The sequence below is a fragment of the Carbonatibacter coralli genome, from assembly GCF_039592655.1.
Classification (GTDB): domain Bacteria; phylum Pseudomonadota; class Alphaproteobacteria; order Kiloniellales; family Kiloniellaceae; genus Carbonatibacter; species Carbonatibacter coralli.
On record NZ_JBBUTJ010000001.1, the window covers coordinates 401,418 to 458,750 of the forward strand.

The 57,333-nt window shown below is 55.4% G+C and carries 52 protein-coding genes and 1 riboswitch (2 of these 53 running past the window's edge); of the genes, 30 read left to right on the forward strand and 22 right to left on the reverse strand.

The features are described 5' to 3' along the window. The 12 genes from AAAH10_RS01725 to AAAH10_RS01780 form a co-directional block, all read left to right on the forward strand. Positions 1-670, forward strand: partial view of an NRDE family protein gene (locus tag AAAH10_RS01725; protein WP_343559936.1) — the 3' portion only. The gene continues 119 nt to the left of window position 1, outside the view; 670 of the gene's 789 nt are visible here — the last part of the coding sequence; its start codon lies beyond the left edge, outside the window; its stop codon occupies positions 668-670. Between the two features lie 159 nt (positions 671-829). Next, positions 830-1,582 carry a phosphoribosylaminoimidazolesuccinocarboxamide synthase gene (purC, locus tag AAAH10_RS01730; RefSeq protein ID WP_343559937.1) on the forward strand — a complete coding sequence of 251 codons (753 nt, stop codon included), beginning with the start codon at positions 830-832 and terminating at the stop codon, positions 1,580-1,582. Positions 1,583-1,716: 134 nt separating this feature from the next. Further along, positions 1,717-1,959, forward strand: a complete 243-nt coding sequence (gene purS / locus AAAH10_RS01735; RefSeq protein WP_343559938.1) for a phosphoribosylformylglycinamidine synthase subunit PurS — start codon at positions 1,717-1,719, stop codon at positions 1,957-1,959. Between the two features lie 53 nt (positions 1,960-2,012). Continuing rightward, positions 2,013-2,702, forward strand: a complete 690-nt coding sequence (purQ, locus tag AAAH10_RS01740; RefSeq protein ID WP_343559940.1) for a phosphoribosylformylglycinamidine synthase subunit PurQ — start codon at positions 2,013-2,015, stop codon at positions 2,700-2,702. 14 nt (positions 2,703-2,716) lie between these two features. Next, a complete protein-coding gene (gene purL / locus AAAH10_RS01745) occupies positions 2,717-4,906 on the forward strand; it encodes a phosphoribosylformylglycinamidine synthase subunit PurL (RefSeq protein WP_343559942.1) in 2,190 nt (729 codons plus the stop codon). A gap of 255 nt (positions 4,907-5,161) precedes the next feature. Continuing rightward, on the forward strand, positions 5,162-5,395 hold the full coding sequence (locus AAAH10_RS01750) for a BolA family protein (protein WP_343559944.1): 234 nt from the start codon (positions 5,162-5,164) through the stop codon (positions 5,393-5,395). 50 nt (positions 5,396-5,445) lie between these two features. Next, positions 5,446-5,784, forward strand: a complete 339-nt coding sequence (gene grxD / locus AAAH10_RS01755) for a Grx4 family monothiol glutaredoxin (RefSeq protein WP_343559946.1) — start codon at positions 5,446-5,448, stop codon at positions 5,782-5,784. Positions 5,785-5,991: 207 nt separating this feature from the next. Then, the gene (locus AAAH10_RS01760) at positions 5,992-6,372 is read left to right on the forward strand and encodes a hypothetical protein (protein ID WP_343559948.1); all 381 of its coding nucleotides are present in this window, start codon (positions 5,992-5,994) and stop codon (positions 6,370-6,372) included. A gap of 272 nt (positions 6,373-6,644) precedes the next feature. Next, complete coding sequence (locus AAAH10_RS01765) at positions 6,645-7,058, forward strand: VOC family protein (RefSeq protein ID WP_343559949.1); 414 nt, start codon at positions 6,645-6,647, stop codon at positions 7,056-7,058. Continuing rightward, positions 7,055-8,020, forward strand: coding sequence for a 2-hydroxyacid dehydrogenase (locus AAAH10_RS01770; RefSeq protein WP_343559951.1), 966 nt, complete (start codon positions 7,055-7,057; stop codon positions 8,018-8,020). Before AAAH10_RS01765 ends, AAAH10_RS01770 begins: the two co-directional genes overlap by 4 nt. A 112-nt stretch (positions 8,021-8,132) precedes the next feature. Continuing rightward, positions 8,133-9,050 (forward strand): hypothetical protein, encoded by a 918-nt coding sequence (locus AAAH10_RS01775; protein ID WP_343559952.1) that lies wholly within the window; start codon positions 8,133-8,135, stop codon positions 9,048-9,050. Between the two features lie 2 nt (positions 9,051-9,052). After that, positions 9,053-10,183, forward strand: coding sequence for a hypothetical protein (locus AAAH10_RS01780; RefSeq protein ID WP_343559955.1), 1,131 nt, complete (start codon positions 9,053-9,055; stop codon positions 10,181-10,183). 169 nt (positions 10,184-10,352) lie between these two features. Here the strand turns inward: AAAH10_RS01780 and rpsD are convergent, their stop codons facing one another. The 4 genes from rpsD to cysS all read right to left on the reverse strand — a co-directional run bounded on the left by rpsD (position 10,353) and on the right by cysS (position 15,202). After that, positions 10,353-10,967 (reverse strand): 30S ribosomal protein S4, encoded by a 615-nt coding sequence (rpsD, locus tag AAAH10_RS01785; protein ID WP_343559957.1) that lies wholly within the window; start codon positions 10,965-10,967, stop codon positions 10,353-10,355. A gap of 274 nt (positions 10,968-11,241) precedes the next feature. Further along, a complete protein-coding gene (locus AAAH10_RS01790) occupies positions 11,242-12,114 on the reverse strand; it encodes an RNA methyltransferase (RefSeq protein ID WP_343559960.1) in 873 nt (290 codons plus the stop codon). A gap of 26 nt (positions 12,115-12,140) precedes the next feature. Then, on the reverse strand, positions 12,141-13,742 hold the full coding sequence (gene cimA, locus AAAH10_RS01795; RefSeq protein ID WP_343561317.1) for a citramalate synthase: 1,602 nt from the start codon (positions 13,740-13,742) through the stop codon (positions 12,141-12,143). A gap of 83 nt (positions 13,743-13,825) precedes the next feature. Beyond that, positions 13,826-15,202, reverse strand: a complete 1,377-nt coding sequence (cysS, locus tag AAAH10_RS01800) for a cysteine--tRNA ligase (protein ID WP_343559962.1) — start codon at positions 15,200-15,202, stop codon at positions 13,826-13,828. Between the two features lie 254 nt (positions 15,203-15,456). On the opposite strand from cysS, the gene AAAH10_RS01805 reads away from it, so the two are divergent. Further along, positions 15,457-15,927 (forward strand): EF-hand domain-containing protein, encoded by a 471-nt coding sequence (locus AAAH10_RS01805; RefSeq protein ID WP_343559964.1) that lies wholly within the window; start codon positions 15,457-15,459, stop codon positions 15,925-15,927. A 114-nt stretch (positions 15,928-16,041) separates the two neighbouring features. On the opposite strand, the gene gltX is transcribed toward AAAH10_RS01805, so the two are convergent. The 6 genes from gltX to gor all read right to left on the reverse strand — a co-directional run bounded on the left by gltX (position 16,042) and on the right by gor (position 24,033). Then, entirely contained in the window at positions 16,042-17,382 is a 1,341-nt protein-coding gene (gltX, locus tag AAAH10_RS01810; protein WP_442490263.1) for a glutamate--tRNA ligase, read from the reverse strand. Between the two features lie 86 nt (positions 17,383-17,468). Further along, positions 17,469-19,172 (reverse strand): NAD+ synthase, encoded by a 1,704-nt coding sequence (locus AAAH10_RS01815; RefSeq protein WP_343559968.1) that lies wholly within the window; start codon positions 19,170-19,172, stop codon positions 17,469-17,471. Positions 19,173-19,197: 25 nt separating this feature from the next. Then, on the reverse strand, positions 19,198-19,632 hold the full coding sequence (locus AAAH10_RS01820) for a SufE family protein (protein WP_343559970.1): 435 nt from the start codon (positions 19,630-19,632) through the stop codon (positions 19,198-19,200). 56 nt (positions 19,633-19,688) lie between these two features. Continuing rightward, positions 19,689-20,849, reverse strand: coding sequence for a beta/alpha barrel domain-containing protein (locus tag AAAH10_RS01825; RefSeq protein WP_343559972.1), 1,161 nt, complete (start codon positions 20,847-20,849; stop codon positions 19,689-19,691). A gap of 150 nt (positions 20,850-20,999) precedes the next feature. Beyond that, positions 21,000-22,382 carry a class II 3-deoxy-7-phosphoheptulonate synthase gene (locus AAAH10_RS01830; RefSeq protein ID WP_343559974.1) on the reverse strand — a complete coding sequence of 461 codons (1,383 nt, stop codon included), beginning with the start codon at positions 22,380-22,382 and terminating at the stop codon, positions 21,000-21,002. Between the two features lie 262 nt (positions 22,383-22,644). Beyond that, positions 22,645-24,033, reverse strand: a complete 1,389-nt coding sequence (gene gor, locus AAAH10_RS01835; protein WP_343559976.1) for a glutathione-disulfide reductase — start codon at positions 24,031-24,033, stop codon at positions 22,645-22,647. Positions 24,034-24,247: 214 nt separating this feature from the next. On the opposite strand from gor, the gene AAAH10_RS01840 reads away from it, so the two are divergent. From AAAH10_RS01840 to AAAH10_RS01870, 7 genes are all read left to right on the forward strand, one after another. Then, a complete protein-coding gene (locus tag AAAH10_RS01840; RefSeq protein WP_343559978.1) occupies positions 24,248-24,658 on the forward strand; it encodes a hypothetical protein in 411 nt (136 codons plus the stop codon). Positions 24,659-24,734: 76 nt separating this feature from the next. Further along, positions 24,735-24,945, forward strand: a riboswitch (cobalamin riboswitch). A gap of 314 nt (positions 24,946-25,259) precedes the next feature. Then, complete coding sequence (locus AAAH10_RS01845) at positions 25,260-26,834, forward strand: ABC transporter substrate-binding protein (RefSeq protein WP_343559980.1); 1,575 nt, start codon at positions 25,260-25,262, stop codon at positions 26,832-26,834. Next, positions 26,821-27,615, forward strand: coding sequence for an ABC transporter ATP-binding protein (locus tag AAAH10_RS01850; protein WP_343559981.1), 795 nt, complete (start codon positions 26,821-26,823; stop codon positions 27,613-27,615). Before AAAH10_RS01845 ends, AAAH10_RS01850 begins: the two co-directional genes overlap by 14 nt. Beyond that, positions 27,608-28,408, forward strand: coding sequence for an ABC transporter ATP-binding protein (locus AAAH10_RS01855; protein ID WP_343559983.1), 801 nt, complete (start codon positions 27,608-27,610; stop codon positions 28,406-28,408). The genes AAAH10_RS01850 and AAAH10_RS01855 overlap by 8 nt, the downstream gene beginning before the upstream one ends. Beyond that, positions 28,408-29,412: an ABC transporter permease gene (locus AAAH10_RS01860; RefSeq protein ID WP_343559985.1), complete on the forward strand. Its 1,005-nt coding sequence runs from the start codon at positions 28,408-28,410 to the stop codon at positions 29,410-29,412. Before AAAH10_RS01855 ends, AAAH10_RS01860 begins: the two co-directional genes overlap by 1 nt. Beyond that, positions 29,409-30,245, forward strand: a complete 837-nt coding sequence (locus AAAH10_RS01865; protein WP_343559987.1) for an ABC transporter permease — start codon at positions 29,409-29,411, stop codon at positions 30,243-30,245. The genes AAAH10_RS01860 and AAAH10_RS01865 overlap by 4 nt, the downstream gene beginning before the upstream one ends. A gap of 38 nt (positions 30,246-30,283) precedes the next feature. Then, on the forward strand, positions 30,284-31,171 hold the full coding sequence (locus AAAH10_RS01870) for a DMT family transporter (protein WP_343559989.1): 888 nt from the start codon (positions 30,284-30,286) through the stop codon (positions 31,169-31,171). A gap of 3 nt (positions 31,172-31,174) precedes the next feature. Here AAAH10_RS01870 and AAAH10_RS01875 read toward each other — a convergent pair whose 3' ends face one another. Further along, entirely contained in the window at positions 31,175-32,671 is a 1,497-nt protein-coding gene (locus tag AAAH10_RS01875) for an NAD-dependent succinate-semialdehyde dehydrogenase (RefSeq protein WP_343559991.1), read from the reverse strand. 327 nt (positions 32,672-32,998) lie between these two features. Between AAAH10_RS01875 and AAAH10_RS01880 the strand changes: the two genes are divergently transcribed. Further along, positions 32,999-33,370, forward strand: a complete 372-nt coding sequence (locus AAAH10_RS01880; RefSeq protein WP_343559993.1) for a DUF805 domain-containing protein — start codon at positions 32,999-33,001, stop codon at positions 33,368-33,370. A 56-nt stretch (positions 33,371-33,426) separates the two neighbouring features. On the opposite strand, the gene AAAH10_RS01885 is transcribed toward AAAH10_RS01880, so the two are convergent. From AAAH10_RS01885 to AAAH10_RS01915, 7 genes are all read right to left on the reverse strand, one after another. Beyond that, positions 33,427-34,116: a hypothetical protein gene (locus AAAH10_RS01885; protein ID WP_343559995.1), complete on the reverse strand. Its 690-nt coding sequence runs from the start codon at positions 34,114-34,116 to the stop codon at positions 33,427-33,429. 71 nt (positions 34,117-34,187) lie between these two features. Then, entirely contained in the window at positions 34,188-34,622 is a 435-nt protein-coding gene (locus AAAH10_RS01890; RefSeq protein WP_343559997.1) for a GNAT family acetyltransferase, read from the reverse strand. Positions 34,623-34,710: 88 nt separating this feature from the next. Further along, positions 34,711-35,727 (reverse strand): proline racemase family protein, encoded by a 1,017-nt coding sequence (locus AAAH10_RS01895; protein WP_343559999.1) that lies wholly within the window; start codon positions 35,725-35,727, stop codon positions 34,711-34,713. 18 nt (positions 35,728-35,745) lie between these two features. After that, positions 35,746-36,495, reverse strand: a complete 750-nt coding sequence (locus AAAH10_RS01900) for an amino acid ABC transporter ATP-binding protein (RefSeq protein WP_343560001.1) — start codon at positions 36,493-36,495, stop codon at positions 35,746-35,748. Between the two features lie 12 nt (positions 36,496-36,507). After that, positions 36,508-37,569: an amino acid ABC transporter permease gene (locus AAAH10_RS01905; protein ID WP_343560003.1), complete on the reverse strand. Its 1,062-nt coding sequence runs from the start codon at positions 37,567-37,569 to the stop codon at positions 36,508-36,510. After that, positions 37,566-38,729, reverse strand: a complete 1,164-nt coding sequence (locus AAAH10_RS01910) for an ABC transporter permease subunit (protein WP_343560005.1) — start codon at positions 38,727-38,729, stop codon at positions 37,566-37,568. The genes AAAH10_RS01905 and AAAH10_RS01910 overlap by 4 nt, the downstream gene beginning before the upstream one ends. 123 nt (positions 38,730-38,852) lie before the next feature. Further along, positions 38,853-39,899, reverse strand: a complete 1,047-nt coding sequence (locus AAAH10_RS01915; RefSeq protein ID WP_343560007.1) for an amino acid ABC transporter substrate-binding protein — start codon at positions 39,897-39,899, stop codon at positions 38,853-38,855. Between the two features lie 370 nt (positions 39,900-40,269). Here AAAH10_RS01915 and AAAH10_RS01920 point away from each other — a divergent pair, with 370 nt between their 5' ends. Then, complete coding sequence (locus tag AAAH10_RS01920; RefSeq protein ID WP_343560009.1) at positions 40,270-41,007, forward strand: GntR family transcriptional regulator; 738 nt, start codon at positions 40,270-40,272, stop codon at positions 41,005-41,007. A 9-nt stretch (positions 41,008-41,016) separates the two neighbouring features. Here the strand turns inward: AAAH10_RS01920 and glmS are convergent, their stop codons facing one another. Both glmS and glmU read right to left on the reverse strand, forming a co-directional pair. Beyond that, positions 41,017-42,840 carry a glutamine--fructose-6-phosphate transaminase (isomerizing) gene (gene glmS / locus AAAH10_RS01925; RefSeq protein WP_343560011.1) on the reverse strand — a complete coding sequence of 608 codons (1,824 nt, stop codon included), beginning with the start codon at positions 42,838-42,840 and terminating at the stop codon, positions 41,017-41,019. 58 nt (positions 42,841-42,898) lie between these two features. Beyond that, positions 42,899-44,275 (reverse strand): bifunctional UDP-N-acetylglucosamine diphosphorylase/glucosamine-1-phosphate N-acetyltransferase GlmU, encoded by a 1,377-nt coding sequence (glmU, locus tag AAAH10_RS01930; protein WP_343560012.1) that lies wholly within the window; start codon positions 44,273-44,275, stop codon positions 42,899-42,901. Positions 44,276-44,527: 252 nt separating this feature from the next. On the opposite strand from glmU, the gene AAAH10_RS01935 reads away from it, so the two are divergent. From AAAH10_RS01935 to AAAH10_RS01950, 4 genes are all read left to right on the forward strand, one after another. Beyond that, on the forward strand, positions 44,528-45,238 hold the full coding sequence (locus AAAH10_RS01935; RefSeq protein WP_343560013.1) for an HAD hydrolase-like protein: 711 nt from the start codon (positions 44,528-44,530) through the stop codon (positions 45,236-45,238). Positions 45,239-45,557: 319 nt separating this feature from the next. Then, complete coding sequence (locus AAAH10_RS01940) at positions 45,558-47,843, forward strand: type I secretion system permease/ATPase (RefSeq protein WP_343560014.1); 2,286 nt, start codon at positions 45,558-45,560, stop codon at positions 47,841-47,843. 124 nt (positions 47,844-47,967) lie between these two features. Further along, on the forward strand, positions 47,968-49,308 hold the full coding sequence (locus AAAH10_RS01945) for an HlyD family type I secretion periplasmic adaptor subunit (protein WP_343560016.1): 1,341 nt from the start codon (positions 47,968-47,970) through the stop codon (positions 49,306-49,308). 151 nt (positions 49,309-49,459) lie between these two features. After that, positions 49,460-49,966, forward strand: coding sequence for a copper chaperone PCu(A)C (locus AAAH10_RS01950; protein WP_343560018.1), 507 nt, complete (start codon positions 49,460-49,462; stop codon positions 49,964-49,966). A 60-nt stretch (positions 49,967-50,026) separates the two neighbouring features. Here AAAH10_RS01950 and AAAH10_RS01955 read toward each other — a convergent pair whose 3' ends face one another. After that, positions 50,027-52,021, reverse strand: a complete 1,995-nt coding sequence (locus AAAH10_RS01955; protein WP_343560020.1) for an oxidoreductase — start codon at positions 52,019-52,021, stop codon at positions 50,027-50,029. Between the two features lie 527 nt (positions 52,022-52,548). Here AAAH10_RS01955 and pdhA point away from each other — a divergent pair. Genes pdhA through AAAH10_RS01970 form a run of 3 tightly spaced genes read left to right on the forward strand, consistent with a single transcriptional unit; the run spans position 52,549 to position 55,861 of the window. Beyond that, positions 52,549-53,652, forward strand: a complete 1,104-nt coding sequence (gene pdhA, locus AAAH10_RS01960; RefSeq protein WP_343560022.1) for a pyruvate dehydrogenase (acetyl-transferring) E1 component subunit alpha — start codon at positions 52,549-52,551, stop codon at positions 53,650-53,652. Positions 53,653-53,657: 5 nt separating this feature from the next. Further along, positions 53,658-54,656 carry an alpha-ketoacid dehydrogenase subunit beta gene (locus AAAH10_RS01965; protein ID WP_343560024.1) on the forward strand — a complete coding sequence of 333 codons (999 nt, stop codon included), beginning with the start codon at positions 53,658-53,660 and terminating at the stop codon, positions 54,654-54,656. A 20-nt stretch (positions 54,657-54,676) separates the two neighbouring features. After that, the gene (locus tag AAAH10_RS01970) at positions 54,677-55,861 is read left to right on the forward strand and encodes a dihydrolipoamide acetyltransferase family protein (protein ID WP_343560026.1); all 1,185 of its coding nucleotides are present in this window, start codon (positions 54,677-54,679) and stop codon (positions 55,859-55,861) included. Between the two features lie 35 nt (positions 55,862-55,896). On the opposite strand, the gene AAAH10_RS01975 is transcribed toward AAAH10_RS01970, so the two are convergent. After that, on the reverse strand, positions 55,897-56,811 hold the full coding sequence (locus AAAH10_RS01975) for a LysR family transcriptional regulator (RefSeq protein ID WP_343560027.1): 915 nt from the start codon (positions 56,809-56,811) through the stop codon (positions 55,897-55,899). A 128-nt stretch (positions 56,812-56,939) separates the two neighbouring features. On the opposite strand from AAAH10_RS01975, the gene AAAH10_RS01980 reads away from it, so the two are divergent. Next, on the forward strand, positions 56,940-57,333 hold the 5' portion of the coding sequence (locus tag AAAH10_RS01980; RefSeq protein WP_343560028.1) for a glutathione S-transferase. The gene runs 230 nt beyond the window's last position; only the first 394 of its 624 coding nucleotides appear in the window; its start codon is at positions 56,940-56,942; the stop codon falls past the right edge of the window.

Genomic DNA, 57,333 nt, shown 5'->3' on the forward strand with positions numbered 1-57,333 from the left:
GCCGGAAGTCATTGCAGGTCTTGATGAACTGGCTGGCGGCAGCTGGATGGGGCTGAACGATTTCGGTCTTTCGGCCTGCATCCTCAACCGCTACGGCACACTGGGGCCACAGGGGGACAAGCGCAGTCGGGGCGAGTTGATCCTCGAGACCCTGGACCACGCGGAAGCCTCCGAGGCCGCAAAGGCTCTCTCCGCCCTCAACCCCGAAGCCTACCGCCCCTTCAATCTGATTGTCGCAGACTGGAAGGATGCCTTCTGGCTGCACAATGACGGACAGGTCATCCACCTGAAGCCTGTTCCTGCAGGCCTCAGCATGATCACCCACTCCGACCTCAATCAGGATCATCCGAAACTCAACAGCTATCGCCCGGCTTTTGAACGATCCCTTCCCGACATCGGAACACAAGAAGACCTTCAGCTCACAGACTTCCGGGGCTGGGCAGAACTTCTTGGCAGCACAAAAGCCCCGGCAGACCCTGATGGCTCCGGTCCGGATGACAGCGACCCGGAAAACGCCCTCTGTTTTTGCAGAGGCAACGGCTTTGAAACGCTTTGTTCCTCCATCCTTGCCCTGCCCTCGGCAGAGCTGCATCTCAAGGGAATCAAACCCTTATGGCTTTTTGCAGAAGGCCAGCCCGACAAGACGGAATTCCAGCCCGTCAAACTTTGACAGACAATCCTCATCACAAGGCTGCTATGCGCTTCAAAGAGATTGTTTCTGACCACACCTCCTGCTATAGGATGCGTGAAAAGTCGGACGCAAAAAAGTCTGATCGATCCCATGCAGAGCAAAAGCTCACCGCACCACCGAAAAACGGAAGGGAACCCCATGCGCGGCAAACAGCTTTATGAAGGCAAGGCCAAGGTCCTGTTCGAAGGCCCTGAAGCCGGAACAATCATCCAGTATTTCAAGGACGATGCGACCGCGTTCAACGCGCAAAAAAAGGGCACCATCAACGGCAAGGGCGTGATCAACAACGTCATTTCCGAACTGATCATGCTGCGCCTTACCGAACTGGGCATCCCGACACACTTCATTCGCCGCATCAACATGCGCGAGCAGCTGGTCCGCTCGGTCGAGATCGTTCCTCTGGAAGTCGTGGTCCGCAACGTGGCGGCCGGATCGATCTGCAAGCGCCTCGGCCTTGAAGAAGGTGACATGCTGGACGAGAGTCTGGTCGAGTTCTGCTACAAGGACGACGAACTGGGCGACCCGCTGATTGCACAGGAACACGCGCTGGCCTTTGGCTGGGCCGATGAGGAAGAGCTGGACGACATCGTTCACTACACCCATCGCATCAACGATTTCCTCCGCGGCCTCTTCTTCGGCATTGGCCTGCGACTGGTTGATTTCAAGCTCGAGTTCGGCCGTCTGGAAACCGAAGAGGGCACAATGATTGTGCTGGCCGATGAAATCAGCCCTGATTCCTGTCGCCTGTGGGATGTCGAGACCAACGAAAAGATGGACAAGGACCGCTTCCGCCGCGATCTGGGTGGTATCGAGGAAGCCTATCAGGAAGTGGCCCGTCGTCTGGGCGTCCTGCCCAAGTCGGGCCTGCAGGAAGACACAACAGAAGACTAGATTTCAGGGGGCGCAATCCGCCCCCTTGCCATTTTCACAACACCAGGTCCGAAAGCGGCAGGGTGACACTGCAACATCGTCCCTGCAAAAAGGGGATGACTTCAGCCTCCAGATGGAAATAAGGGAGAATAGCTGTGAAAGCACGGATTCACGTTACACTGAAGAACGGTGTTCTTGATCCTCAGGGTAAAGCCATTGAACACGCACTGGGTTCACTGGGTTTTGACGGCGTAAACGAAGCACGTCAGGGCAAGTTCATCGAACTGGACCTGCAGGAAACTGACGAAGCTGCTGCACGCGAAGCAGTTGCTGCCATGTGCGAAAAGCTGCTGGCAAACACTGTGATCGAAAACTACGACATCGAGCTGGAAACCTGAGGCCTGCCTCACCCACTCATGTGTAAACGTCAAGACGAGCGAGGAACGTGCCAATGAAAGCGGCAGTGATCGTTTTCCCCGGTTCAAACTGTGACCGGGATATGCAAGTCGCCCTTCGTCAGACCATGGGCAAGGAGCCTGTGATGGTCTGGCACAAGGACGCAACCTTTGAGGATGTGGATCTGATCGCCCTGCCCGGCGGCTTTTCCTACGGGGATTACCTGCGCTGTGGTGCCATGGCTGCGAAGTCCCCTGTCATGAAGGAAGTCGTGGAACGCGCCAACAAAGGCGTTCCTGTTCTGGGAATCTGCAACGGCTTCCAGATCCTGTCCGAAAGCGGACTGGTCCCGGGCGCACTGATGCGCAACCGCGATCTGGCCTTTGTGTGCCGCGACGTCCACCTCTCCGTGGAACGCAACGACACGGCCTTTACCGGCACGTACGCAAAGGGTCAGACCATTCGCGTTCCTGTAGCCCATCACGACGGCAACTACTTCATTGAGGATGATGGCCTGAAAGCCCTGGAGGACAACAACCAGGTTGCGTTCCGCTACTGTGATGCATCCGGTGCTGTTTCCGATGCCGTCAACCCGAACGGCTCCCGCAACAACATTGCCGGGGTCTACAACACCAAGGGCAACGTGCTGGGCATGATGCCTCACCCCGAGCGCCTGTGCGATCCACAGCAAGGCGGAACCGATGGCGCAGGCCTCTTTGAGAGCCTCGTGGCTTCCCTGTCGTGAGTGAGGATCGAAGAATGAGCGAAGTAACACCTGAAATCGTTGCCGAACACGGTCTCTCCCGGGATGAATACAAACTGATCCTGGAAATCATGGGCCGCGAACCCAACCTGCTGGAGCTGGGCATCTTCTCTGTCATGTGGTCAGAGCACTGCTCCTACAAATCCTCCAAGAAATGGCTGAAGACCCTGCCAACCGAAGGCCCGCAGGTCATCTATGGTCCCGGCGAGAACGCCGGTGTTGTTGACATTGGCGAGGGCTATGCAGCCATCTTCAAGATGGAAAGTCACAACCACCCGTCCTTCATCGAGCCCTATCAGGGCGCAGCAACAGGCGTTGGCGGTATCCTGCGTGATGTCTTCACAATGGGAGCGCGCCCGATTGCAAACGTCAACGCCCTGCGCTTTGGCGAGCCATCCCACCCGAAAACACGCCACCTGCTGTCCGGCGTTGTCGCCGGTGTTGGCGGTTACGGAAACTGTGTCGGCGTCCCGACTGTTGCCGGTGAAGTCGAATTCGATTCCTCCTACAACGGCAACATTCTGGTCAACGCAATGACCGTCGGTCTTGCACGGGCTGACCGGATCTTTACCGCGCAGGCCTCCGGTGTCGGCAACCCTGTTGTCTACGTCGGCTCCAAGACAGGCCGTGACGGCATCCACGGCGCCACCATGGCCTCTGCAGAGTTCGACGACGCCTCCGAGGAAAAGCGTCCGACGGTTCAGGTTGGCGATCCCTTCACAGAGAAGCTGCTGATCGAAGCCTGCCTGGAACTGATGCAGACAGATGCCATTGTCGCCATTCAGGATATGGGCGCTGCCGGTCTGACCTCCTCTTCCTTCGAGATGGCTTCTTCCGGCGACATGGGTGTCGAGCTGGAACTGGACAAGGTTCCCCAGCGCGAAGTCGGCATGACTCCCTACGAGATGATGCTCTCTGAAAGTCAGGAGCGCATGCTCATCATTCTGAAGCCGGGCAAGGAAGACCTCGCGCGCTCCATCATGGAAAAGTGGGATCTGGACTTCGCGGTGATCGGCACACTGACCGACAGCAAGCGCATGGTCCTGAAGTTCCACGGTGATGTTGTCGGTGACCTGCCGATCAAACCGCTGGCGCACCACTCTCCCGAGTACGACCGTCCGTGGGTTGAAACCCCCCTGCGTGATGAGGTTGAGGCCGGCTCTGTTGACCAGCCAGCCGACACAACAGCCGCCCTGAAAACCATGATCGGTCATCCGAACCTGTCCAGCCGCCGCTGGGTCTGGGAACAGTACGACCACATGGTAATGGGCGACACAATCGGCCGTCCGGGCGGTGATGCCGGCGTTGTCCGCGTCCACGGCACAGAGCGTGCACTGGCTGTGACATCGGACTGTACACCGCGCTATTGCGAAGCCACACCGTTCCGCGGTGGTGCCCAGGCCGTTGCCGAGACCTACCGCAACCTGACGGCTGTCGGTGCCAAACCACTGGCCGTGACCGACAACCTGAACTTTGCAAACCCCGAGCGTCCTGAAATCATGGGTCAGCTTGTCGGCTGCATCAAGGGTATGGGCGAGGCCTGCAAGGTTCTCGACTATCCGGTTGTTTCCGGTAACGTGTCTCTCTACAACGAGACAAACGGCAAGGGTATCAAGCCGACACCCGTGATCGGTGGTCTGGGTCTGATCGAGGACTCCAGCCGTCTGGCGACTGTCGCCTTTGGTGGCGAAGGCCAGGATCTGGTGCTGATCGGTGACACGAAAGGTCACCTTGGTGTCTCGCGCTATCTTGATATCATCGAGGGTCGCACCGACGGCAATGCACCGGACGTTGATCTGGCTGCCGAACGCCGCAACGGTGACTTCGTTCGGGCACAGATCGAAAAGGGCTCTGTTGTCAGCTGTCACGACCTGTCTGACGGCGGCCTGGCACTGGCTGTTGCAGACATGGCTGTGGCCTCTGCAATGGGGGCCGAGATCAAGCGCCCCGAAGCTTGCGACACAGCTCTGACCGCATGGCTCTTCGGTGAGGATCAGGCCCGTTATCTGGTTGCTGTCGACAAGGCCGATACCCTTCTGGCCGCGGCGCAGGAAGCCGGAGTTCCTGCTGCTGTTGTCGGCAAGACAGGTGGCAACAGCCTGACACTGGAAGGCGGTTCTTCCGTGAGCATTGCCGATCTGCGCGCAGCACACGAAAGCTGGATGCCTGACTACATGGCAGGCTAGAACACCAGCCTTGAGAGCAAAAAGAAAGCGGGGTCTGTCACCAGACTCCGCTTTTTCTTTGAATTATTCCAAACTCTTGCACAAAAGCCTTCAAAAATAAGGATTTCACAGCTTGAAATTGTGGCCCGGCTCCATTATTTGCCTTAACGGATATGGATTTTTCGGCGAACTGCGTTAATCTGTGATCAGAAATGAAAACAGGCCTGATGCATTTGCCGCAAAAGGCCGGAACTGTTAGGACAAGAGGACGGCATCATGCCAATGAACCCATCTGAAATCGAAAGCCTGATTCGCGAAGCCCTGCCCGATGCAGAGGTGACCATCGAAGACCTGCGTGGTGACGGGGATCACTATGCGGCTCACGTGGTCTCGCCAAGCTTCGAGGGCAAGAGCCGCGTTCAGCAGCACCAGATGGTTTACAACGCGCTGCAGGGTCGCATGGGGAACGAACTCCACGCTCTCGCGCTGCAAACCTCCGCACCGAAATAACGACACAGCCGGCCCGCACAGGCCGGACAGAAACAAGAGAGAACCGAACAATGGATTCAATTGTTACAGATCGCATCCGCCAGGAAGTCAACGAAAACGATGTTGTCCTCTTCATGAAGGGCACACCTGTCTTTCCTCAGTGTGGCTTCTCCGCCACCGCTGCACAGATCATGACTCACCTCGGGGTCAAGTTCACCGGCATTGACGTTCTCCAGGACCCGAGCATTCGCCAGGGCATCAAGGATTTCAGCAACTGGCCAACCATCCCGCAGCTCTACGTCAAGGGCGAGTTCGTCGGTGGTTGCGATATCATGCGCGAGATGTTCCAGACAGGTGAACTGCAGGAACTGCTGCAGGAAAAGGGCATCGAGGGCGTCGCTGAGGAATAATCCTTCAGCGCACCTGCCAACCCGAACAAAAAGCCGCACTGATATCAGTGCGGCTTTTTGCTTGAGAACAGGACAGAAGCGGGGCCGGAAAAAAGCAACACAAGTCGATCACATAAAGTTCAAGGCCCTTGCAAATCCGGGGACATTAACCATTTCAGTATCAGAAGCAGGAAAACCCGTTCAACGAACCACAGAGGATTCTGTCCAATGACACTGAAAGCGAAAACACTTGGGTTCAAAGCACCTCAAGCTCTTTTCAGCCTCGGCGTTGCGAGTAGCCTGCTGGTCGCCATGGCCACTGTCCAGACTGCTGAAGCCGGCTCTTCCGAACGCCCCGATCAGGCAAGACTGGAAGCCGCACTGGAACGCAACGGCATTGATCTGAATGACATCACGTCTCAAAAGACCTATGCCCACCGCGTTTTTGTCGGCAGTGGACAGGCATCTGACGAGCCGACGCACTGGAATCACTATTTCCGCCTGCAGTCCTGTGACAATCAGGGTTATGTGATTGCGCGTCAGTCCCGTCACGGCCATGTCACCACAGTTTATACCGAAGGCAACTGTCAGGTCCCCGGCCTGTCATAACCTTCCATTTGTCTATCTCCTTGTTACTTCCCTGTGCCTTGGCCTGTCACTTTACAGTGACAGGCTTTTCTTTTTGTCTTGCCCTCCCGCCAAAGCCGCAGCAGACTGCCAGCAACAAACGAGACAAAGACTTCTGAAAAATGAGCTTTTTGCCTTGCGGGCAGACGATGTGAAAAGGAATTCCCGGCGACAGACACCTGTCCTCCGGCATCCCCTGACAAGCTGCTTTGCCCCGGAGGACAGAAAGCCGCAAACGACAAGGGCATGAGACCATGAAATCGCTTTTCCACCTTGCTTACAATGTGACCTCTCTGGAAGAAACACGCCGTTTTTACGGTGAGGTCCTCGGCTGCAAGGAAGGACGCAGCACCGAAACCTGGGTGGACTATGATTTCTTTGGCCATCAACTCTCGCTCCATCTGGGTGAGCCCTTTCAGACAGCAAACACAGGCAGGGTCGGCAACTGCATGGTCCCCATGCCCCATCTGGGCATCATCCTTCCCATGGGAGAATGGCAGGCTCTTGCCGAAAGGCTGAAAGCCGCCAACCACAGCTTCGAGTTCGAGCCCTTCCTGCGCTTTGAGGGTGAACCCGGCGAACAGGCCACCATGTTCTTCCGCGATCCGAGTGGCAACCCGATCGAGGTCAAGGGCTTCGCAGATTTCGAAGGAGTTTTCGCAGCATGACCCAAAGGCAATCCGTTCTTCCCTTCGTGTCACAGGAAAACCCGAAAAGCGAGGCCCTGTGGCTTGAGGCCTTTCGCACGGCCTTTCAGGCACAGAACCATACCACAGAGATCATCAGCTTCTCCGAACTGAGCGAAAGCCAGAAGCAGGAGATTGAAGTCGCCATTGTCGCCAACCCGCGCATCTCCGATCTGGAACAGCTCCCCAACCTGAAATGGGTTCAGAGCACCTGGGCCGGCGTTGAATCACTGGCCAGAGACAGCGACAAAAGCCTGCACATCGTCCGCATGGTCGATCAGCAACTCGGTGACACCATGGCCGAGGCTGTGCTGGCCTGGACGCTCTATCTCCATCGTGACATGCCCACCTATGCCCGCCAGCAGGCAGAACAGCTCTGGGTCGAACAGCCCCTGATCCACGCACGGGACCGGCGCATCGGCATCCTCGGTCTGGGAGCCCTGGGCGAAAAGGCCGCCGAACGCCTGAGCGCCAACGGCTTCTCCGTCAGGGGCTGGAGCCGCAATGGCAAAGCCTGCAGAGGGGTCGAGAAAGTCCTCTCGGGCGAGGACGGCCTGAGAGAGCTGCTGGGCCAGAGCGACATTCTCGTGGTCCTGCTGCCTCTCACACCGGAGACCAGAGGCCTCCTGAACAACGCACGCCTGGCACAGCTGCCGGAAGGCGCCAGCCTGATCAACTTCGGCAGAGGTCCCCTACTGGTTGAAGAGGACCTGCTCCATCAACTGGACCACGGACCTCTCAGGCACGCTGTGCTGGATGTCTTTGAAACAGAGCCTCTGCCCGCCAGCAACCCGCTCTGGACACACCCCGGTGTGACCATCCTGCCCCACATCACAGCGCCAACAGACAAGCCCACAGCCTCCACAGCCGTCGCCCGCAATATCATCCACTACTGGAACAGCGGAGAACTGCCCGAAGGCGTTGATCGCGGCGCGGGGTATTGATGGGCTGACATTTTAAAAATCATTCGGATAGCTAGAGCATTCCCTGTAAAAGCCTGCTACCTTGTTGCGCTGTAGCCATGGTGAACATCAATCCTTTTCGGGTTTGAAAAGAATGCTCGCAATTTTACAGACCAGACCTTTTTCCTTTTCGTACCTGCTGTGCCTCTTCGCAGTTCTGCTGACCACCACTGCCTGTGTTACGCAGGAACCCAAACAGTACAATCTTCAAACAGCTTTTGAGACAGCCCCGACTGACAACGCACAACAGCGTTTCCACTCCGTACAGGTGAACCCGGAAGACGCAGGCCTCCTGCATCTTTTCCGCAAGGACCTTTTTACGGCAGGCGCTGTTCTTTCCGCTGTTCTGATAGACGGCAGGCCAGTGATGGAGATGACATCAGGCAAGGCCACCTTTCCTGTCAGGGCCGGGAGCTATTTCATTGAAATCAGGTACGGTCTGCCTTGCGATTCATGGTTTTCGCAAGGAGACTGCGCAACCAATCCCTATCCCAATCAGGGACACAGTGCACAGTTGACCGTTGAAGCCGGTGAAGAGGTCTTTTTGGAAATCAGATTTCTGGACCCGGCCAACGGTTTCGCCTTTATTCAGGAGCAACAGGACAACTTCCAGTCAACCTCAAGCCAGGAAAGCGTCAAAAAACTCGTTGCCTTGATAGAACCGGAGCAACCTTCCCCCAGACAAAACACAGCAGGCGCTCCGGCCAGACAAACACCATCAGGATTTGACGAGAAACAGGCCACAACGGAACGCGATACGTTGGTGCTGCTGATTTCCGATCGCATCAAAAACGGCCAGTACGGTGCTGCCATTCCCCTGTTCGAGAAACTGGACAGACTGCCGGTTCCCCTTGATCCACGCACCGGTTTTTACTGGGGACAAACCCTGATTGAAGCCGGACAAACTGAAGCCGGTCTGATAAAGCTCCGCCGCTATGTCAAAAGCCTGAACACAAACTCCGCCTATTACCAGCCCACTCTTCGTCTCATTGCCCGGGCAGAGGGATCGTAAAAATGTACAGAAACCTTCTGCACAGCAGTGCTGCCTTGACCCTCACCCTAGCTCTGGCAAATATCCAGCCAGCTCAGGGACAGGGCACAGCAAGCCTGAACAACCAGCTGGATGCAGCCATTCAGGCCGCCTGCCACAGCTATCTCGTTGATGCCTTGCCGAATGCCCTTTCATGGCTGCAGGATCAGATCTACAAGAACAGTCCTTTCTGCAACAAAGCGCTCAAGGCCCATGACAATGAAGAGCTTGGCGATCTGCTGCAGGAAAGATTCCAGGGCTATCGCAAAGGCGATGTCCAGCTTGATCTCTCAAAAAAGCATGATCGGGATCTGAACGTCACCATCGAGTGTGACAGCGAATACATGTGCATGGAGAGCCGCCTGAAATATCAGGACACGGATCATCCTGTCAGCCAGAAAGACTACGACCAGGTGCGCGATTACTGTCTGGAACGCTATGGCTGCATTCAGGCTTTCTTCACAGACTGGCCGCAGAGCCTGCCCGTACCTCAAAAAGCTGAAGATCTGAAACTTGTCTCCTTTGACAGTCTTCTGCAGGCACAAGCCGGCGCATCAGAGCCTCCCTCTGACGACAGCAGCTCTGATGCCGAACAGCTTGCCGGCAACAACGCAGAAAACCAGAACATTTCCCCCAGGACATCGGAGCCCGAGAGGAACACACCGCCCTCATCCGGACCGACACCTGAACCGGAAGTCGTTGTCCAACCATCGGAGCAGACTGAAACCGTGACAGCAGCAGTTGCGACAACAACGGCTACTGCGCAAGAACCGGCAGGACACAGCGCCTCGAACACCGGGAACCCGAATCTTCATGTCGGACCTGCCAATGTGAACTGGGAACAGGCCGGGCTCTACTGCCGGAACCTCGGCATGCGCCTGCCAACCGTCGCAGAAGCCCGCGCCAATATCCGGGACTTCAAGCTCTATGCCCTTGATCACAAGGATGTCTATTACTTCAAATTCGGCAACAGCTATCAGTCCAACAAGGGATTGTGGACATCAGAGGCTTCATATCTCGATGCCTATGTTCAGCAATACAAGGCTGTCCATATCACGGGGCATGCTGAAGGCACCCATGCCCACCAGCAACAGATCGTGATCTGTGTGTCGTAAAGCTGTACCGGGGAAGCCCCCAACGCAAGCAGCGACAACAGTACCATGATCGTGGCATCCTCTTCGGAGATTGCTCTTTTCTTTCAGTGACAAGATTATGCCGTGCAACAAAAAAGCCCGCAGGACAAATGCCTGCGGGCTTTTTCGGATCGGGGTTCTGTCTCGTTAATTAACGAGAGTAGAATTCGATGATCAGGTTCGGTTCCATTTGAACCGGATACGGTACGTCAGCCAGCTCAGGAGTGCGAACGAATGTTGCTTTCAGGCCTTTGCCGTCAACATCGATGTAATCCGGAATATCGCGTTCAGCGGACTCAATCGCTTCCAGAACCATCGGGATCTGGCGGCTTTTCTCGCGAACTTCAACAACGTCACCCTCTTTCACGAGGTAGGACGGAATGGTCACGCGCTTGCCGTTGACCAGTACGTGACCGTGGTTCACGAACTGACGTGCAGCAAAGACAGTCGGGACGAACTTGGCGCGGTAGACGACCGCATCCAGACGTGTCTCCAGAATGCCGATGAGGTTTTCACCGGTGTCACCCTTGCGACGGGATGCTTCTGCAAAGTAACGACGGAACTGTTTCTCGCCGATGTTGCCGTAGTAGCCTTTCAGCTTCTGCTTGGCCATAAGCTGCACACCGAAGTCAGAAGGCTTCTTGCGGCGCTGACCGTGCTGGCCTGGGCCATATTCACGACGGTTGATCGGGCTTTTCGGGCGACCCCACAGGTTTACACCGAGACGGCGGTCAATTTTATATTTGGACGCAACGCGCTTGGACATTGTATCAAACTTTCTGTTTCACAGTTGTTGTCCCGGTAGGCTCAAGGCGGTTTATTTTCAAGGAAAACAAAGCCTTACACTTGGGCGGGGAAACTATCTTGTCCCACGTTCCCGGGAATTGCAGCGGCACAATAGCCTTTTTGCCGCAAAAGTCAAACAAAAGCAGGAGTCGCGCCCTTCGGAGTCTTCCCCTGCGAGGCGGCTCCGGACGGGCAACAGGCTTTTGTCACAGAGCCCTATCATGGCAGGGACCACCATAGAGCGAGGCTACACCTCAATTCCGGGTGCGCCCCTGTTCATCTTCAGAGGTCAGCTCCTGCCCGGAAACCTGCTCCGCTTCCACAGACAGCCTGTCCAGTCCCTTGGTCCGCCCCAGCCTGAGAGCCTTGACCACACCATGGAGTGTTTGCAGTTCCTGCGAAGTCAGATCAGCTCGCTGGAAGATGTTGCGCAGGTTCCGCACCATGTTCGGGCGCTTTTCCGGCGGATAGAGGAAACCGGCCTCGTCCAGGGAAGCTTCCAGCCTGTTGAAGAAGTTGACCAGTTCGTCCTTGCTGGCAACCTGTGATGTGCCTGTCACCAGTTCGTATTCCGGTACATCCGTGCCCAGCTGGAACCATTCATAAGCCATCAGCAGAACCGCCTGTGCCAGATTCAGCGAGGCAAAGGTCGGGTTCAGCGGCACTGTGATCAGAGTATCGGCCAGCACGACATCATCGTTGTGCAAACCGGCCTTTTCCGGGCCAAAGAGGACGCCCACCTGCTCGCCCTGTCCGTCGATCATCGCGCGCATGTCCTGCGCGGCACGACGTGGAACCACAACGGGTTTGGTCATGTGGCGGCTGCGTGCTGTCGTTGCGAAGACATGATTGAGATCGGCAATGGCCTCCTCGGTTGTCTCGAAGACTTCTGCCTTTTGCAGCACTTCGAGCGCACCCGAAGCAGAGGCCTCGGCAGCCGGATTGGGCCAGCCGTCTCTCGGTTTGACCAGACGCAGGCGCGTCAGTCCGTTGTTGAGCATGGCCCGGCAGACCATACCGATGTTTTCGCCCAGCTGCGGTTTGACAAGGATCACGACAGGCCCGTTTTCATAGCCTTCCGTGCTGCCCTTTGTGACATGTTTTTTGGTGCTGTCTGTTCCAGCCATCGCACACAGTACTCCGAAATCTTGCTTCAGGCCTTCTTCGCGGTATCGTGGAACAGCTTCCACACAATCCCGTCACGCAAGGCAGAATAGGATGCATCAATAATGTTCGGTGACACGCCGACCGTTGTCCAGCTCCGCCCCTTGCTGTCGCCGAACTCGATCATCACACGCGTCACCGCACGGGTGCCTTCGGCAGAGTTCAGGATGCGCACCTTGTAGTCCTGCAGCTCCATGTCTTCGAGTGTCGGATAGAACGGCAGCAGAGCCTTCCGCAGGGCCTGATCAATCGCATTGACCGGCCCGTTGCCGAGCGCCACTTCGCGGATGTCCCTGTCCTTGATGGTCATGGCAACAGTGGCCTCGGCCTCTGTGACCAGTTCCCCGCGGGAATTCCAGCGCCGGTCATCCATCACGCGGAACCGGTGAAGCTTGAAGAACTGCGGGAGACTGTTTTGTGCAGTGCGTACCAGCAGTTCAAAAGATGCTTCTGCACCGTCATAGCTAAAGCCCTGAAATTCCCTCTCCTTGACCTTCTCAAGCAAAGCCTGCATTCGGGAACCGTCCTGATCTTCCATCGTGATGCCCAGGTTGCGCAGCAGAGCCACCACGTTGGAACGTCCCGCCTGATCCGACACAATGATGTGACGGTTGTTGCCTACAGCTTCCGGAGGAATGTGTTCGTACGTCCTTGAGTCCTTTTCCACAGCGGACACATGAAGACCACCCTTGTGGGCAAAGGCCGACTGTCCCACATAGGCAGCATTGGCAGCCGGGACACGATTCAGGCGTTCATCAAGTCTGCGCGACAGCATTGTAAGCTGTTGCAACTGCTCATCGGAAATCCCCAGATCAAAATCCGTCTTGAGCTTCAGAGACGGAATCAGCGACACCAGATTCGCATTTCCGCATCGTTCTCCCAGACCGTTCAGGGTTCCCTGTATCTGGCGCGCTCCGGCACGGACAGCCATGATGGAATTGGCCACAGCATTCTCTGTATCATTGTGACAATGAATACCCAGATGTGTTCCCGGGATATGTTCTGTAACCGCACTGACAATGTCATAAATCTCATGCGGCAGGGTTCCACCGTTGGTATCGCAAAGCACCACCCAGCGCGCTCCGGCTTCATAAGCTGCAAGCAGGCAGTCCAGCGCGTAGGCAGGATTGGCCTTGTAACCGTCAAAGAAGTGCTCGGCATCGTACATGGCCTCACCTTTGCGGTTTTTCAGAAAGGCGATGGAATCACCGATCATGTCCACGTTTTCATTGCGCGGAATACCCAGCGCCACATCCACATGGAAATCCCAGGCCTTGCCAACAATACAAACGGCATCGGCAGCCGAATTAACCAGGGGGGCAAGACCCGGATCATTTTCCGCAGAACGCCCCGGACGGCGGGTCATACCAAAGGCAACAAAGCGCGACTGGTCCCCCAGATCCGGACGGGAGAGGAAAAAGGCATCATCTGTCGGATTGGCCCCCGGGAAACCACCTTCGATATAATCGATACCGATCGCGCCAAGACCACGGGCGATCCCGGCCTTGTCCTGAACGGAAAAGTCCACCCCCTGCGTCTGCTGACCATCGCGCAGGGTGGAATCAAAAAGATAGACACGATTTTCATTCAAACTGTCAGATGACACGTTTTTATCCTCTCCTGCCGCGCCTGAATGCCCGACACTGTTTTGTCTGTCTGCGACTGGACTGTTTTTTATTTTCTGCGCCAGCTCGTGCCTTCGGCACTGTCGAGCAGGACAATTCCCTCCGCAGCCAGCCCGTCGCGGATTTCATCCGCACGCGCAAAGTTTCTGGCAGCCTTGGCCTCGGCACGCTCCGCAATCAGTGCTTCAATACGGGCAGCCTCATCATCGCCACCGGTGGTCTCACCCTTGAACCAGGCATCCGGCTCCTGTTCCAGAATACCCAGCAACCGGCCCCCCGACAGAACCTCGCCTTTCAGCCGAAGCCTTTCAGCCTGATCCGTCGTCTTGTTCAGTTCTGTCACCTGCTCATGAAGGACTGACAGGGCCAGTGGCGTGTTGAGATCATCGCTCAACGCAGCCAGCAAGGCATCGGAAGGTCGGGACAGTTCCCCGCCCTCGACAGATTGCAGAGCTCCGTAGAAACGATCCAGCTGTGTTTTCATCTCCGCAATTTTCTCGCGAGTGATATCCAGCGGCTGGCGGTAATGACCCGACAGCAGGTTCATGCGAATGGCTTCACCGTTCAGCCCTTCATCCAGCAACTGGCGTACCGTAAAGAAATTGCCCAGTGATTTGGACATTTTCTCTCCGTTCACAACAACATAGCCGTTGTGCATCCAGTAGTTGGCAAAGGGCTTGTCATTGCAGCAGGTCGACTGTGCAATTTCATTTTCATGGTGCGGGAAGATCAGATCAAGCCCGCCGCCGTGAATATCAAAGCTGTCCCCCAGCAGAGAGCGGGACATCGCGGAACACTCGATGTGCCAGCCGGGACGTCCGCGTCCCCAGGGGCTTTCCCACCCCGGCTGGTCATCACTGCTCGGTTTCCACAGAATAAAGTCAGCCGGGTCCTTTTTATAAGGGGCGACTTCGACACGCGCCCCGGCAATCATGTCATCGCGGTTGCGATTGGACAGACTGCCGTAGTCCGGCATGGATGGCACGGAAAACAATACATGCCCTTCAGCCGCATAGGCATTGCCCTTTTCAATCAGAACCTCGATCATCTCGACCATGCTCTGGATGTACTGGGTCGCACGCGGCATCTCGTTCGGTTCCAGCGCCTTGAGTGCCGCCATGTCATCAATGTAGGCCTGTGCCGTACGGGCTGTCAGCTGATCAATCTCTTCACCGTTTTCACGGGCGCGTTCGATAATCTTGTCATCAACATCCGTGATATTGCGGACATAGGTCACCTTCTGCGCGCCATAAACATGGCGCAGCAGACGATAGAGAACATCGAAAACCACCACCGGGCGGGCATTGCCAACATGAGCAAAATCATAGACGGTGGGTCCACAGACATAGAGCCGCACGTTGTTCGGGTCGAGCGGAACAAAGTCCTGCTTTTCGCGTGCGAGAGTATTGTATACCTTCAGGCTCATGTCCTTGGTGCCTTTCCGTTTCTGGATGAAAATGATCCGGGGACTGAAGGGACAAAACTTCCCCCCGGTGGGTAAAGACTTCCCCCATCTTTATAAAGCCTGACAAAGGAATGCAAGCCTGCCGGTGTTTTCCACTCCACAAGCAGGCTTTTTCCCGCACATACCCTTTGGTATTTATTTTTTCGACTGTTTTGGCATGAAGTCTGCTTCATGTGTTTCCAGAGACATCCTTCTTTGGGAAAGGCAGGCAAACCATGCCCATCAACAGTACAGGCACACAGTCAGCTGTCGAACAGCTCTATCTGCGCAGTGACAAGAACAAGGACAAGACCATCACACTTGATGAACTTGTCGAGCAGCTTGGCAAGGAAGGTATTACCAAAGAACAGGCCGAGGCAGCGTTCAAGGCAGCAGATCGTGACGGTGACGGCAAAATTACCGTGGAAGAGGTCAAGCAACGCGCCCTTGAAGTTCAGCAGGCACAGCTCAAGAATTCCGGCCTGGCCCAGGCCGACCTGAACAAGGACGGGATCATCTCGGATGGAGAACGCTCTTTGCTCTCCACAACACTCGCCTCCCAGTCCACATCCTTCTATCTGAATTTGCTGTCCGGCGGTCAAAACGGCAGCCAGAGTCTTTTCGGTCAGCAAAACAACAGCAACCAGGCCTACGCCCGCAACTACGGCACCACGCCGTCGCAACCCAGCCAGACCATCAAGATTTAAAGAGCTTCTTTCCCCAGAGCTCTTTAAGGAAGCCCCTCACAGGCGCTTCAAAAAAGAACGGGATGTCGCCCCCAACGACATCCCGTTTTCTTTTTGCTTTCTGTTATCAAGCCTTCAGGCTGATTCACCTCTGAAACGGGCCTTGGCACGCGCCTTGCCGATCAAAGGCAGAAGGTCAGCCAGTTCCGGCCCGTGACTCTGTCCGGTCAGGGCCTTGCGAAGCGGCATGAAAAGCCCCTTGCCCTTGCGGCCTGTTTCGGTTTTCAGAGCAGAGGTCAGAGCAGACCAGGTCTCCCTGTCCCATGGCTCGACAGGAAGAAGTTCCGCAGCCTTCGCAGCAAACTCCCTGTCTTCCTCTTCAATAACAGGATCAAGGGGCCCCTTGGCGATGCGGAACCATTCATTCGCATCCGCCAGCTTTTCAAGGTTCGGACGAACAACATCCCACAGAGCACCGTCAAAACCGTCCGGCAGACGATCTGCCACAGATTCAAAGGACGCCTCATGCAGGATCTTTGCATTCAGGGAAGCCAGCTCAACCGGATCAAACCGCGGCGTGGCACGACCAAAGCGCGCGAGATCAAAGAGTTCTGTCAGGTCTTCCGGCTTCTGACGCACTTCGATGGGATCAGGCGTCCCCAGACGCGCGAGATAGCTGTTCAGTGCCATCGGCTCCAGACCGTCTTCCTCACGCAATGACTGCAGGCTCAGGCTGCCCAGACGTTTGGACAGCCCCTGGCCATCAGCACCAACCATCAGGGAAATATGGGCAAAGGTTGGAACAGCGCCACCAAGGGCTTCAAAAAGCTGAACCTGTACCGCCGTGTTGGAAACATGGTCCTCGCCCCGAAGAACATGGGTGATATCAAGCTCGATGTCATCAACCACAGATGTGATGGTATAGAGCGGGCGGCCATCTTCACGGATCAGAACCGGGTCCGTCAGGTTTTCACCCTCAAAGGCCACAGGACCGCGCACCATGTCTTCCCAGGCAATGTGCTCCGGCAGCAGCTTGAAACGCCAGTGCGGAGTGCGTCCCTCGGCTTCGAAGGCGGCCTTTTCCTCATCTGTGAGCTTGAGTGCGGCACGGTCATAGATCGGTGGACGGCCAGCCTGCAGGGCGATTTTCCGTTTCAGGCTCAGTTCATCCGCAGTCTCGTAACAGGGATAGAGACGACCATCGGCCTTGAGCTTTTCAATTGCGAGGTCATAGCGTTCCATACGGTGGGACTGAACGGCAAACTCGTCCCATTCCAGACCCAGCCATTTCATGTCGGCCTGAATGCCGTCTGCAAATTCCTGTGTGGAACGCTCGGTATCCGTGTCATCCATACGAAGCAGGAAAGTCCCACCTGCCTGTCGTGCCAGCAGCCAGTTCAGAACGGCGATACGGGCATTGCCGGCATGCAAGCGACCGGTCGGACTTGGGGCAAAACGGACTTTCATCTCTTCAATCTTTCCAATGAGGGCCTGCCAACCAGAGGCAGGACTGATCAATCTGAGCGCAAGATATCGACAGTACCCCAACGCTGCAAGGCTTCTTATCCGCGATAGCGGTTCGTAATGGGATAGCGTCGATCCCGGGCCAGATCTCGGCTGGTCACCTTGACCCCTGGTGTTGACTGGCGACGCTTGTATTCAGCCAGATCCAGCATGCGCCAGACACGGCGCACCGTCGCCTCTTCAAAACCGGCCGCCACAATGTCGTCAACGGGCTGTTCCAGTTCGATCAGGCGATCCAGAATGGCATCCAGAACATCATATTCCGGCAGACTGTCCTGATCTGTCTGGTCCGGCTTCAGCTCCGCCGAGGGAGGCTTGGTGATGATACGCTCCGGCATGACAGGACCATCGGGGCCAAGTGCACAGGCAGGCCTGTTTTCATTGCGCCAGCGAGACAGGGCAAAGACGCGGGTTTTATAAACGTCCTTCAGGGCATTGAAACCACCGCACATATCACCGTAGAGCGTGGCGTAGCCCACAGCCATTTCAGACTTGTTCCCCGTCGACAGCACCATGGAGCCCAGCTTGTTGGAAATCGCCATAAGTGTCAGACCGCGAGACCGCGCCTGAATGTTTTCCTCGGTTGTGTCTGCTTCCGTCTCTCCGAAGACAGGCGCCAGCATCGTCTCAAAGGCCTTCATGGCCGGTTCAATCGGAACGTTGTCGTAACGCACGCCCAGCAACTGTGCGGCCTGCGCAGCATCTTCCAGTGAATGCCCGGAGGTATAGGGCGAGGGCATCATCACCAGTCGTACCTTTTCCGCACCGATTGCATCCACAGCAATAGCCGCAGAAAGAGCCGAATCAATCCCGCCCGACATACCGATGACAATACCGGGAAATCCGTTCTTGCGAATGTAGTCCTTCAAGCCCAGAACCAGTGCGCAATAGATGGACTCGTTTTCTTCAAGCGGGGCTGTTTTCTCTTCACTCTGACAGGACCAGTTTCCGTCATCGCCCCTGTTCCAGTCCGTTGCAAAAACAACCTCTTTGAAAGCAGCAGCCTGTGCGGCCAGCGATGAATCGGAATTCAGAACAAAGGATGCTCCGTCAAAGACCAGATCATCCTGCCCGCCAACCATGTTCAGGTAGGCCAGCGGCAGCTCTGCTTCCTGAACACGCTGCAAGGCGACCTGCATCCGGATTTCCGGCTTTTCACTGTGGTACTGGGATCCGTTGATCCCCACCAGCATTTCAGCACCTGTCTCGGCAAGTGTTTCACAGACATCACTGCGCCACAGATCCTCACAGATCAGAACACCAAGACGGACACCACGGAAGGTCAGCGGCCCGGCAAGGGGAGCCGTCGCAAAAACGCGCTCCTCATCAAAAACACCATAATCGCAAAGACAGTGCTTGCCCCGCCAGCCCAGCAGTTTTCCCTCATCAATCAGCAGAGCCGCGTTGTAAACTGAAGATCGCAGGGGAGAGGATGCCTGCAAAAAGGGATTGTCCCCATGCAGGTTGTTCACAACTGGCGCACCAACAATCAAACCGGGCCCACCATCCTTTGTGTCTTCGACCAGTTCCATGAACGCTTCATCGCAATGACGCAGGAAATCGGGCTTCAGGATCAGATCTTCAGGCGGATAACCCGTCAGGGCCAGTTCCGGCGTCACAACAAGATCAGCCCCCTGACCGGCAGCCTCCGCCCGTGCTTTGCGGATCAGTTCCAGGTTACCCCGCAGGTCACCGACAGTCGGGTTTATCTGGGCAAAGGAGATACGAAGGCGATCAGTCATGTCGCAGGTCTCTCAAATCAGAATATCAAAGGTACTGTTGAGCCGTGGCACGAATACGCTCGACCATGGAATGCAAACCGTTGGCACGGTTCGGACTCAGGTGCTGGGCCAGTTCCAGACGGTCCAGCAGTCCCTGAATGTCAAAATCCAGGATCTCCCGGGCTGTCTTGCCGGAAAAGACCATCATCATCATGGCAACGAGGCCGCGTACAATATGGGCATCACTGTCCGCGCGGAACTTCAGAACAGGGGGAGTGGCATCCGTCGTCTCGCACACAAGCCAGACCTGTGACGTGCAGCCCTGCACACGGTTTTCCTCGGTTTTGTCTGAATCATCAAGCGCCGGAAGTTTCTTTCCCATGTCGATGATGTAGCGATAACGCTCTTCCCAGTCATCGACAAACTCGAAAGTGTCGATCAGGTCCTCGAGATCTTCATTTGTGAAGGCGGTTTCAGTCATGGTCTTTCTTTCAGGGTCCGTATCCCGCAGTGTCTTTCTGTCTTGCGACAAAGCCATCAGGAGCGCAAGAGGAATTCACGTCCAACCTTGACCCTCGGCTTTCCATCATATTCCACAATATCGGCCGTCGCATAGGTTTCCGACCAGCGATCCGGCAAATAGCTGCCTGTGCCCACGACATCAATCGGCGCCTTTGCCTCTGCCATCAGGCGACACTTGGCCGGGCTGAAGCCGGAAGAGGCAACGATTTTGACGTTCTGGAAGCCTTCGGCATCCAGCCGGTCACGCATATACCAGATTGCAGCGGCAGACACCCCTGCCCCGACCAGATAGCGGAGTTCTTCCTCGCTGCGATAGCCACGCACCGCTCGCGGTATGTGTTTTTCAAGGATGGCATAGGATTTCGCCGGATCGAGACCCTCGACAAAACGGCTGCCGGCTGTATCAAGACGCACAGCAAGGGCACCCGAGGTTGCGCGTTTCGGGAAACGGCGGCAGACCGTCAGGGCATCGGTAATTTCGCGGGCGAAGTAATCCACCAGAACCGTCATGGGTTCGTCCGGGAATGTTTCATCAAACATCTCGGCAGCCCGGAGCGTCGATCCTGCATAGCCGATCAGGGCATGCGGCATGGTACCCTTGCCCCCGTCCTGCCCGAAAAAGTGTGCTGTTGCGTCGGTTGCGTTACCGATGAAGCCGACAGCACCGGCCTTGCGTTTTGCCCGCTGGGAGCCGACGGAAGCCGCATAGGCCATGATCTCGGACATCTCGGTTCCGGCACAGTGGCGCGCGTCCATGGCCAGAAAGGCCGTGTCCTTGAGATCAGAGGCCATGGTCGTCGCATTGTAGGCTGCAACACAGGCTGGTCCGAGCTTCTGGAGAAACAGTGTTTCCAGCTCCACCAGTTGAACAAAGGAACCACTCAGATAGAGAATGGGTTCACCGGCCCCGACCCATTTTCCTTCGGGATACCGCAGGTCAACAGAAAGAGAAAAACCCTTGTCACGGGCAACAGATTCAAGCCATTCCAGCGCAAGACGCGGAGCCGAGACAACCGGGCGGCGCATGAAAACCGCATAGGTGACTTCAACATCACCGAACTGCTCGATGACTGCACGGGATCGCCTGAAATAGTGATCCGTCCATGCAGGAACAGCCTCTCCGTCAGGCCACTGACTCACAGAAACAGAAGAAGGTTTTTTTTCAGTATCACTCATGCTTTCACCCTGTCGTGCCGTTTTGTGGGGGCCAGAGGATTACACCGTCTAAAACTCAGGCCGCACAGGTAAACTGTACGGCCTGAGCATCAAAAGAGATGGGTTTCGCCGGACAGATCAACAGATCAGGTCCGGTTCCCTGCCAGGACTTTACGCTGCAGCAGCTGCCTTGCGCTCCTTTTCCTGACGTTCTTCCTTGAGGTATTCGGAAATCAGGAAAGCAAGTTCAAGCGACTGGCTTGCATTCAGGCGCGGATCACAATGGGTGTGGTAACGATCACCCAGATTCTCGTCCGTGATTGCCTGGGAACCACCCGTGCATTCGGTGACGTCCTTGCCGGTCATTTCGAAGTGAACCCCGCCTGCGTGTGTTCCTTCTGCCTTGTGGACATCAAAGAAACCGCGAACCTCACCCAGAACCGAATCAAACGGACGGGTTTTGTAGCCGGTGGTGGATTTGACCGTGTTGCCATGCATCGGGTCACAGGACCAGACAACCTTGGAACCGGCTTTTTTCACCTTGCGAACCAGCGGTGGCAGGAATTCCTGAACCTTGTCGTGTCCCATGCGGGCAATCAGCACAAGACGCCCTGCTTCGTTGTTCGGGTTGAGCGCTTCGATCAGGCGGATCAGGTCATCCGGCTCTGTCGTCGGGCCACACTTCAGACCGATCGGGTTGTGGATGCCACGCATGTATTCAACATGGGCTTCATCCAGCTTGCGCGTCCGGTCCCCGATCCACAGCATGTGGGCAGAGGTGTCGTACCACTTGCCGGTCAGGCTGTCCTGACGGGTCATGGCTTCCTCGTAGTTCAGCAGAAGCGCTTCGTGGGATGTATAGAAATCTGTCTCGCGCAGCTGGGAGGAACGCTCTGCACTCAGGCCACAGGCCTGCATGAAGGACAGGGCCTCGGAAATGCGTTCGCAGAGTTCCGCATACTGCTCACCCTGCGGGCTTCCGTCGACGAACTCAAGGTTCCAGCGATGCAGCTTGTTCAGATCGGCGAAACCGCCCTGCGCAAAGGCACGCAGCAGGTTCAGCGTTGATGCAGACTGGTTGTAGGCCTTCAACAGACGATCCGGATCCGGAATACGGGCCTCCGGAGTGAATTCGATGCCATTGATGTTGTCGCCGCGATAGCTTGGCAGTTCGACACCGTTCACGATTTCCGTATCGGAAGAACGTGGCTTGGCAAACTGACCGGCCATACGGCCGACCTTGATGATCGGGCAGGCCGCTCCAAAGGTCAGCGCCACAGACATCTGCAGCATAACGCGGAAGGTATCGCGAATGTTGTCAGGATGGAATTCAGCAAAGGATTCCGCACAGTCACCGCCCTGAAGCAGAAACGCACGACCTTCAGCAACTTCGCCCAACTGTTCACGGAGACGGCGAGCCTCCCCTGCAAAAACCAGTGGCGGAAGGCCCGCCAAGGTTTTTTCCACGGACTCAAGCTTCGCTTTGTCCGGGTATTCGGGAACTTGCCGAATTTCCTTGGCGCGCCAGGATGATGGGGTCCAATTCGCGCTCATAGCAATACCTCATGATTAATCATGTAATTTAAGTGGATCAACAGTTGTAGACAGCTTTTTCGGACTTGACCAGTCTGTTGATTTACAAAGCTGACTTTTTTGCGAGGACTTTGCAACTCCACCTGCAGGCCTCAACGCCCGAAATCCCCTTAACCTGTTGCTTTAAAACAAAAGATCAGGGAATTAAGAACACAAAAACGGGGCTGTGAAACTTCCATGAATCCAGCCCCGTTCTGATTTTTGTTGCGACAAAGCCCTCCGCCTAGGACGAAACAGGCTCCCGCATGGTGACGAATTCTTCTGCAGCAGTCGGGTGAATACCAACCGTCGCATCGAACATGGCCTTTGTCGCCCCTGCCTTGATCGCAACAGCAAAGCCCTGGACGATTTCCGGAGAATCAGCTCCCAGCATGTGAAGGCCAACCACCTTCTTGCTGTGTTTCTCGACAACCAGTTTCATGATGGAACGCTCGTCACGGCCGGAAAGCGTGTGCTTCATCGGGCGGAAAGCGGACTTGTAAACCTCGACTTCCCCATACTGTTTTTCAGCCTCCTCAACCGTCAGGCCAACAGTACAGATGGGTGGATGGCTGAAAACAGCCGTTGCCACATTGCTGTGGTCCATCGCACGGGGCTGCCCCCTGAAGACAGTGTCCACAAAGGCCATGGCTTCCTGAATGGCAACAGGCGTCAGATTGATGCGGTCCGTTACATCGCCAACAGCATAGATGTTCGGCACTGACGTTCTGGAAAACTCGTCAACGGCAACAGCACCCTTTTTGTTCAGTTCAACACCAACGCTTTCCAGCCCCAGATTGTCCGTGTTCGGCGTGCGGCCTGTCGCTGCAAAGACGGCATCAGTCTCCAGCGTCCGCCCGTCCGAGAGATGGACCAGCAAGCCACTTGCAAGCTTTTCGATCCTTTCAATGGTCACGTTGAATTCCAGCGCGATACCCTTTTTCGCCATCTCTTCGCCCAGGCCTTCGCGGATATCCCGGTCAAACCCGCGCAAAAGCGCATCACCGCGATAGACCTGCGTCACTTCGGAGCCCAGACCGTTGAAGATCGCAGCAAACTCGACAGCGATATAGCCGCCTCCGTAAACCACAACACGCTTTGGCTGCTCTTCCAGATGGAAGGCCTCGTTGGAGGAAATGGCATGCTCCCAGCCCTCGCCGTGCGGGAAGGACACGCGACCACCGGGTGCCAGCAGAATGTATTTCGCTGTCACGGTGCGGTCTCCGACCTGAACAGTATGGCGATCGATCAGCGACGCACGGGCGCGAATGTGCTCAACTCCGGCATTGTCCAGAATGCGCTGATAGATCGCTTCCAGACGGTCAATTTCCCTGTCCTTGTTGGCGATCAGCGTTGTCCAGTCAAACGAACTTTCACCAACGGTCCAGCCAAAACCGGCCGCATCCTCAAAGTCCTCATGGAAATGCGCAGCATAGGACAGGAGCTTTTTGGGAACACATCCCCGGATCACGCAGGTTCCGCCGTAGCGATATTCCTCTGCCAGCGCAACCTTCGCACCGGTTGCAGCAGCCATACGTGCACCGCGAACGCCCCCGGAGCCACCACCAATTACAAAGAGGTCATAATCATATTCTGGAGCGTCGAAATCATCTGTTTCGATTGCCGTTGCCATGGTGTTGTCTCCGTTCAAGTCGTTTGATGGTCCAATCTGCGTCCTGGCGAATCTGCCTACCACACAGTCAGTCCTGTTCTCTGAGAGATAGCGCAATCAGTGAACAGATCAAGTCTTTTGCATGTATCTAACGAGGCCGTGATCACCAGAGCGGCTTGACCTCGAAACCATTGAAGCCCAAACTTCGCCAGATGACAAAGGGAGAGATCTGAAAATGAAAGCCCAACATCTTTTGCGCCATGCCGGAATGACTGCCCTGCTTTTCCTGCTGAGCCCGGCTCCCGTCCTGGCTGCCGATCAGGAAACCTCACTGAGCGGTCAGGCCATTCAGGAGCTCCTCACCGGGAACACGGCCAGCAACCGTCCGGGAGACAGCTTTGTCCATCAGACCTTCGAAGCCTCCGGCCGAACAGTCTACCGTCAGGGAGAACGGCCAACAGAGATCGGAAAATGGCGCGTCGAGGGCGATCAGTACTGCTCCCAGTGGCCTCCCTTCGGAGGATGGTCCTGCTACCGGATGACGTCGGAGCCGTTCGGTACGCTCAAAACGGGCGACACCATCAGGGCAACCTTTGTTGGACAGAGCACAGAATATCCCGTCCTGATCCGGATCAAGGGGTCCTGAAACCCGAATATCATCTGCCGATGACACTTTATCGCAGACATGAAGCAAATTTTGAACTTGCACTTTCCCATCTGTGCGGCATGATCGCGATGATGGTTTCGACAGAAAGACCAAGTCGAATAAAAGGGAACACGGTGCGGTGTAGCCATCAGGCGCCAAATCCGGGACTGCCCTCGCAACTGTAAGCGGTTAGCCAACCAGAAATACCACTGATTGCCAGACAATCGGGAAGGCTGGAGCGCGTTAGACCCGCAAGTCAGGAGACCTGCCATCATTTGAGTTCACTCAAACCCGGCGAGGTGCCCGGGGGAGGTCTAAAGGCTATGATCCATTGTTCAGCAGGAATCCCCTGCGCTGTAGCGTTCAACGCCCGTTTTCTGCCGTCCTTTTCAGGACAGCAACAGTCTCCTCTGTTTTTCGGAATCCCTTTCCCTGCCGGTGAGCGAACTCTCCTTGCGGCCAAACCACAGGCCTCATGCCCGAATCCTGAACCAGAGTTCTTTCATCAGGAGAAAAAATTCTGCAATAGCGCTTGAAAAAAGAAATGTTATAACATAACAAATTTTCTCGCTGCTTACCGAAAAATTCATGGAGAATATGGATGATCAAATCCGCACTCAAATTCGTTCTGCTCTCTGCAGCAGGCTTTGGCCTGTCTGTTGCCGCCCCTGCTGAGGGGCTGGGCACATCCCCTGTTCTTGCCGCTGAAAAGATCATGAACGTTGCCGTGCCTTTTGGCCCGAAGAGCACCGTTCCTGACCCCCGCGCCCGCCAGAATGGCTGGATGAGCAACCGGGCCGGAGTCTCGGAAACGCTCATCGGACTGTCCTATGACATGCAGCAGGTTCCCCGTCTGGCTTCCCGTTTTGAAAACCTGTCACCGACAGAGTGGAAAATCGTCATCCGCGACGATGTAAAGTTCCACGACGGCAGTCCGATGACAGCAGAAGACGTCAGGACTTCCTTTGAAAAACTCTCCGAGGAAGGTCATCCTGCGCACAACCCGCGCCTGCTGAAACTGCTGGATCTGTCCGAAATTGAAGTGCTGGACAGCAAGACGCTTGTTTTCAGAACAGCAAACCCCAATTCGGCCTTTCTCTGGGCTTTGACAGAACCTTCTGCGGCCGTTCTGAAAGACGGCAACGAAACACTGCCTATCATCGGAACCGGGCCTTTCGTCTTTGTCTCTGCTGATCCGGACAAACAGTATGTCACCCGCGCCTTCGGGGATTACTGGGGTGGCAAGCCAAAGCTTGACGGTCTTGTGTTCGACACCATCAGCGATCCTTCGGTCGCTGCACTGGCGCTTCAGGCCCGCGATGTTGATCTGGTTACGAACTACGCGGAACCTGACTTTGCTGCTCTCAAGGAGCAAAACAGTGGGCAACTCTTTTCCAACGAAACAACCCGGCTGTTCTTCTATCAGGTCAGAACCGAAGACGGTCCGCTGGCAAACAAGACACTGCGCCAGGCCGTGTCCCTCGGGCTGGACCGGGATCTGATTGTCAGGGCCGCACTGTCCGGTGTTGGCGGTGCTGCATCGAAGGCCCTTTTCCCGGCATCCATGGCCGCCTGGTCAAACAACAGTCTTGCCCTGCCCTATGATCAGGATGCTGCAATCCAGCTCCTTGATGAAGCAGGTATTGTTGACAGCGACGGAAACGGAATTCGCGAACTGGATGGCAAGGATATTGTCATCAAGATCCGCTCCTACGAAGGCCGTGCCGCCCTGCGCCCGACACTGGAAATCAGCCAGCAGATGCTTCAGCAGCTGGGATTGCAGGTCGAAATCGCCATGGGTGAATTCGGTGCGAACAATGACGCTCTCAAAGCCGGTGAAATCCAGATGCATCTTCAGGCATGGGGAACCGCTCCCCAGGGCGATCCGGATTACTTCCCGAGCACACTGGTCCGCTCTTCCGCCAGCTACAACTTCTCCGGCTATTCCAACCCGAAGCTGGACAAGCTTCTGGAAAAAGGGCGTGCAGAGTTCGACAACAGCAAGCGCAAGCCGTTCTATGACGAGATCCAGGCCATCATCAACGATGACCTGCCACTCATCCCCGTTTTCCACAAGACCCAGGTTTCTGTCGGAAACGGCAAGGTCAACGGCTATCGCATCCACCCTGCGGAAACCTATCTCGCTTCGCCGGAGCTTGATCTTGCAGAAGACTGATTCGAGCCTTCTTTCCATTGAGGGTCTGTCTGCCAGAATTGGCAGGCAGACCATTCTGCATGACATCTCCCTGGACATTGGCCGGGGAGAGTGTCTCGCCATTGTGGGCGGCTCGGGAGCAGGCAAATCCTGTCTGCTGAAATGCCTGATGGGGCTTGCAAAGCCTGCGACTCCCTTTGAAGGTGTCCTGACATTCAAGGGGAAAAAGCACAACTGGTCATCCCGAAAGCCTGCCCTTGTGGACCGCGCTGCAATCTCCTTTGTCCCCCAGAATCCCCAGGCCGGTCTTGATCCCCTCAAGCGTCTGAAAAGCCAGTGGGAACAAACCCTGCGCTGTTCGGCAGCAGAGTCTGTTTCGTCCCGGGACATCTCCGAGCTCTTTTCAGCCCTGAAACTCAAGGACCTGAAATCAAGTTACCCGCACCAGTGGAGCCAGGGCATGCAACAAAGACTGCTGCTTGCCTTTGCACTTGTCTCCTCACCCGACATTCTGATTCTGGACGAGCCAACCTCCGCCCTTGATCCTCTCATTGCTTCGCGCTGCATGCTCAGGATTACGGAACTCGCAGCCCGCAACAATACAGCCATCCTGATTGTGACCCACGATCTGGCTCTCGCAGCACGCTTTGCCGACAGAACCGCCATCATGAACAGGGGACGGATCGAGGAATTTGGTCCAACCGGCAGGCTGTTGCAGGACCCGCAGTCGGACTATGGCAAGCTGCTGAGTGCAAACCGCTGCTGGCCGACCTCTTGTCAGGAAGACAAACAGCATGCTTGAAGCGAATCATCTCTCTGTATCACTTGACGGGGTTCCCCTGATTAAAGACATCTCCTTCCGGCTGGAAGAAGGTGGGTGCCTCTGTGTCGTCGGCGAAAGCGGTTCGGGAAAAACCACACTCCTCAAAACCCTTCAGGGACTGCTTCGTTTTGACGGGGGAAACATCCGGCACAGTCTGGCAGATGGCGGCCAAACCCTTTGCCTCGAACCCGGAGATAGCTTTCTCGGCCTGCCCGGTGTGAGCTGGGTCATGCAAAACCCGCAAGCTGCACTGAACCCGAGACAACGGGTGGGGCCATCAATTGCGGAAAGCCTCTATCACCTGAAACTGCCCCGGGCGAGGCGGGAGGAACTGGTTCTTGAAGCCCTGAGAGCTGTTGAGCTGGAACCTGAAATGGCCCGTCGTTTTCCCGAACAGATCTCTTTGGGGCAGGCACAGCGCGTCTGTCTGGCCCGCGCCCTTGTTTCCAAGCCCAAAGTCATCCTCTTTGACGAGCCTCTCAGCGCACTGGATGCCTTTGTCCAGAAACAGGTGGCCCGGACCATGCAGAACATCAGGGAACAGCACGGGCTTGGCTATGTGGTTGTGACACACGATCTGGGATACGCCCGGGCCTATGCCGACACTATCCTGCTGATGAACAGCGGCCGGGCTGTTTCCTGCCAGCCCGTTCACGACTTCTTCAATCGGCCTTCCTCGTCCTATGCTGCAGAACTGATTGAAGCTGCAGAGATTTTGGGATCACTCGACAGCGGAACGTCCCGCTTACCAGAGAAGCAGATCGCAAGCTGATGAATCACCCCTTTCCCCTTCTGAAACACCTCGCAACCCTGTTGGGCAAAAGGCTTGCCGGACTGGTAACAATTCTCCTTGGCGTGAGCCTGCTGACCTTCACCCTCTATTACATTTCCCCCGGCGACAAGGCGCTGACAATCAGTAATGCCCGCTACATGGGCGAAGGCGATGTTCCTCCGGAAGTTGTCGAAGCCATCCGGGAGGAATTCGCACTGGATGAACCGTTCCCTGTTCAGTTCTGGCACTGGATTTCCGGATTTCTTCAGGGCGATTTCGGCAAGTCTCTTGTGTCCCAGGAAGATGTTCTTCTGATTTTCCTGCCCAATCTGGCCGAAACACTCGAACTGGCAGCAACTGCACTTGCGCTTGGTTTGTCCCTCGCCTTCCTGCTGAGCCTTGTCAGCGTCTGGAAACCCGGCAGCATCTGGGACCGTCTGGCTGTCGCCTTTTCTTCCATCGGTGCGGCGGTACCATCCTACTGGCTGGGCCTCATCCTGATCCTGGTCTTTGCCGCAAAGCTGCAATGGCTTCCCTCCTTCGGTTCCGGCTCCCTTGAACAGCTTGTCCTGCCTGCTGTGACACTCGGGTTCTGGATCACCACATCCCAGACACGCCTTTTGAGAACCTTTCTTCTGGAAGCCAGCGAAGCTCCCTTCATCGAAGCCCTGAGACTGCGGGGTGTCCCTGAAGGCGAAATCTTCCGGAGGCATATTCTGAGACACGCCATGATTCCGGCCATCGCCATGATCGGTCTTGACTTCGCCGCCTTGCTGGAAGGCTCCATCATCGTGGAGGTCATCTTCTCGAGAGGCGGGGTTGGCTCCCTCTTTGTCGGATCCATTCTCAGCAGGGACTATCCGCTGCTGCTCTTCCTCGTCCTCTTTGCAGCCTGCAGCTATGTCATCCTCAACAGCCTGATCGAACTGCTGCAGGACTGGCTTTCTCCACACTCTCTTCAAGGAAATCGTCCCTCCCTGACAGGAGGCGTCAAAAAATCATGAGCACAACAACAGAAAAGCTCCTCACAAAGACCGACAGAAACAACAGCGCTCTGAAAGCCCTGCTCCTCTTTACCCTGTTGCTGTGTCTCTTCGGAGCAGGGTTGATCCTGACTCCCTATGATCCGGTCCAGGCTGATTTCCTGCACCGTCTCACGTCACCCTCTGCAAGCCACTGGTTTGGAACGGATCATCTTGGGCGGGACATTGCGACCCGCCTGCTTTATGGCGCAGGCTGGTCTGTCGGGCTGGCCTTTCTGGTGTCCTCGCTGGGCGCCATTATCGGAACAGCAGTCGGCTTGCTTGCCGGAGCAGGTCAGTCATGGCTGGACAGTGTTCTCATGCGGGTAACCGACAGCTTCTTTGCCTTTCCGGAACTGGTGGCGGCCATTGCCATCGCAGGCATTCTTGGTCCCAGCACAAACAACATGATCCTGGCCCTCACACTGGTCAGCTGGATGCGCTATGCCCGTCTGGTGCGAACCCTGACACGGGAGATCAGTCACAGGGACTTCATCCTGCAGGCACGCCTGAACCGCCTTCCTCAATGGCTTGTTTTCTGGTGTCACTATCTGCCGAATATCCGGATGAGCCTGCTTGTCCTCTGGACCAGTCTCTGGTCACGGACCATACTCGCCATTTCCGGATTGAGTTTTCTGGGCTTTGGTGTCCAGCCTCCCAAAGCGGAATGGGGAGCCATGCTGCTGGACGGAAAACCCTACATGCAATCAGCCCCTCATGTGATGATTTTCCCGGGGGTGGCAATCCTGATCACCGTACTCGCCCTCAATCTGATCGGCGACCATCTGCGTGATCGACTGAACAAACAACACTAAATTCCATTTCATACAGACGAAAAACATACAGGCACAAAATGAGCTCGGATTTCAAAGGCATTTCACTGCGCATTGGCGCCACCATTTTCTTCACGATCATGGTGCTTTTCGTCAAACTTGTTTCAGACACCATTCCAGTTGGGCAAACCGTGTTTTTCAGAAGCGCCCTGGCGCTCGTGCCCCTTGTTCTCTTTCTCTGGATCACCCGGGAATTTCCCGGGGGACTTCACACCAAAAGGCCACTGGGACACGTGGCCCGCTGTCTGCTGGGATGCACAGCCCTCTTTGCCTCCTTTGCCTCCCTCAAATACCTGCCACTGGCCCATGCGACAATCATCGGCTATATCGCCCCGATCCTGACTGTCATTCTCGCGCGCCTCATACTAAAGGAACAGGTCACGCAAGCCAGATGGATCGGTATTCTTCTGGGATTTATGGGAATGCTGGCTCTGATCCTGCCTGATCTGATCGGTGTCGAGCCTGATCAGGCCTATCTGATCGGGGTGGCCCTCAGCTTTACCATGGCCATTTTCACAGCAGGTGCCAAGATTCAGATCCGCAGTCTGGCCCAAACCGAGAATGCAGGTGCAATTGCCTTCTACTTTGCCCTCACCTGTTCCGTTGCAGGGCTGGTGACACTGCCCTTCGAGTGGGTCACACCATCAGGCGAACAGCTTCTGTTCCTGATCGGATCAGGTTTTGCAGGAGGCGTCGCCCATATCATGATGACACTGAGCTATCAGTACAGCGAAGCCTCCAAACTGGCGACTTTCGAGTATCTTTCACTGGCTTTCGCAGTCCTGTCGGATTTCGTTTTCTTCCACATTGTCCCGGAAGCGAACTTCTATCTGTCCAGCCTCTTTATCCTGACCGCTGCCATGGTCGTCGCCTTTCGCGACAAGCTCCCGCGACCGGCGAAGACCTGAAGCTCAGTAATCGAAATTCACGTACTTGGTTTCCATGAAGGCGGACAGACCCTCTGATCCGCCTTCACGCCCCAGACCGGACTCCTTGACGCCGCCAAAGGGTGCCGCAGCCGAGGACAGAACACCATTGTTGATCCCCACCAGACCATATTCCAGATCTTCCATCATCCGGAAGGCACAGCCCATATCCTGCGTGAAGACATAAGAGGCCAGACCGTAAGGCGTGTCATTGGCAAGCGCCAGGGCTTCGTCTTCAGTTTCAAAGGCTGTCAGCGCCACCACCGGTCCGAAGATTTCCGTTTCAAAAATCTCCATATCCGGGCGCACATCACTCAACAGGGTTGGCTGGTAACACAGCGACAGCTCCTGATCGCCCTGCCCGCCGAGCAAAAGTCGTGCTCCCTGTTCAAGCGCACGTTCGACCAGTCCCGAGACCTTGTCAAAGGCAGCCTGATGGATCAGGGGTCCGATTTCAACGCCGTCGTGCAATCCCGGTCCGATACGGAGTTTCTCCATGGCCTGCAGCAATCGCTGCTCCAGCTCGGGAACAACGGATTTCTGAACCAGAATGCGATTGGCACACACACAGGTCTGCCCGGAATTCCGGAACTTGCTGGCCATCAGGTGCTCAACAGCCTTGTCCAGATCAGCATCGGCAAACACAATGAAAGGTGCATTGCCCCCCAGTTCCATTGTCGTTTTCTTGGCCGTCCGCGCACAACGCTCCATCAGGGATTTTCCAACCGCCGTTGACCCCGTAAAGGACACCATGCGGATGGTTTCATGCTCACAAAGGGCTGCGCCAAGGGTCACAGGATCCCCTGTAACAACAGCAAAGACATCCTCCGGCACACCAGCGCGATGGGCCAGATCAGCCAGAGCCATGGCCGACAACGGCGTTTCCGGAGCCGGCTTTGCAACAACAGCACAGCCGGCAGCCAGCGCCGGCGCACACTTGCGGGCAATCAACTGAGCCGGAAAGTTCCAGGGTGTAATTGCAGCAACAACCCCGATCGGCTGCTGGATGGTCATCATTTGCTGATGACCACGCGGCGCAGGAATTGTCCGCCCGTAAGCCCGGCGCGCCTCTTCACAGAACCATTCGATGTAACGCATGGCAGAACGAACTTCGGACTGGGCTTCAGACAGAACCTTGCCCTGCTCCAGGGTCACCAGTCGCGCCAGGGCTTCGGAATGCTCAACAACCAGATTTTGCCAGGTGCGCAGAATTTCAGAACGATCCGGCGCGGTCATTCTGCGCCATTCCTTCTGGGCGGCCTCGGCCCTTTTGACAATTTCTGCCAGATCCTCCACAGATTGCTCGGGCACACAGGCCAGCAGCCTTTGTGTTGACGGATCAAGAACAGGCCTGCCCTGTTCCGGGACAGCACGCTTTAACCAGCCAGCAAACCATGCATCGCTCTGCGCGATGGCTTCCAGTTGATCCTGATCTGTTTCAGGTGTCTTGTTGTCCAGAGTGTGTACGACAGCCAAAGTCATGGGGGTACTTCAACTTTCAGAAATTTGTGACTGTCTCTTTACATAATACAAAAGTGGCCCCTTAAAAGATCCAGATTTTAAAATTCAAGAGAGTCCACTTTTGTCTCAATCCATCAGGGATCACCTTCCAGACAACCTGATGGAGCACGGCATGCCATCTTGTGACAAGAGAGTCTTCCTGCCCGCCGGATAAAGAGCTACAGAAATTCATTTCCTGACAAACAGCTGACTGGGAAAAAACAAAATAAAAAAGAATATTGATTTGTATGGAGCGCTCCCCTAGCGTGCTCTTCGGGGTACAGTACTTTTACATTTGTGGAGGTATTGATGAATTTGATTTTCCAGCCTTTTAAAAAGTATGCTGACTTTAACGGACGTGCGCGACGTTCGGAATTTTGGCCTTTCATGCTTTTTATCATTATCGCATCCCTTCTCGTACAGAGCATTGATGCTGTGACGCAGGCAAACGGGATGGTCACCCTGGTCTTTTCTATTGTTGTTCTGCTCCCGCAACTGGCTGTCACAGTCAGGCGTCTGCACGATACCAACAGATCCGGATGGTGGTGTTTTCTTTATTTGGTCCCCTTGGTGGGATTTATTATTGTCTCTATCTTCGCCAGTCAGAATTCAGAGCCGGGAGACAATCGCTTTGGTCCCAATCCCAAAGACGAGGATATCGAAGTTCCCCAGGCAGGCTAAAGCCCGGTGCCAGACAAATTGGAATGCGCACTGCATCATTGCAGTGCGCATTCAACTTACAAACTGTCGTTTCTGTTCAGACTGTAGTTGGCCTTTGAAAGCTCGATCAGCTTGTTCAGGGTTTCCTGAAGCTGATCCGTATTTTCTGCTTCGTAGGGCAGATAGACATAGGAATGAATGACCGCATTCACCGCAACAGTTGACAGCGTGTAAACCTCCAGCAGAAGAACCTCATCCTCAACCTTGTTTTGAGCAAGTGTTCTGTGAATAACACCTGTTTCTCCGGCCCACAGGATTTGCGTTGCACCAACATCCAGACCTTCTGTCAGTTCCCTGTAAAGTTCGCTTTTCTCCTGAGCATACTTTATGGACGCATTGTTGAGCTCCCTGACCAGTTCAGTCTCACCAATCAATGCCCTGACGATATCATTGTATTTGTTCTGGCTATGACCATACAGAGGTTCGATTTTTTCGAAGCCTGTCATACCCCAGACAAGCGGATCTCCATATCCGGCCGCTCCTTCACAGGGGAAACTGATCGAGGCAATTTCAATCGGCAATCCGACTTGCTCCAGAATCAGTTTTTTAACAAGGCCTTGCGGATCATTTGTACCGTCGCAAAAACCCTCCGCCTGCTCAAAGTAATAATCCTTATTGTTGAAGGAAAATTCACCAGAAACAGCCGGGTTCACAGCACACAGAAGAACCACCCCAACCACAATCACACTTCTTTTTATCCACTGCATGGATTAACTCCGTCTCGGATATTCAAACAACCTGAAAGCACTATACTCTCTTTGATTGATTTTTATGAAACCTAATCCTCAATCAAGCGCTTGCCCAGAACGACAACCTCCTGGTCCTCGTATCCGATGGCATGATAGAAATCCCGCACGGACAGATTGCCTGTGCGCACCATCAGATTGATTTTCGGGCAGCCCTGCGCCCTGAGTTTCTCCTCCACCGCCTGCATGAGAACCCCGGCAAGACCGGAGCGTCTGTGCTCAGGATCAACGCAAAGATAGTTCACACTTCCCCTGTGCCCGTCATAGCCGAACATAACCGCTCCGATGAGACTGCCCTCCCCGAAGGCAAGCAGGATTCCTTCGTTCCCACTTTCACCGTGCAACACTCTGCGATCAACATCCCTGTCCGGATCATTCCAGGGTCGCGTCAAATCACAGCGCTGCCACAAGCTGATCAGCGACGCCCTGTCACTCTCCCGAAAGGAACGAATTTCCATTTGAGACATCTTTTCTCCCCCCGACCGGAACGACACAAAGAAGGGGAGCAGCTTAACGCACAGGCTCCCCGTTTCAATCCTTCAGACAGATTTTGTGTCAACCACCCCAGGTATCAGAGAGGATAAAGCCCGACGGAAAGGGATCTGTCGGGTCCAGACCGATCTGGGTCATGCTGTAAATCCAGCATTGCCCCGACACCCTGTTGCGCGTTGCCGGGAAGGACCCGACCTGCTCTCCAGCGAGCAGTTCGGTAACAAACTCCCCCCCGATAATCGAGCGGGAAACCAGTTTGTCTCCCGGTTTTTTGAGGCCTCTGGCAAAGCAGGCGGCCATATTGGCGTTTGATCCGGTTCCACAGGGAGAACGATCAGCCCGACCGGGGCGCAGTGTTGTGCAGGTTCGAACAGCACCATCCCCATCCGGGCTTCTGAACATCACATAGGCCAGACCGTTCAGGGCAGAGTTTTCCGGGTGAACCACATCGCGTGATTCCGCAATCAGATCGCGCAGGGCAACGCCCTGTTCGGCAAGGGCTCTGGCCTGATCTGGCTCAATCGCAAGCCCCAGCTGAGCCACATCAACCAGCGCATAGAACACTCCGCCAAAACAGAGATCGTAACGCACCGCCCCCCACTGCACTGTTTCAAGAACAGCATCCTGCTCGACAACAAAGGCCACGGGCATATCAAGCGTCACCCGGATAACCTTCCCGTCCCTGCAGTTCGCCAGGGCCCTGACCAGACCGGCGGCAGTATCCAGCACCACCTCTGTTTCGGGCTCCTGCATCGGCTTCATACCCGTTTCCAGAAGAGCCGTTACAGCACACATGGCATTGGATCCGGACATGGCGTGTGCCTGATCCGGCTGGAGCACAATAAAACCCACATCGGCCCCGGCTCTGGTGGCAGGGACCAGCAGAACGAAGGATCCTGCCGGCGCGGAGCGGGGCTCCGAACAGAGAAAGCGGCGAAGACTGTCATCTGTTTCATTCAGATAGCGCAGCTTGTCAGCCATTGTCCGGCCGGGAATATTCAGAACACCTCCGGTCACAACACGTCCGATTTCACCTGCACAATGGACATCAACAGTCTGGAGTGTCCGTTTCCATCTCATAGGGTTCTCCTGAAAGGATCAGTGATTCAGGATCTGGCTCAGGAAGCCTCTGGTTCGCTCATTCTGCGGGTTGTTAAAGAAGGTCTCCGGGTCAGCTTCCTCGATCACCTGTCCCTCGGCCATGAAGATCACACGATCTGCAACCTGACGGGCAAAGCCCATCTCGTGCGTCACGCAGATCATTGTCATGCCTTCCCGGGCAAGAGTGGTCATGACATCCAGAACTTCCGATATCATCTCCGGATCAAGGGCCGAAGTCGGCTCGTCAAAAAGCATGACCTCCGGCTTCATGCAAAGGGCACGGGCAATGGCCACCCGCTGCTGCTGACCACCGGACAATTCGCCCGGAAACTTCTGGGCCTGATCGGGAATTTTCACCTTGGTCAGATACTCCAGTGCAATCGTCTCTGCCTCATCGCGCCCGATCTTGCGCACCAGCATCGGAGCAAGAACGCAGTTTTCCAGAACAGTGAGATGCGGGAAGAGATTGAAGTGCTGGAAAACCATCCCGACCTCACGGCGAATTTCATCCACATTGCCGAGATCATCATTCAGCTCGGTTCCCAGCACATTGATCGAACCTTGCTGATGTTCTTCCAGACGGTTGATACAGCGGATCAGCGTGGACTTTCCCGAACCTGACGGGCCACAGATCACGATTTTCTCGCCTTTTTTAACAGACAGGTTCACATCATGCAGAGCGTGAAAGGTACCGTAGTACTTGTTCAGATCGGTAATCCTGACGGCAAGGGTTTCATTTTGAGTCATGGTTCAACCTTTCTAGTGCTGTCCAACGCGCAGGCGTGTTTCCAGATAGGCGCCATAGCGGGACAAGCTGAACACGAAAGAGAAATAGATCAGGGCGACAAAGAAATAGACCTCGACATAGGTCGTCAGCCATTCACCCGAGGAAAAGGCGGCATTGCCGGAAGCCAGCACATCAAAAAAGCCGACGATCGTCACAAGTGAGGTTTCCTTGAAGGTCACGACGAACTGGTTGATGGTCGGTGGCAGGGCATTGCGAAAAGCCTGGGGCAAAACAATGCGGCTGATTCGCTGGAAGTAATTCAACCCCAGAGCCTTGGCCGCCTCCTCCTGCCCGGCTGGCAGGGACTGCATGCCTCCGCGAATGATCTCGGCCTGATAGCAGGCAAAGAACAGCGAATAGCCAAAGATCACCCGATAGAGCTTGTCCCCCTGCAGCCAGTCCGGAAGCACGAAGGTCAGCACCAGCGCTGCCGTAAACATGATGGAGAGCAGCGGCAGGGAACGGATGCCGTCAATCACCAGCGCCATGGTCGTCGCAATGACGGTGTACTGGGAGCGCCTCAGCAACGCAAAGACAATCGCCATTGGCATGCCGACAATACAGACAGCACTGAAGATAAAGAGCGTCAGGGCAAGACCACCCCACTCTGTTTCCAGCACCTCGGTCATTCCCAGAACGCCACCGCGCATCAGAACATAGAAGGTTGCAAAACCTGCCAGCCAGAGAAACGCCAGACGCCTGGTCGTCCAGAAACAGGGGATGCAGGAAAGGACAGTCACAAGGATGATCGCAAGGCAGGCCAGCGCGGAACGCCAGTGCTCCTCGTAAGGGTAAAGGCCAAAGAAAATCAGTCGTGCCCGGGCATCAATCACAGCCCAGCAGGCTCCCGAGACAGCACGACATCCGTCAATGCCTTCATCTGCCGAGAATTTTGCGTTCAAGAGACCCCAGTCAACCAGGGTCCAGCCAATCCACAGAAGCAATGCAATGCAGACAGAGGAAATGACAGCATTTCCTCGCGTTGAGAAATAATCGTTTCGAATGGTTTCCATTTTTTGCGTCAAGCTGCTCATCTGTTCTGCGTCCCCTTCAGCGCAATGCGCCTGTTGATCCAGTTGAAGACTGCAGACAGACTGAGATTCAGGGCCCAGAAACCGAGGATCAGAATAAGGATCAGGCTCAGGGTTTGCCCGGACTGGTTGATGGAAACAGCCACCACCATGAAGAAGTCGTTGAAGCCGATTGCAATACCGATTGTGGTTGCCTTCATCAGCCAGACGTACTGGTTGGTCAGCGTCGGCAGGACAGCACGGATCGCCAGCGGCAAGCGAATGCGGAAGAAGACCTGATAGGGTCGCAGCCCCAGCGCAGCCCCGGCCTCTCCCATTCCCTTTCGAATGGACAGCAAACCGGCGCGGAAAATCTCTGCAATAAAGGCAGCACCATAAAGAGAAATCGCAACAATTGCCGCCATCAACTCCGGCGTCAGGCGAATGCCTTCACGAAAGTTCAACCCCTTGAGATAGGGAATGCTCAGCAACTCTGTCCCGGGGATACGCCCTGCTGCCAGCACAGCAATCGAAACCAGCGCTCCGGCCACCACTGTACCGACCCACATCATGCGACGCCTTGACGGCTGCATACGGGATGTTCTGCGTGCAACAGCAATCCAGATTGCAAGAGATACTGCAAGAATGAACAGGGCAATGGCAATCGCTGCCGAGCCACCTGTGACGTTCAAGCCGGGGAAGTAGGCTCCGCGATTGGACAGGAATACACCTTCAAAGGGGCTGATAGCCTGTTTTGCCTTGGGCAGGTTGGACATGATCGCGTACCAGAACAGAGCCTGCAAGACGAGGGGAATGTTCCGGAAGATTTCAACAAAACTGACCCCCATTTTTGCCAGAAGCTTGTTGCTTGAAAGACGCGCCGATGCTGCAGTCAGGCCAATGATGGTTGCCAGGGTCAGCGTGATGACACCCAGAAAGAGCGTGTTGAGAATACCCACCTTGAGTGCATGGCTGTAGGTATCCTGAATGCTGTAGTCGACCAGGGAGAAACTGATCCCCCAACCTGTCGCCTGTTCCAGAAAGGCAAACCCGCCTGTCAGTCCCTGGGCAGCCATGTTCTCCCGCCCGATGACAACAGCCGAGACAATCAGGCCGATCACAGTTCCCAGAAAGGCAAATTGAAGAAGGAAATCGAGAAACTTCCGATTACGCAAAAACGCCATAATGTCTTCTTCCTTCCCCCGGTTCCAGAACCGGAGAGATTATTCTTCAGGACATTATCTTTTATGAACAGAAAGAATGCCGGGCGGCGCAATGCCGCCCGACCAGTTCCCGTGGAGAAGGTATCAATCCAGAACCATTGGATAGAGAACACCTCCGTCTTTCCACAGGGCGTTCTTGCCACGTGGAAGCTTGTAGGGAGAGTTCTCGCCAATGTTGCGGTGATAGATTTCCGCAGCATTGCCATAGGCCTTGATCACGTTGTAGGCCCAGTCGTTGCTCAGGCCCAGGCGATCACCGATCCCCGGAGTAACACCCAGCAGAGTGGACACTGTTGTGTCAGGAGGATTGGCCTTGAATTCATCGACATTGGCGCTTGTGATGCCGTACTCTTCAGCCACCAGCGTCACGGAATAGAGCCAGTTCACGACATCAACCCACTGATCGTCACCCTGACGCATTGCAGCAGCTTCTGGCTCAACGGCAATTGCATCCGGCAGGATCACATGGGCATCCGGGTTTTCGCTTTGTGAAAGCGTTGCAGCAAGGCTTGGGCCCCACTCGGAAACAGCATCGCAGCGCCCCGCATAATAGGCTGCGTAGGTCTCGTCAATTTTCTCGTAAGTGATAAGCTCTGCATCAATGTTGTTTGATTCCAGATAGTTCGCAGTCAAGCGCTCTGTGCTGGTTCCCGATGCCACACAGATGGACCCGCCTTCCAGCTCAGCAGCTGTTTCAACACCCAGATCCTTGTTCACAGCAAAACCTGTCACCCCCAGGAAATAGGGGCGGGAGAACTGGATGGCCAGCTCGGTGTCACGGGACATGGTCCAGCCTGTCGCCTTGATTACAACGTCAATCTCGCCGGACTGAAGCGCGGGGAAACGCTGTGCCCAGCTGATCGGAACCAGTTTCAGGTTGTCTTCGGAACCAAAGATTGCTGTTGCCAGAGCGCGGCAATAGTCAATGTCCAGCCCTTTCCATTCGCCATTGTCACCGACTTCAAAAAAGCCGAGGAAATTGGAATTACCGCTTGTACAAAGCAGGTGACCACGCTCCTTGACAGCCTTGAGCGTATCGCCGTGACCGGCAGAGGCTGTGGATGCTGACAAGGCAGCTGAAGACAGCGCAAGCGCCGCCAGTACAGTTTTCACTGCATTTTTGGATAACATGTGAATCCTCCCTAAAATCCCGGAATTTCCCGGATTTTCGATTTGTTCCTGCGCCAGTACTTCCTGCCTTGTTGTGTAAATGGCAGTCCTGATTTTCGTGAGTAAAGGCTTGTCGACAAGACGTCGACTATGTAAACTCTATCTGTGAAGAAAAATGGAGTCAATGCCCTCGAAAAAAAATCCTCGGGCTCTTCACAAAACCAGCTTTCAAAGCGGTTAATGCGACACAAAGGCCTGCAAAAAGGTCATGAATGTTGCCTCATCGGGCCAGATAGAATAAGCAGTGTCTGCGCAGTGAGTTTCCATGCAGGACCCAGAAGGAACTCCGGCTCACAAACGTCAGACAGTTTATTGCGGAGATCTCCGGAAGATGGGAAGCACGGTTCGGAAAGACACTCAGGGAAAGACCAAACGCGCCAGGGGCACGGGGGCAAACCACGTCTACGAAAGCCTCCAGGATGACATTCTCTCCCTGACACTTGCACCCGGCGAACCCCTCCATGAAAGCCAGCTGTCAGAGCGCTTTGGCACATCGCGTTCCCCCATCCGCGAGGCTCTCATCCGTCTGGGTTCGGAAGGTCTGGTTGTGACAACCGCAAACCGGGGCACCTATGTGGCCCAGATCGACATGGAAAGCTTTCCGAAATATGTCGAGGCTCTGGATCTGCTCCAGCGTATCAACACACGGCTTGCAGCCCGGCTCAGAACAGAGGCAGATATCGCCAACATCGAGGAAAAGCTTCTGAAGTTCGAGGAAAGCGCAAGAATCAACAACTACATGGACATGTCAGCCGCAAACCGGGATTTCCATGTTGCCATAGCAGAGGCAGGCAAGAACCCGTTCCTGACAGAGCACTATCGCTCCACGCTCAATGCCGGTCGCCGCCTGCTGCATCTTCAATTCAACTTCAACCAGAAGATTTCAGGCGACGAACTGCTGACGGACGACCACCGCATGATGCTGGAAGCCATTGTTGCGCAGGACACCGAACGGGCAGAAGAGCTTGCACATCTTCACACCCGCCAGTTCCGGGACCGCTTCTTCGAGTTCCTGTCCAGAAACTTCACCGAAAACTTCACCCTTGATGAAGCCAAGCTGAAGTTCTAGATCCCGTTCCTATTCAACCGTGACAGATTTCGCCAGATTGCGGGGCTGATCAACATCCGTCCCCTTAAGAACGGCTGTATGATAGGCCAGCAACTGAATCGGAATGGTGTAGAGGATCGGAGCCACAAAGGGATCAATGGCCGGAATCTCGATGGCATGTCTGGCGATATCACCTGCTTTTGCAAGGCCTTCAGCGTCGGAGATCAGAATCACCTGACCGCCACGTGCATGTGCTTCCTGCAGGTTTGAAATTGTCTTTTCAAGCAAGGGACCACTGGGCGCACAGGCAATGATCGGCACATTTTCGTCAATCAGTGCAATCGGACCGTGCTTCATTTCACCCGCGGCATAGCCCTCGGCGTGAATATAGCTGATCTCCTTGAGCTTCAACGCGCCCTCAAGAGCAATGGGATACATATTGCCACGCGCCAGATAGAGCACGTCGCGGGCCTCGGCAACATCAACAGCAATGGAACGAATGGCCTGATCATGGTTGAGAATTTCGCTGACCCGGGCAGGAACCTCGCTCAAGGCCCTGGAAAGCTCTGCTTCGCGTTCCTCTGTGAGAACACCCTTTGCACGGCCAATGGCAAGGCTCAGGCAGGCCAGAACAGTCAATTGCGTGATAAAGGCCTTCGTGGAAGCCACTCCGATTTCAGGACCGGCCAGTGTCGGCAGCACCATGTCACTTTCGCGGGCAATCGCAGATTCCGGTACATTGACCACAGAAACAATTTTTTGTCCTCTGGACTTCGCATAATGCAGCGCAGCCAGGGTGTCCGATGTTTCACCGGACTGGGAGATAAAGAGGCTCACCCCGCCTTCAGGCATCGGGGCTTCGCGATAGCGGAATTCGGACGCAATATCGATTTCCACCAGTTGGGCAGCCTCCTGCTCCAGCCAGTATTTTGCTGTCCAGCCAGCCAGGGAGGCTGAACCACAGCCAATAACCGTGATCCGCGGAATGGAAGTGAGGTCAAAGGGAAACTCCGGCAGGGTAATCCGGCCTGTTTCAGGATTGTAAAAGGTGTGCAGGGTATCACCGATAACAGCCGGCTGCTCGAAGATCTCCTTCTGCATGAAGTGGCGATACTGTCCCTTGCCAATCATCGCACCGGAAACAGCGGACTGCACAACAGCGCGTTCGACCGCTTCCCCGTTTTCCTCATAGATTTCGACACTGTCCCTGCTCAGGACAACCCAGTCCCCCTCTTCCAGATAGGACAGGCGGTTGGTCAAGGGAGCCAGAGCGAGGGCATCCGATCCCAGGTACATCCCCTCCTCGCCATATCCGACAGCCAGGGGACTTCCCTTGCGTGCGCCAATCATCAGATTTCCGTGACCCGCAAAAACAATTGCGAGGGCAAAGGCCCCTTCCAGACGCTGCAGGGTTTCAAAGGCGGCCTCCTTTGGCGCCAGTCCCTCGTCAAGATAGGCGGAAATCATCTGGACAACGACTTCGGTATCGGTCTCGGTTTCAAAGACCACGCCCTTCCCGGCCAGTTCCGCCTTGAGTTCCTTGTAATTTTCAACAATGCCGTTGTGGACCAGCGAAACCTTCGCCGTTGCATGCGGGTGTGCATTGTTGACGGTCGGACGTCCGTGTGTGGCCCAGCGTGTATGTCCAATGCCAATCGTGCCGGAAAGAGGCTGATCGGCAACGACAGCCTCAAGATTCCTGAGCTTGCCTTCAGCGCGGCGGCGTTCCAGCTGCCCGTCAAAAACGGTAGCAATACCGGCAGAGTCATAACCGCGATATTCCAGACGCTTCAAACCATCCAGCAGAAGTGGTGCGACGGCTTCATTTCCGACAATCCCGATAATGCCACACATTTTCTCAACTTTCTTTCTTCAACACGAGTGCTCCGGGGCAGCCCCGGGACAAATTCTCTTACTTCTTTTCAGCGTTTTTTCTGTCTTCGCGGATCGCACGAAAACGGCTGGCACCATCTGCACTGTTGATCAGCTTTCCGCGCACAACAGCCAGATCATTGTCCGCAACAGACTTGGTCACAGTCGACCCTGCTCCGACAATGGCTCCCTCACCGATGGAAACAGGGGCAACAAGTGCGGAGTTACTGCCAATAAAGGCACCGGCACCGATTTCTGTTCGGTATTTGAAGAAGCCATCGTAGTTGCAGGTAATGGTCCCTGCTCCGATATTCGCCTTTGCTCCCACGGAAGCATCGCCGACATAGCTGAGATGATTAACCTTTGCCCCTTCATCCAGCTGCGCGTTCTTGACTTCAACAAAGTTTCCGACTTTCACACCCGATCCCAGTTCCGCTCCGGGGCGCAATCGCGCATAGGGGCCGACAACAGCATCCGGCCCGACAGAAGCACCTTCAAGATGGGAATGTGTCCGGATACGGGCACCGTCTGCGATGCTCACACCGGAGCCAATCCAGACTCCCGGTTCAACAACAATATCCTGCCCCCATTCCGTATCGGCAGACAGCCAGGTCGAGGACGGATCAATCAGGGTCACACCGGACAGCATTGCCTCTTCACGCAGGCGATCCTGCATGATGGCCTCGGCCCGCGAAAGCTCCAGCCGGGAGTTCACCCCCATGACCTGCTCTTCCGTTGTTACTGCAACAGCCGTACCCCATCCGCGCTGATAGGCATCAGCCATGATATCTGTCAGATAGTATTCGCCCTGCGCATTGTCATTGCTCAGATTGTCCAGAAGCACACGCAGTTTCGGGGCATCACAAAGAACAATCCCGCCATTGCATAGATCAATTCTGCGTTCCTCTTCAGAGGCATCGGCGAACTCAACAATCCCGACAGCCTGCCCGGCCTCGTCAAGCTTCACACGTCCGTATTTGGCCGGGTCCTGCGGGCGGAAACAAAGGAAACCGAGAGCCGGGGACGCAGCCTCGCTCCGGATCCTGTAAAGTTCAGCATAGGTTTCAGGGCGAATGAGCGGCGTGTCGCCAATCGCAACCATGATATCGGCATCGGCGCTTTCAACAGTCAGATCTCCCAGAACGGACAGACCTATTTTTGCGGCATGTCCGGTCCCGAGGCGTTCTTCCTGCACCACAACATCACAGCCATTCCTTTCTGCTAGCGCTCTGACATCATCGTAACCGGGTCCCACGAGCACAACCACACGAACCGGATCAAGGGACTTCACACCGTTGATCACGTGTTGCAACATGGCCTGCCCTGCAACTTCGTGCATGACCTTTGGTCGGGAAGATTTCATTCGGGTGCCATGACCCGCAGCCAGAATGACCACAGCTAGTTTTCGCGCTGACATTGTCCTACCATTAATTGCCTGGAACAGAGTTCGGATGCTTACCAAAGCAAGAACACCCAATAACACCCCGACGCGCCTCAGGAAAGCTTCATAAAGGTGTCAGGAACAGGGTTAAAGGGCAATTCAAGAATTATTTGCAAACATTTCAAGAGATTTCAATTTATTACAGCGTCCCCCCATCCCCTGTGCAGTTCTTCAATCCTGTGCTAAGAGAACCCTCTCTTCCTTTCAGGTACAGGCACTGTTTCCCCAATGACACATCATGTTCTCCTTTGCGATCTCGACGGCACTCTGATTGACGGAGACAAGGACCTCCAGACTGCACTGGGTGACGTTCTGGAAGCCAGCGGGCGCAGACGTCCGTCACTGGACGAGGTGCGCAGGATGATCGGGGATGGCGCCATCAAGCTGATTGAGCGCGGCTTTGCCGCAACCGGCGCAGAACTTGATCCGGAAGAAATGCCCGGGAAGCTGGCCCTTTTTCTGGAACGCTATGACGCAACGGAAATGAAAGATACCGAAGTTATCGCGCATGTCTTTCCCGAACTCCGAAAGCTTCACAGCGATGGATGGCAAATCGGACTTTGCACCAACAAGCCCTCAAAGCCTGCGGATTTCATTCTGCGCAAGTTCGGCATCCGGGATATTTTCAGCGGAATTGCCGGCGGCGACAGCTATCCCGTCAAAAAGCCTCACGGAGATCACATTACGCTTCTCCTGAAGGACATGGGTATTAGGAAAAACGAGCAGGGACAGTGGATTTCTGACAGCTCCGGAGAAGATTGTCACGTCTTCATGCTGGGGGACAACAAAAACGACGTCCTGTCCGCACAGGGAGCCGGCGTCACCTCCCTGCTCTACACACAGAGTGTCGGTGCTCCAAAGGCAAGGGCAGAGAATCCTGACCACCAGTTTTCCACATATGCCAATTTTGCTTCAGCTTTGACACGCATTGCCAGATAGCTTTCCGGCTATAAAACTTAACCATAAAAAGTCAAATTTTCCATTTATTTAATTCAAATACACAGGTAAAATACAACCTATGGCTATTACTATGTTTGGTAAGGCCTTAACCATAAAATCGAATAAAAACATACTTGAGTGTGTTCATTCGGTACAATAGCAAGCCATTTTAACGGTTTTTAAAGGCTGGAAACCGGAAAATACGCTTAGTTGAAAGCAGTGTTCGGGCTTTTGGGACGGAAAACTCCTTGAGTGCTCTTAACCATAAGCTGGATTCAGGCAGCAAGTAGCAAACCTGGGAATTGGGGTAACGGATTTTATGACCGCAAAAAAAGCAGACAATACCGCAGCATCTCAAGCAGAGGGCGCTGCAGCACAAAATCCGTCGCCGGAGACCCAGGAGAACAGCAACATCTCTGTTGACCAGTTGCTGGAAGGCTACAACAGCCAGAACGAGGTCAAGGAGTGGGACGTCAATCCGCACTCTGTCGATTTTGAAGACCCCCTGCTTGAATGTGTCTACATGCTCGCAGCCATGCTTCAGCGCCCCATCTCTGTGGAAGCCCTGAAGGCAGGACTGCCCCATGCCTCGGAACACTTCACCCCGGATCTTGCTGTTCGCGCGGCGGAACGAGCAGGCATGACGGCAAAGGTTGTCAGCCGGAAAACAGTCCGCCAGATCCAGCCCGTGACCCTCCCCTGTATTTTGCTGCTCAAAAACGCAGGGGCCTGTGTCCTGCTGGAATATACAGACAATGTCGCAACCATTGCCGTTCCGGAAGGTCACGGTCGCAAACAGATTCCGACAGACGAGCTGGAAGAGCAGTTCACCGGCTACGCGATCTTTGCCCGCGCCGAATACAAGTTTGACAGTCGTGCCATCGACATCCGTCTTTCCAATGCCAAATCCTGGTTCTGGGGCACGCTGCTCAAATTCTGGCCAATCTACAGCCACGTTGCGCTGGCCTCGATCCTGATCAATGCCTTTGCCATTGCCAGCCCGCTCTTTGTCATGAACGTCTATGACCGGGTTGTTCCGAACAATGCCACGGAAACGCTGTCTGTTCTGGCGATCGGAGTCAGCACCGTCTTCCTGTTTGAATTCATCATGAAGAACATGCGGACCTATCTGGTTGACGTTGCCGGAAAGAACGCGGATGTGATTATTGCCAGTCGCCTGCTGGAACAGATGATGTCCATGAAGCTGGCCAACAAACCACCATCGACCGGTGCCATGGCCAACAACCTGCGCGAATTTGAATCCCTCCGGGACTTCTTTACATCAGGCACTCTGGTGGCGCTAATTGACCTGCCGTTCATTTTCCTTTTCATCGCTGTGATCTTCTTCGTTGCCGGTCCCTCCATTGCCATCATTCCACTGGCTGTTGTTCCGATCGTGATCATCGTTGGCATGCTTTTGCAACTGCCTCTGCGCAAGATCGTGGAAAAGACCCTCAAGGAGTCCAGCCAGAAACACGCCCTGCTTGTCGAAACCATTGATGGCCTTGAAACAATCAAGGCCACGGCTGCCGAAGGGCGCGTCCAGCGTTCATGGGAACGTTTCGTCGGCCTGACGGCTGACTCAGCAGGCAAGTCGAAACTGATCTCCGGTATCTCCACGACCTTTGCCCAGGTTTGCATCCAGCTGACGACCGTCGTTGTCGTCATCGTCGGGGTCAGCCTGATCCAGGACAAGGAGATGACCATGGGTGCACTGGTTGCCTCCACACTTCTGACAGGTCGCGCCCTGGCTCCGCTCGGAACAGTTGCCGGCATGCTCACAAGGCTGCAGCAGTCGCGAGTTGCCCTGAAGTCCCTGGACAACATCATGTCTGCAGAAACCGAGCGTTCTGCTGAAAAGTCCTTCCTTCACCGCCCCCATCTTTCCGGCGAACTGGAACTGAAAAAAGTCAGCTTCAACTATCCGGGACAGGACACCAAGGCCATTGACACGGTCTCCCTGCGCATTCGCCCGGGGGAAAAGGTCGGCGTTCTTGGCCGTATCGGTTCCGGCAAGTCAACGATTGCCCGCCTGCTGCTGGGACTTTATGAACCTGCAGAGGGTTCTGTTCTGGCAGACGGAACAGACATCCGGCAAATCGATCCTGCCGATCTGCGCCGCAATGTCGGCTATGTTTCCCAGGACAACTATCTCTTCTTCGGGTCCGTGCGCGAGAACATTTCCTTTGGTGCGCCACATGTTGATGACAAAACCGTCCTGCGTGCGGCTTCCATCGCCGGTGTCACCGACTTCCTGAAAGGTCATCCTCACGGCTTTGATCTGCAGGTTGGTGAGCGCGGCATGGCCCTCTCCGGCGGACAGCGTCAGTCCATTGTGATTGCCCGTTCACTGCTGCTGGACCCGCCGATCCTGCTGATGGATGAGCCGACAAGCGGTATGGACAACTCGACAGAGGCCGCCTTCAAGGCACGCCTTGCAAAGGCTTCTGTCGGGAAAACGATGCTTCTGGTGACACACAGAAGCTCGCTTCTGTCCCTCGTGGACCGACTGGTCATTATGGATGGCGGGCGCATTGTTGCCGATGGTCCGAAAGCCGAGGTTCTGGAAGCCCTGAAACAGGGTCAGATCCGGGCCGGCCGCTAGAAACACCGCGTCTCCACAGAATAAACACAATAAAAAGACTACGATAAAAAGAATGCTCAAGAACCTTTTCAACCAGTTCCCAAAACTGGGCAAAGACCTGCTGCAAAGCAAGATTGAGGATAGAATGTCCAATAGAGCGAAGAAAGACGAAGATATCTTCTTCATGCCGGATGTCCATGCTGCAACCTTCCGCAAGGGACGCAGAATGGCCTACATCCTGACGTTTACCTCCTTCTGCTTCTTTGTGACCTTTGGCGTTTGGGCACACTATGCCATTGTTGATGAAGTCACTCGGGGCGAAGGAACAATTGTTCCATCCAGAAAAACCCAGGTTATCCAGAACCTCGAAGGCGGTATCGTTTCGGAAATTCTCGTCCGCGAAGGGGACATTGTCGAAGAAGGGGATATTGTGATCCGCATCGACAACACCCAGGCGCGCGCCAGCTTCCGCGATGCCAAGTCCCAGAGAAACGTTCTGGAAGCAACCGTTGCCCGGCTGATGGCAGAGTTTTCTGGCCTTGACGAGCTTGTCTTTGACGAAGCCTTTATTGAGCAGGCCCCGCAGGAAGTCTCGGATCAGCTGTCGCTCTTCAATGCCAGAAAACAGCAGCTGGATGCCCAGATTCGCGTTCTCCGCAACCAGGAGCAACAGCGCACACAGGAAGTTGCCGAGGCTCGCAGCCGCATTTCCCAGCTTCGCCGCAGCCTTCAGCTTGCACGCGACGAGATGGCCATCACGGAGCCTCTCGTCAAGAAGGGAATTTCCCCACGCGTCGATCTGATCCGCGTCCAGCGTCAGGTTGCTGATCTGGAAGGCGAGATTTCCACACTGCGCACCTCCATTCCGCGACTGGAATCAGCCGTACGGGAAGCCCAGCAACGCATTGACGAAGTCAGACTGACCTCACAGGCTGAAGTCAGCGACGAGCTCAACAGGACACGTGCCGAGCTCAAGTCTGTCATCGAAAGCATCGCTGCAGGGGAGGACACCGTCAAACGGACAGACGTTCGCTCACCGGTTCACGGCACCATCAAGGAACTGAAACACAACACTGTCGGCGGTGTTATCCGTCCCGGCGAGGACATTGTCGAGATTGTCCCCCTGGATGACACACTGCTGATTGAAGCCAAAATCCGTCCCGCCGATCGCGCCTTCCTTCGCTCCGGACAAAAGGCGATTGTCAAGGTGACAGCCTATGACTTCTCGATCTACGGCGGCCTTGAAGCCGAACTGGAACGGATTTCGGCCAGTACCATCAAGGAACAGAAAGGCGGACAGGAAGAAAGCTTCTACCGTGTCTACCTGCGGTCCGAAGACAACAAGATCATCAATCGCGGCAAGGAACTCGACATCATTCCGGGCATGACAGCCAATGTCGAGATCCTGACCGGCAAGAAATCTGTTCTTGATTATCTCCTCAAACCGATCCTCAAGGCCCGGGATGGCGCTCTGCGCGAACGCTGATTTCATCCCCGCACCAGAAAACAAAAAAGGCTTCGTTCCTCCCGGTTCGAAGCCTTTTCCTTGTCACAAGGCTGCGACAGTTTATCCTCTCCCCCTCCGGCAAGGCTTTGAACATAATAATCTTTACTCATTTACAGGGATCACGAAAAACATGACTCGCTTTTTAAATCTGAAAGCTGTGACAGCAGCTCTGGGCCTGCTTGTCGCCTCTGCATCACTTCCGGCCTTTGCCCATGATTTCTCTGCCGGTGACCTGAGCATCAAACAGCCCTGGGCACGTGCAACAATCGGTCTGGTCAAAAACGGCGCGGCCTTTCTCCGGATTGAAAACAAAGGCGGCGACGCCGATCGTCTTGTCGCCGTGGAATCAGACAAGGCTGATCGTGTCGAACTGCACACGCACCTGATGGCGGACGGCGTCATGCAGATGCGCCAGGTTGAAGGCGGCATTCCAGTCAATGCAGGCGAGACAGTCGAACTGAAGCCCGGAGGCTATCACATCATGTTCCTCGGCCTGAAGGAACCGCTCAAGGAAGGCGAAAGCTTCCCCCTGAAACTGATGTTCGAGAAAAACGGCTCCACAACAGTTGAAGTCAGGGTTCAAAGCGGCACTGCGCTGGAAAACACACATCAGCACCACCACGATCACGCCAACTGAACCGGGTGAAACCAGACAAAAAAGCCGGGGATATCCCCGGCTTTTTCTGTTTGTCAGATCCTATAATGCCAAACCCAGCTGCCGCCCTTCATAGATCGCAGCAACTGCAAGCCTCGGGGCCAGGGCATCACCGATCAGTCTGTAGTCCTTCTCCTGTGCATTCAGCTCTTCAGGGATCCAGCTGTCCGCAACATTTGTCGTTGCCAGCACAAGCGTCTGTGCCTCGACAAAGCTTTCGCTCCCGTCCAGATGACTGCGCACCGTTCCACCCGTGCCGCTCCATTCAACGACAGCAGCTTCCGTGATCCAGTTGCCTCCACCTTCCTTGAGGCGGGCACGCCCGAAGTAATCTCCCGTCGTCCGCTGTATGAAATGCCCCAGTACAGGCCAGGGGGTAACCACCGTGACACTGTGTCCCCGGTTGACAAGCTCTACGGCCGTCCCCAGCCCGCGCCAGTCTCCCGTATCATCGATCATCAGGATATGCCCCTCAAGTCTGGCGCTTTTCATCATGACATCCTCAACCGAGAAAACATTGGGGCGGTTTACCCCCGGCAGGCTGTCGAATTCCGGCAAGGCACGCTGAAAACCCGTTCCCGCAGGCTGAGAACCCGTTGCCACAATCACTTCATCCGCACCAAAGTTTGCGATCTCCTGTCCATCAAGCGGTGCATTGAGCATCACATCAACACCCAGTTTGCCAAGCTGACGCTCGTACCACTCCACCAGATCCAGTATCTGTTCCCGGCGCGGCTGCATTCCCGCCAGCCTGAACTGCCCGCCCAAATGCGGAGCAGCTTCGGCCAGTGTGACGCTGTGACCACGCTCTGCGGCCACTCTCGCCGCCTCAAGCCCGGCGGGACCGCCACCAACCACGAGAACCTTTTTGGGAGCATCTGTCTGCGTAAAACGATCACCGCCCCACTCGAACTCGCGCCCGGCAGAAGGATTGACCAGACAGGAAATCCAGTAGTCACGCGATCGCCGCCCCCAGCACATCTGGTTGCAGGAGATACAGCCCCGAATGTCTTCCGGCCTTCCCTCAGCCGCCTTGTTTGCCCAGTGAGGGTCAGCGATTTGTCCGCGCACAATGGAGACGAGATCGGCCTGCCCGGAGGAAATCACCTCATTGGCGTTTTCTGCCGTTCGGATATGGCTCTCTGCCTGGACCAGTGTATGGCTGCAAACCTGCTTGAGAGCCTCGGCATAGGGTGCCCCCAGCTTGTCCGCCAGAAAGAAGGTCGGCATGATGGACGCCCCGTCAAAATAACTCCCGGTCCCGCAGGTGATGTAATCAATCAGGCCACGCTCGTCATGATAGGCTGCGATTTCCTGCAGGGCTTCAGTACCAAGAGCAATTTTGACGCGCTCATCCACACTTGCCGCCAGACCGATGATAAAGTCTTCTCCTACAGCCTTGCGAATACGGCTGATCAGTTCAGTGGTAAAGCGCATCCGGTTTTCAAAGGATCCGCCCCACTTGTCATCCCGCCGGTTGGACCAGGGCAGCCAGAACTGCTCCAGAAGCGAGTTGTAGGCTCCGAAAAGCTCAACACCGTCAAAGCCTGAGTCCCTGGAGCGAACCGCCGCCCTGACAAAACCTGACAGCACCTCTTCAATCTCGCGGTCCGTCATAAAATGACTGCCATCTCCGTCGTGGTAGGACGGCAGCCCCGACGGAGACCAGTTTGCATGGTAGGAGTTGTCGTAATCCCCGTGCTGACCAACATGATAAAGCTGCTGCAACATGACGCTGCCCTCGGCTTTGCAGGCTTCCGTAATTTTCCGGAACCCGGGGATCACGGCATCATCATCAATCAGGAAATTACCTCTTGTAAGCCTGGCACTCTCGTGAACGGGAACGGGTTCGGTCACAATCATCCCCGCCCCGCCCAGCGCGCGTTCCAGATAATAACCGAGATGCCGGTCACCCGGCAGACCCTGGTCCGCCATATTTGCAGTATGAGCGCCAAAGGTTACACGGTTGCGCAAGGTTCTGTGCCGCAAACGGAGGGGCTCGAAAAGCTTGTGGTATTGCGTCTTCAAAACGTCCATTGAAGGCAAACTCCCCTGACATGAATTGTTTTATGCCAATCCTGCTTGGTGCAGGTTCGTTTTTTCCAGTTTAAATCCCATTTTTGTTCAAGGGAAACCCTGACAAAACTAAACCATGGCTTATCGGGAATAATCTCTGCCTGCCAGAAACCCTTCCAGCACCTGAGCCTTCAAACAAAAGGATAAATCAGGATATCCTTATATTCAAACCCTTCAAATCAATGAGAATAATTGTTTCCCTCAAAGCCAATTCTTTTTCAAAAAAGTTACAGAATGTGAATAAAAAAAGACAGAACACATCCGCAAAAAGAACCTATATTTAAAAAAAGACAGTTTGTCACATGCAAGAGCCTGATTAAGTCTTGAAAAACAGGACTGAAGCAAGAATTGAGGTGAACAGGCCGCCAGTTTGAACAGGGACACTGTCTGATGGGTTTGTGACCCGCCAAAGTGTTTTTCCATTGAGTTCAGGGTCACACCCGCCTTGCGAGTGCCTGTCCGTCCCGGACAGACCTCCGGAATGGGAGATGACAATGACGCGTGTTGCCGATTTTCACGTAAATTACACGGCCTTTCTCGATGCTGACGGCACATTGATGAGAGATCAGGTCCTGCCGACCTTTTCCCTCGATTCAGCCGTCCTGAAACCCCTCTACAGACAGATGGTTCTCACCCGGACCTTCGACAACAAGGCTGTCGCCCTGCAACGGACAGGACGACTTGGCACCTATGGTTCCTGCCTGGGTCAGGAGGCTGTCGGTGTTGGTCTCGGGGCTGCACTCAACCCCGACGACGTGCTGGTTCCCTCCTTCCGCGAACAGGCCGCACAGATCATGCACGGCAGCAGGATGGAGGATATTCTGCTCTATTGGGGCGGCGATGAACGCGGCTCCCAGATGCAGTCCACCCCTCAGTCACAGGATTTTCCCATCTGTGTTCCCGTCGGGACCCAGGCGGCCCATGCTGTCGGTGTGGCCCGTGCCATCCAGCTGCGCGGGGAAAAGCGCGCTGTTGTCTGTGCAATGGGGGATGGAGCAACCTCCAAGGGCGATATCTACGAAGCCATGAACTTTGCCGGCGCCTGGAAGCTCCCGATCCTGTTCTACATCGCCAACAACCAGTGGGCCATTTCAGTTCCGCGCGAAGAACAGACATCCTGTCAAACACTGGCCCAAAAGGCCATTGCCGGCGGCTTTGAAGGCGAACAGGTGGACGGCAACGACCTTCTTGCCGTCCATGACCGCTGCAAGAAAAGCCTCAACCGCATCCGGAACGGGGAAGGTCCCCACCTGATCGAAGCCATCACCTATCGTCTGAATGACCACACCACAGCAGATGATGCCACCCGCTACCGGGAAGACAAGGCCGTGGCCGCACACTGGAAACGCGATCCGATCGTTCGTCTCCGCAACCATCTGGTCAATCTCGAATGCTGGACAAAGCAAGACGAGGAAAAGGCCATTCAGGACGCAGCCAGAGCCGTGGAGGACGCCGTTCAGAACTACATGCACATGAAACCCCAACCCGTTGAAAGCATGTTTGATCACCTCTATGCCGAGCTTCCCGAAGCCTATCAGCACCAGCGCGCACACGCGATTGCCTGTGCGGCCGCCAAAGCAGCAGAGGAGTAAGGTTCATGGCAACTCCCAATCACGATATCACCCTGGTTGAAGCTGTCACACTGGCGCACCGCCGTGCCATGGAAGAGGATCCGAGTGTTCTGGTCATGGGCGAGGATGTCGGCATCAACGGCGGTGTCTTCCGCGCAACCGATGGCTTGCTCGACATTTTTGGCAAGGATCGGGTGATGGACACTCCGCTGGCCGAAACAACCATTGCCGGTGCCGCGATCGGCCTGGCCACCCAGGGGTTCCGGCCTGTTGCCGAAATCCAGTTCATGGGTTTTATCTATCCGACACTGGATCACATGGTCAATCACGCCGGACGCCTGCGCAACAGAACCAGAGGACGACTGACCTGCCCGATGGTGCTCCGCGCACCCTATGGCGGCGGCATCCACGCCCCGGAACACCACAGCGAGTCTGTGGAAAGCTTCTTTGTTCACGCCCCCGGCCTGCGCGTGGTCATTCCCTCGACCCCTCAACGCGCTTACGGACTCCTTCTGGCCGCCATTCGCGATCCTGATCCGGTGGTCTTTCTGGAGCCCAAGCGTATCTACCGGACTGGCAAGGAAGCCGTTCAGGACAACGGCGAGGCCCTGCCACTGGATCGCTGTTTTGTTGAACGCGAAGGCGAACACATCACCCTGATCAGCTGGGGAGCCATGATGCTTGAAACGCGCAAGGCGGCTGATGATCTGGAAGCCAACGGCGTTTCAACTGAAGTGATTGATGTCGCCTGTCTTTCCCCACTGGACAGCAAGACAATCCTCAACTCCGTTCGCAAGACCGGCCGGGCTGTGATCATTCAGGAAGCGCCCCAGCAGGTTGGCGTGGGGGCAGAGATCGCCGCCCTGCTTGTCGAACACGCTCTCTATGACCTGATTGCACCGCCCCAGCGCGTTTGCGGCTACGACACCGTCATGCCGCTGCCGGCCCTTGAAAAGCACTACATGCCGGACAAGGCACGCATTGTCTCTGCCGCACGCCACGCACTGAGTTTTGGCCAGAACTGATTTCCGGAGGATTACTGCAGATGTCTGAATTCAAAATGCCTGACCTGGGTGAAGGCCTCCAGGAAGTCGAAATTGTCAGCTGGCACGTGAATGTCGGAGACAACATCATCGAAGACCAGCCCCTGCTGTCTGTTGAAACGGACAAGGCCGTCGTCGAGGTTCCCGCCCCCCAAAGCGGAACGGTTCTGGAGCTTCACGCCAAGGAAGGAGAACTGGTCGCCGTCGGGACCGTCGTTGCCGCCTTTTCAGACAGCAGCAAGGGCTCCGGCTCCGTTGTCGGTGCTGTCAGTGAAGAAGCACCGGAAAAGCAGGAAAAGGCGGTTGCCTTCTCCTCCGATTTCATTCCTCCCCCCAGCGCCCTGCAAACAACAGCCGGTGGGGACCGTCGATCCTTTGGCCGCCCAAGACTTGAGGCCCCCGCTGTGACACCGGCCGCGCTGGCAACACCTGAAATCCGCGCCCTTGCCCGTGAAAAGGACATTGATCTGGCCATCGTGACCCCGACCGGCGTCGACAACACCCTGACTGTTGCAGATGTTGAACGGGCCGCAGCCATTCTGGAATCTGTGGACTTCGAGCCTCTGCGCGGCGTGCGCAGGGCCATGGCACAAAACATGACCCTGTCCCATCTGGAAGTCGTTCCGGCCAACATTGTCGACGACGCTGATGTAACGGCCTGGAAAGAGGGAACCGATGTAACCATCCGGCTGATCCGGGCCATCGGGAAAGGCTGCGAGGCCTCCCCTTCCCTGAACGCCTGGTTTGACGGGCGCACTCCCGGGCGCCGTTTGCACAAGCATGTCGATCTGGGAATTGCAGTCAATTCCGAAAACGGCCTTTTTGTTCCCACGCTGCGCAACATCACGAAACGCAATGCCGATGATCTGCGCGCAGGGATCAATGCCATGCGTGAAGACGTCAAGGCCCGGAAAATTCCCGCCGAAGAACTGAAAGGCCAGACCATCACCCTGAGCAACTTCGGCATGATGGCCGGACGTCACGCCCAGATGGTTGTCGTCCCTCCGCAGGTTGCCATTATCGGTGCGGGCCGCATTGAAAAGCGTCCGGCCCTTGATGAAAGGGACAAGGTCATTGCCAAAAGGATTCTTCCCCTCTCTCTCAGCTTTGACCACCGCGCTGTAACCGGAGGAGAAGCGGCAACCTTCCTTGCCGCAATGCAGGAGGATCTCGCCCGGTCAGAATAACAACCCTCTGCGCGGAAGAGGCCTGAAAGATTGGTTCAGCCCCCTTCCCGGCGGGGGATCACGTAGCGCCCCCTCGTTCTGGCCGCGAGATGCTCAATCAGGGCCCTGACCCTTTTGGGCAGGTGTCGATTGGGCGGGTAGAGAACGTAAAGACCATAGACGAGTGTTTCGTAGTCGGGCAGGACATGCTGCAGCTCTCCGGACAGGAGATGATCGCGGACCTGATAGAGAGGCGCCCTGACCAGTCCGAGACCATCGACAGCAAGACGCGTCAGGGCATGAGGGGACTCACTCTGCACAGTCCCGTTCACCCAGATTTCACTTGTTTCTCCGTCTTTCGAGAAACTCCAGAGCTGAGGCTCCTGTGTCGTCCGGTTCACAAGACAGTTGTGCGCCTCCAGATCTCCGGGATTCTGAGGCATTCCCCTTTTTTCCAGATAGTCACGCGACGCGCAGAGCACAACCGGCATGTCCGAAAGCTTGCGGGCAATAAAGCTGGAATCCCTGAGCTTTCCGACCCTGATTGCAAGATCCAGCCCCTCGTCCACCAGAGACACATGATTGTCCGACAACCGCAAATCAATCTGCACATCCGGATGATCCCTTAAAAACGGAGCGAGGTCTTCCGTCAGCCGGAGCGCCCCATACCCCGTTGGAGCCGTGATCCGGATCATACCGGTCAGATTGCTCTGGCGGTCCAGCACCAGATCATCCAGCTCATCAAGCTGATCCAGAATGGAGCGGCATCGCTCCAGACAGGTCACACCGATATCGGTCAGCGCAACCGACCGCGTCGTCCTGTGCAAAAGCTGAACGTTCATGACTTCTTCAAGCTGGCGCACGTACTTGCTCATCAGTTTTGTCGACAGGCTCAAACGCTTGCCTGCAAGGGTAAAGGAGCCATCCTGCGCAACGGCAACAAAGGCACGCATCATGGTCACGCGATCCATCTTCACCTCTTTATCTACAGCTTGGAGACAATAATTCCACAATAAAGGCAATTATCTCTGATTTGAAGAGCATTATCTTGATGAGGCAAAGCACTCCCTTTTTACACAACACGCAACGGAGACTTCCCATGTCCTCTCAACTTCGCCTCCATCGTATGCACCTGTCCGGCCACGCTCACCGTGCAGAGCTTTTTATCAGCCTGGCCGGCATCAACGCAGAACTGGTCGATGTCGATCTGCTCAACGGCGAGCACAAGAAGGAACCCTTCCTCAGGCTCAATCCTGCCGGTCAGGTCCCCGTGCTGGAAGATGGTGAAACTGTCATCTCTGATTCCAACGCAATCCTCGTCTATCTTGCCCGCAAGTATGCTCCGGACTGGTTGCCGACAGATCCGGCACAGGAAGCCGAAATCCAGAAGTTTCTCTCTTTCGCAGCAGGCCCCATTGCCTATGGCCCCTGTGCAGCACGCCTGATCACACTCTTTGGTGCCCCCCTTGATCCGGTCTTTGCCCAAAGCAACA

What these genes read in the sequence shown, in the direction of transcription:
- grxD (WP_343559946.1), top strand. Translation starts at nt 5,446, where the DNA reads ATGGATTCAATTGTTACAGATCGCATCCGCCAGGAAGTCAACGAAAAC.
- AAAH10_RS01780 (WP_343559955.1), top strand. Translation starts at nt 9,053, where the DNA reads ATGTACAGAAACCTTCTGCACAGCAGTGCTGCCTTGACCCTCACCCTA.
- AAAH10_RS01915 (WP_343560007.1), bottom strand. Translation starts at nt 39,899, where the DNA reads ATGTTATCCAAAAATGCAGTGAAAACTGTACTGGCGGCGCTTGCGCTG.
- AAAH10_RS01970 (WP_343560026.1), top strand. Translation starts at nt 54,677, where the DNA reads ATGTCTGAATTCAAAATGCCTGACCTGGGTGAAGGCCTCCAGGAAGTC.
- AAAH10_RS01950 (WP_343560018.1), top strand. Translation starts at nt 49,460, where the DNA reads ATGACTCGCTTTTTAAATCTGAAAGCTGTGACAGCAGCTCTGGGCCTG.
- purC (WP_343559937.1), top strand. Translation starts at nt 830, where the DNA reads ATGCGCGGCAAACAGCTTTATGAAGGCAAGGCCAAGGTCCTGTTCGAA.
- AAAH10_RS01845 (WP_343559980.1), top strand. Translation starts at nt 25,260, where the DNA reads ATGATCAAATCCGCACTCAAATTCGTTCTGCTCTCTGCAGCAGGCTTT.
- glmU (WP_343560012.1), bottom strand. Translation starts at nt 44,275, where the DNA reads ATGTCAGCGCGAAAACTAGCTGTGGTCATTCTGGCTGCGGGTCATGGC.
- AAAH10_RS01890 (WP_343559997.1), bottom strand. Translation starts at nt 34,622, where the DNA reads ATGTCTCAAATGGAAATTCGTTCCTTTCGGGAGAGTGACAGGGCGTCG.
- AAAH10_RS01955 (WP_343560020.1), bottom strand. Translation starts at nt 52,021, where the DNA reads ATGGACGTTTTGAAGACGCAATACCACAAGCTTTTCGAGCCCCTCCGT.
- AAAH10_RS01965 (WP_343560024.1), top strand. Translation starts at nt 53,658, where the DNA reads ATGGCAACTCCCAATCACGATATCACCCTGGTTGAAGCTGTCACACTG.
- AAAH10_RS01910 (WP_343560005.1), bottom strand. Translation starts at nt 38,729, where the DNA reads ATGGCGTTTTTGCGTAATCGGAAGTTTCTCGATTTCCTTCTTCAATTT.
- pdhA (WP_343560022.1), top strand. Translation starts at nt 52,549, where the DNA reads ATGACAATGACGCGTGTTGCCGATTTTCACGTAAATTACACGGCCTTT.
- AAAH10_RS01790 (WP_343559960.1), bottom strand. Translation starts at nt 12,114, where the DNA reads ATGGCTGGAACAGACAGCACCAAAAAACATGTCACAAAGGGCAGCACG.
- AAAH10_RS01855 (WP_343559983.1), top strand. Translation starts at nt 27,608, where the DNA reads ATGCTTGAAGCGAATCATCTCTCTGTATCACTTGACGGGGTTCCCCTG.
- purL (WP_343559942.1), top strand. Translation starts at nt 2,717, where the DNA reads ATGAGCGAAGTAACACCTGAAATCGTTGCCGAACACGGTCTCTCCCGG.
- AAAH10_RS01940 (WP_343560014.1), top strand. Translation starts at nt 45,558, where the DNA reads ATGACCGCAAAAAAAGCAGACAATACCGCAGCATCTCAAGCAGAGGGC.
- AAAH10_RS01820 (WP_343559970.1), bottom strand. Translation starts at nt 19,632, where the DNA reads ATGACTGAAACCGCCTTCACAAATGAAGATCTCGAGGACCTGATCGAC.
- AAAH10_RS01840 (WP_343559978.1), top strand. Translation starts at nt 24,248, where the DNA reads ATGAAAGCCCAACATCTTTTGCGCCATGCCGGAATGACTGCCCTGCTT.
- AAAH10_RS01775 (WP_343559952.1), top strand. Translation starts at nt 8,133, where the DNA reads ATGCTCGCAATTTTACAGACCAGACCTTTTTCCTTTTCGTACCTGCTG.
- AAAH10_RS01765 (WP_343559949.1), top strand. Translation starts at nt 6,645, where the DNA reads ATGAAATCGCTTTTCCACCTTGCTTACAATGTGACCTCTCTGGAAGAA.
- AAAH10_RS01860 (WP_343559985.1), top strand. Translation starts at nt 28,408, where the DNA reads ATGAATCACCCCTTTCCCCTTCTGAAACACCTCGCAACCCTGTTGGGC.
- AAAH10_RS01895 (WP_343559999.1), bottom strand. Translation starts at nt 35,727, where the DNA reads ATGAGATGGAAACGGACACTCCAGACTGTTGATGTCCATTGTGCAGGT.
- AAAH10_RS01880 (WP_343559993.1), top strand. Translation starts at nt 32,999, where the DNA reads ATGAATTTGATTTTCCAGCCTTTTAAAAAGTATGCTGACTTTAACGGA.
- AAAH10_RS01975 (WP_343560027.1), bottom strand. Translation starts at nt 56,811, where the DNA reads ATGGATCGCGTGACCATGATGCGTGCCTTTGTTGCCGTTGCGCAGGAT.
- AAAH10_RS01815 (WP_343559968.1), bottom strand. Translation starts at nt 19,172, where the DNA reads ATGACTGATCGCCTTCGTATCTCCTTTGCCCAGATAAACCCGACTGTC.
- AAAH10_RS01945 (WP_343560016.1), top strand. Translation starts at nt 47,968, where the DNA reads ATGTCCAATAGAGCGAAGAAAGACGAAGATATCTTCTTCATGCCGGAT.
- AAAH10_RS01770 (WP_343559951.1), top strand. Translation starts at nt 7,055, where the DNA reads ATGACCCAAAGGCAATCCGTTCTTCCCTTCGTGTCACAGGAAAACCCG.
- AAAH10_RS01920 (WP_343560009.1), top strand. Translation starts at nt 40,270, where the DNA reads ATGGGAAGCACGGTTCGGAAAGACACTCAGGGAAAGACCAAACGCGCC.
- AAAH10_RS01870 (WP_343559989.1), top strand. Translation starts at nt 30,284, where the DNA reads ATGAGCTCGGATTTCAAAGGCATTTCACTGCGCATTGGCGCCACCATT.
- AAAH10_RS01805 (WP_343559964.1), top strand. Translation starts at nt 15,457, where the DNA reads ATGCCCATCAACAGTACAGGCACACAGTCAGCTGTCGAACAGCTCTAT.
- AAAH10_RS01900 (WP_343560001.1), bottom strand. Translation starts at nt 36,495, where the DNA reads ATGACTCAAAATGAAACCCTTGCCGTCAGGATTACCGATCTGAACAAG.
- AAAH10_RS01935 (WP_343560013.1), top strand. Translation starts at nt 44,528, where the DNA reads ATGACACATCATGTTCTCCTTTGCGATCTCGACGGCACTCTGATTGAC.
- AAAH10_RS01905 (WP_343560003.1), bottom strand. Translation starts at nt 37,569, where the DNA reads ATGAGCAGCTTGACGCAAAAAATGGAAACCATTCGAAACGATTATTTC.
- rpsD (WP_343559957.1), bottom strand. Translation starts at nt 10,967, where the DNA reads ATGTCCAAGCGCGTTGCGTCCAAATATAAAATTGACCGCCGTCTCGGT.
- AAAH10_RS01760 (WP_343559948.1), top strand. Translation starts at nt 5,992, where the DNA reads ATGACACTGAAAGCGAAAACACTTGGGTTCAAAGCACCTCAAGCTCTT.
- AAAH10_RS01885 (WP_343559995.1), bottom strand. Translation starts at nt 34,116, where the DNA reads ATGCAGTGGATAAAAAGAAGTGTGATTGTGGTTGGGGTGGTTCTTCTG.
- AAAH10_RS01830 (WP_343559974.1), bottom strand. Translation starts at nt 22,382, where the DNA reads ATGAGCGCGAATTGGACCCCATCATCCTGGCGCGCCAAGGAAATTCGG.
- cysS (WP_343559962.1), bottom strand. Translation starts at nt 15,202, where the DNA reads ATGAGCCTGAAGGTATACAATACTCTCGCACGCGAAAAGCAGGACTTT.
- AAAH10_RS01825 (WP_343559972.1), bottom strand. Translation starts at nt 20,849, where the DNA reads ATGAGTGATACTGAAAAAAAACCTTCTTCTGTTTCTGTGAGTCAGTGG.
- AAAH10_RS01875 (WP_343559991.1), bottom strand. Translation starts at nt 32,671, where the DNA reads ATGACTTTGGCTGTCGTACACACTCTGGACAACAAGACACCTGAAACA.
- purQ (WP_343559940.1), top strand. Translation starts at nt 2,013, where the DNA reads ATGAAAGCGGCAGTGATCGTTTTCCCCGGTTCAAACTGTGACCGGGAT.
- AAAH10_RS01865 (WP_343559987.1), top strand. Translation starts at nt 29,409, where the DNA reads ATGAGCACAACAACAGAAAAGCTCCTCACAAAGACCGACAGAAACAAC.
- gor (WP_343559976.1), bottom strand. Translation starts at nt 24,033, where the DNA reads ATGGCAACGGCAATCGAAACAGATGATTTCGACGCTCCAGAATATGAT.
- glmS (WP_343560011.1), bottom strand. Translation starts at nt 42,840, where the DNA reads ATGTGTGGCATTATCGGGATTGTCGGAAATGAAGCCGTCGCACCACTT.
- AAAH10_RS01750 (WP_343559944.1), top strand. Translation starts at nt 5,162, where the DNA reads ATGCCAATGAACCCATCTGAAATCGAAAGCCTGATTCGCGAAGCCCTG.